Raw genomic sequence first — 49,720 nt, forward strand, 5'->3', positions numbered from 1 at the left:
ACTTTGAATATTTACATCTTCTTCATCATTTATTCTTTCTAGCCAAGCTTCAACAGTTTCTCCCCGTTTTCTATTTAAAGGAGGGGTTAACTTACTCTCTAGCTTGAAAATTTCCTTCCGAATTTCGTTATGCGGCGGTTTATTTCGTTTAAAACGATTTTGGTTTGTTCCTTCTTTATTAGTAATAATAGTAGATTCGAAGGCGGGCATATTTGGTAAACTGAATTGTTTTCGTTTTTTTACTATTTTCCAAACGACGTAAATAGCGATAGCTGTACATGCTATTATGGTAATGCTATTTATGAGTGTGGGGTCAAAATCAGGAAGTTTTTCCCCATTGTCTTCAATTTTAGGTTTTAAGAGATGCCCTTTACTTGCCCAAACCCCTTCAGTATCTTTCAATTCAGCTGCTATGAGAAATGGATTTATAACATAACCGACTCCTAACGCGACTACTTCTGTGATAAAGCTAAAAATAAGACGAATAAAAGGAAAAACTAAAACAAGTACTATACTCATTACACCAATCGTAATGATAGAAATGAAACGTAATAACTGTTGATTCCGATTTGCCCCAGTTAACCAAAATGTAATCATAATGTGTATAACTAATAGTAACAGCTTCCACAAAGGTGGAAAGGACGCATAAAATATGGCTGAAATACTAAACCAAACAATACCGCCTAACGATTTTTGAACTGGATATCCTGGTCCGACTACATGTACGATAAAGAAGAAAAGCGGTAACATAATTGTGCCGAATAGAGAGAATGGGAGAAGGAAAGAACAACCAATTATTTGAGTAATGAACAGTATGACAAATCCGGTTGTTTTTTTATTCATAAATTTATGAATAAGAAATACGCCTATATAGCCTGTTGCTAAAAATATGGCAATAGCAACAAGGTCATCCCTTTCTGTTAATAATGAAAGGAGGAGAAGCAAAATAAAGTCATTAACGTGATAGAGCCAAGTTTTCAACCGATTCCACCATCCCTTCGCTATTAATGAGGAACGTTGGCTGAGAGAGAAGAGGGAGTTCATTTTTCTGTAAACCAATGTATATCATTGTAGACGAACGTTCTCTCTTTCTTGTTACATAATGAAGGAATCCTTGTTTCGGAAGTAACGTACTATAATCTGAAATACGTGCTAATTCTTCTAAAGCTTTTGCATATTGTGTTTGCCCTTCATGTAACGATAAATGTAATGCACCACCTTCTGCTAATACACTAATAAATAATTCAAACGGTATGTGATGCTTCGTTGCATATTGGCAAATGTATGTTGCGAATGAAATTAAATCTTCAACATTATCTTTCCAACCAAATCCACGATCGGCAGCTAAAGAAAGACAAATCGTCCAACTATAATTTTTTACAGGTTCAAATTGCTTCGCTTGTAATTCTTGCATTTTAGCAGATGCCTTCCAATGAATAGAGCGGAAAGACTCACGCTCATATCGCTTTACACCGATAATAGATGTTTCATCATTGTAAAAAGAAAAATTAGTTCGATAAGAACCAGTTAGAAGTTGCTGAAGTTCTTGCAAACCTGCTACTTCTTTAGGAGAAGGATACACAATAATTTCAGTTTTTAACTTATCGAAAACAGGTAAGTATACATTTAATAAATGAAAAGGATCTTTTAAAACACATTCGAACTGTTCAATTTGAAACACACCACGTTTCGTTGCGGTTAATGTTAAATCCCATTTTTGCGCCGAATGTGCAGGTTGTGAAAATGGAAAAGAGAATAACGTTTTTGATATTCGTTCAATTCCTTGATCTTTATGCTGTATAAGAGACGCATCTAAATGAAAATAACAAACACCATTAACGAGAGGGATATGTGCACCGTTTTTCAAATGAATAAAAAACTTTCCAGATTCATCAGGGAAAAGCCGAGTTGTTTGTCTCTCGTTTATAACTTCAAATTTTTTCTCTATGTAAGCGACATATTTATAAATGAAAATCGCAAATAAATAATAGGAGAAAAAGAGAAACATTATAATTCGTTGCGGCATAAAAAATGTAAATAGTATAGCGCCTGGCACAGTTAGTTGAATAATATGGAGTTGAAAAAATAAAGGTACAGTTACAACACGCTGTCCATTCATGCTTGCTCAATCTCCACAGGTACGTCAACTTCTTTTAAAATACTTTGCATTATATCATTTTTAGTCGTGCGCAGGGCACCTTCCATTGATAAGACAATACGGTGATTCCAAACAGAAGGAGTTAAAAATTGTATATCTTCAGGGGTGCAATATTCTCTCCCGCGTAAGAAGGCTAATGCTTGAACTGCGCGCACTAAAGAAAGTGTGGCACGTGGGCTTACACCGTTAGCGATGTAATCGTGATTTCGAGTAGCTTGTGCAAGTTTAATTATGTAATGTTCTAACGGTTCTGATATGAAAATTTCTTTTATTCGTTTCTGTGATTCTAATATATCTTCTAAAGAGATAACAGGTGTGACACGTTCTAGCGGTATATCGTTACGAAAACGTCGCATCATTTGTAACTCATCTTCAGGAGTTGGATAACCGATTGAAATCGTCATTAAAAAGCGATCAAGCTGTGCATCTGGAAGAGGGAAAGTCCCTTGTGATTCAATTGGGTTTTGCGTTGCAATAACAAAGAACGGTTTTGGGAGAGGAGTAGACTGTTTTTCAAGCGTCACTTGTCGCTCTTCCATCGCTTCTAACAAACTAGATTGTGTTCTCGGCATTGCACGGTTAATTTCATCTGCTAGCAAAATGTTTGTCATAACGGGTCCAATTCTTAACTCAAATTCACTTGTTTTTGGGTTAAAGTATTCAATACCTGTTACATCACTTGGAAGTACATCAGGGGTAAATTGAACACGAGAAAAACTACCGCCAATACTTTTTGAAATGGTTTTCGCCAGTAACGTTTTCCCAGTACCAGGCACGTCTTCGAGTAGTACATGTCCATCAGCAAGCAGTGAAACAAGCAGTAGATCAATAACATTTTCTTTACCAACAAACACAGATCCTATGTTTTCTTTCAATTTATTTATCATATGTACCATTCCTTTCAGTATAAAAGAGCTAATATTTCTATATTTTAACAAATTATTCAGAAAATTAGTATGATTTTTTAATTCAAAGAAATAGATATTTAATTATTAAATTAATCTTGCATATTTTGGAATATGAATATACAATATCGGTATACGATGTATCGTTAGTCGATATATCATAAGGCGATGTATCGGAGGTAGTTATAATGAATGCGAAGGCGCAAAAATATATTCCGTTAACTGAGGCGACATACTACATATTATTGTCACTTGTAAAGCCAATGCATGGTTATGGAATTATGCAAATGGTAGAAGAGATGACAAATGGAGAAGTAAAACTCGGTCCTGGTACGTTATACGGGAATACGACGAAATTACTTAAAGAAAAATTAATTGTTGAAGTTGCCTCTACAGATAGAAAGAAGTGCTATGAGTTAACGCTGTTTGGGAGAGAAGTGTTAGAGCTCGAGTATAACAGGTTACAGAGATCTGTAAGGAATGGGAATAGTATATTAGGGGAGTGAATGGAATATGGAGACAAAGAAGGTATTCAAACCTTTCGCGATATGGAGCTTGGAAAAAGAAGAAGCTTTTTTAAGAAAAATGCATCAAAAAGGATGGGCTTTACAAAAGTATAATGTAATGTATACGTTTAAGAAAACTGAACCGAAAGATGTAATATATAAAGCGGATTTTAGACTGGATTATAAAGATTCGAAAGAAAAACAACTAGAATATATTGATATATATGAAATGTGTGGCTGGAAACATGTAACGAGTTTTGCGAAATGGAATTATTTCTGTAAAGAAGTAGACGAGGAAAATGAGTTACCTGATATTTATTCAGACAAAGAAACGAAGATACAAAAACTTGTTGAATTGATACAGTTCGTTGCAATTATGTTTGTAACGTTAATTCCAGTGCTTTACTTATGTTTTCTTGGAGTATCAGAATCAGGATTATATAGAGGTATGGTAGGGTTTTTAGTTTGTATATATTCATATGCGTTTATTAATTTATTTAGAAAGCTTAAAAAATGAAAAAGGAAATATTTTAACAAAGAGTGATATTCTTAGAGAAGATATATTGGGAAATCATCTTCTCTAATCTTTATATATATTTATTTTGTTCATTCTTTTTTACATAATAAAAGACTACCTTGTTAATTCATAGAATTAACAGTTACAAAGATAATACCAGTAACAATACCTAAAAAAAATCATAAATGAAGAAGAAATAATTAATAATAAAGAATTAGCAATAAATATCACTTTATTAGATTTTTGATTTTTAAAATGGTAATAAAGTAAAAGACCACAAATAATAGAAACAATCCATATTGTTAGACCGTAAGGGGTCGTTATTTTTTCAAAATCGAAGATCCAAAAGTAAAAGATGACTATGTGGCAAGTTACTAGTAGAAATGTTGATGGAAGCATTATCTTTTTATTTAAAATCATTTGTTATACCCCTCCTTATGTAAATATTACCAAAAGGGTGTGGGTGTTAATATATAATAAGGAAGAAATACATCTTTAATTAACTTATTAAATGGAAAAATCCCTTATAGAAAAATCTATTTCTACAAGGGATAATAATGTTTTTATTAGAAAGACTGATTTTGAGCAGGTTTAATAAATTGTTCAGGGTTTTCAACAAGCCCACATACAGCGCATTGGACGCGGTATGTAGGTCCTTGATAGGCCATATGAAAAGCATTCATCGTTTCATTTGTGTATTCTTCTTCTACTTGACCAGTTTGTGGATTTAATTTGACTGGTTTTACTTGTTGTTCAAGAATATTAAAGCGAGTACGGTTCGTTTTACAGCTTGGACATAGCATTGGTTCCATATGTATACACCTCCATTTGTATCATTTCTTAAAATCTTTAATTTTATGCAAGCAAAAAACTTTCTCAATATAAATAGGTGTTTAATGTATTTAAAATTCAGAAAAAATAAAATATAATAAAAGTACGAACTGGTTATGTCCAAACCAAATCTCCTGTTTTATGCCAATAAGCTGGGGGGCCGAGAAATCGGCCTCATTTTTTTTGCTCATTACTACAAGGAACAAGGTTTTTGTGAGACTTTTGTCGAAATTTTAGGCATAGATATAAAGGGGGATGTAAAATGGATTTGAAAATGAAGTACATCATTTTATATGTAGAAAAGTTTGAGGAATGTTTAAAATTCTATAAAGATATTTTACAGTTACCTATAAAAGCAGAGCACGGTACATATATTGAATTTAATACTGGAACTACCATTTTAGCGATGAATACGCGGCAAGATGTGAAAGAATTAACAGGACTACCGCTTACAGAAGGTGAATTAAAGTCTTCTCATTTCGAATTAGGATTCGTTGTTGAGAATGTACAAGAAACGATTGAGCAATTTAGAGAACAAGGAATCAAGATTTTAGTTGAACCTATTGTAAAACCGTGGGGACAAACAATTGCCTACATTGCTGATCCAGATGGAAATTATATTGAAATTTGCAGTTCATTAGAATAGAGGGAGAAAGAGAGATGGGATTTCCAAAACTAGAAACAGAACGTTTACTCTTAAGAGAACTTACACTATTAGATGCAGAAACGATGTTCCAATATTTTTCGAAAGAATCAGTTATACGTTATTTCGGAATGGATTCTTTTGAAAATATTGAGCAAGCGAAAACAACGATTCAAACGTTTAAAAATCGTTATGAAGAGGGCAGTGTATTTCGCTGGGGAATCGAGAAAAAAGGGACGGGCCAATTAATCGGAACGTGCGGATTTCATTTAATTAATAATAATCATAAACGAGCTGAAATTGGTTATGAATTAGATGATACATATTGGGGACAAGGATATGCATCGGAAGCATTACAAGCGATTTTAGCTTACGGATTTGAAATGCTGCAACTGATAAGAATCGCAGCGGTTGTATATGTAGAAAATAAAGCTTCTCAAAAGTTGTTAATAAAAGCAGGATTTCAAGAAGAAGGATTACTTCGAAAACATATGATTCAAAATGGAGTTGCTCATGATACCATTTTATATTCTTTATTAAAAGAAGAGTGGAAGAAGTAATGAGTACAAACGAACTTATAACGATTATGAAGAATCATAGGGAAAATAGATTCATTTTAGGTATAGATGGTTTAAGTCGTTCAGGAAAAACAACATTCGTAGCAAATTTAAAAGAAAATATGAAACAAGAAGGCATTCCGTTTCATATTTTCCATATTGATGATCATATAGTGGAGCGTAATAAACGATATCATACTGGATATGAAGAATGGTACGAGTATTATTATTTACAATGGGACATTGAATGGCTAAGGCAGAAATTTTTTCAAAAGCTACAACATGAAACAAAATTGAAATTACCTTTCTTTCATGAAGAAAAAGATATATGTGAAATGGAAAAAGTACAGATTCCTATTGTAGGCGTAATTGTTATTGAAGGAGTTTTTCTGCAGCGAAAAGAATGGAGAGATTTCTTTCATTATATGGTCTATTTGGACTGTCCAAGAGAAACAAGGTTTCTACGTGAGAGTGAAAAAACGCAGAAAAACCTTTCAAAGTTTGAAAATAGGTATTGGAAAGCAGAGGATTATTACTTAGAAACGGAATTGCCGAGGGATAGGGCGGATTTAGTCATAAAATGATTTGAACATAGAAGGTGAATAGAATGAATATTTTATGGGATTTTGATGGAACGTTATTTGATACGTATCCTGCATATACAATGATGCTTTCTGAAATATTAGGTGATTTAGTAGAAAAACAAGAAATATACAAAAACTTAAAAATATCATACTCTCATGCAATTCAGTATTATAATATTTCATGCGAGCAGGAAGAAAAGATTAAAGTTTTGAAGGGAAAATTCACGTCAAAAGATATGAAACCTTTTGCAGGTGTCGAAGAGGTTTTGAAATTTGCAAATAAAAATGTGATTATGACCCATAAACATAGGGAAGGAGTTATGGGCATTTTAAAATATTACGGCTGGGAAAAATACTTCGTAGATATGGTTACAATTGACGATGGCTTTCCTCGAAAGCCAAACTCTTTAGCTTATAATCATCTGCATAAAAAATACAATATTGATTTAGCTATTGGAGATAGAGAATTAGATTTATTACCTGCAAAAGAATTAGGTATTTCAACATGTATGTTTCAAGGTAATTGTGATGTAGCGGATTATTCTTTATCACATTACTCGGAGTTTTTTAAGGTAGTGAGTGATAGAGAGTTTTCTTTATAAAAAAAGTTATTAATAAAGACTGTATCTTTCATTTTAAAGGTACAGTCTTTATTTTTTAGAGCTATTATATACCAATTGCCGTGGATTAAAGAATGATTGCATATCTTTAGTAAAGAAATAGTCAGGTTAGTTGTTAGATAGAAATAAACTGACAGATAAAGTGATAGTGTCCGTTTTATCTGCTTTTTATCATAACCAAATTATGGTTATTCATGTTAATATAAACTCATAGCTATATAGAAGGGGTGGGATTAGTATGAAAACAGAAATAGTTCCTAAAAAGAAGTACAGTATAATAAGCTATATATCTTTACTCATCGGCATTTTGTGTTTTTTATTCGTTTTTATAACGCCAACAAGGATAGCGAATGCAGGTAATATAGTTGGAGATTATATTACAATTGCCCTGACAGGTGTAGGTATCATGCTTTCAATAATCACAATGACGAAAAAAACAGAGAAGAAGGGGATTGCTATCCTTTCATTAATACTGTCCTCATCATTTTTTATATTTTGGATCATAGCGATTATCCTATTGTTTACTGGTCAAATTAGTTTTGCGCCGTAATGTGAAATAAAAAGAGTCCTTTTCGTATGATAACGGGTATAGTTACGGGAGTGAAAATATAAAATAACATACAAATTAGGGATGTAAATCACTTATGATTTAGTATCCCTTTTTTTATTGTTATTTCAGTGTTTAAGCGCTTTTATATAGTTAAATAGCGTTTTAAATAATAAGATAAATGGAAAATTTATGTTAAAATAATTATAGAGATTGTGAAAAAATGTTCTTAAACTAGCGTTTAGATTACTTTAAGAAGGTTTTTTCAAAGGAAATGGTAAATATCATATTTTGAAGGGGTGATTGTAGTGGATTAAGTGATTTTTTTAATCTTGGTTAAATACTTTGAAGATAGGGGTTTATAACTATGAATACAAAACTAATAATAGTAGAAGGGTTACCTGGATTTGGAAAATCAACCACTGCAAAGCTAATAAATGAAATTCTAAGCCAAAATAAAATTGAAGTTGAACTATTTTTAGAGGGAAATTTGAACCACCCAGCCGACTATGATGGTGTATCTTGTTTTAATAAATTTGAGTTCAATAGATTATTATCTAACAGTGGAGATTTTAAAGAAGTGCTCCTTAAGAAAGTTCTAAAAAAAGGAAGCAATTATTTATTACCATACAGAAAGATGAAAAATGAGTTTGGTGACCAGTTTTCGGACGAATTATTTAACGTTATTTTAAAAAATGATATATACGAATTACCATTCGATAAAAATGTTGAATTAATTGCTGACAAATGGAATGACTTTACTGAAATCGCTCTAGAAGACAATAAGGTTTATATCTTTGAATGTTGTTTCATACAAAATCCATTAACTATTGGGATGATTAAATATGGTGAACAAAAAGAAAAAATAATAAATTATGTAATGAAAGTTGCAAAAATCATAGAGAATTTAAACCCAATGTTATTGTATGTAGAACAAGATAATCTTGAATTTTCATTTAGGAAGGCGTTAAAAGAAAGAACTCCAGAATGGTCCACAGGAATTATCGACTATTACACTAACCAAGGCTATGGGAAAGAACATCACCATTCAGGTGTAGAAGGAGCGATAAAAGTTCTTGAAGCTAGAAGGAATTTAGAATTAGAAATATTCGATATGTTAAAAATGAAAAAAGAAACAATCAATAATACAAAATATGAAATTGACTCATATAGGTCAATGTTAAAAGATAAGTTAGCCATACAAATGGTGAAATAGCTTTTTACACTAACTGGTGCTTTAGTTGAAGAAGGAAATAAAAAACGCTCAGAATATTTTCTGAGCGTTTTAGTTTGTTATTTCTAATGTTTATTAGCATTTTTCTCTTCCTAAACTGAACCCATTACTCGTATGAAGGCCTCCTTTTATTCGGTATCTTTAGGTTGATATTCTAAAATATCCCCCGGTGGGCATTCTAATGCTTTACATATTGCTTCTAAAGTTGAAAAACGGACTGCTTTTGCTTTTCCATTTTTCAAGATAGAAAGGTTAGCCATTGTAATTCCAACCTTCTCCGAAAGTTCTGTTACACTCATTTTTCTTTTTGCTAACATTACATCAATATTAATAATAATTGCCATATTATTCACCTCAGACCGTTAAATCATTTTCTGATTTTATATCTATAGCATCTTTTAATAGTCTTTGGAGAACGGCAGCAAAGACCGCGATTACCATTGAAGCAAAAATCATAATCATTCCGATAATAATAATGCCAGGGGCATCATCTCTCTCTGCCACGAGATAGAAAAGTGGCATACCTAATACATATAATACACTAATTGCCAATGCGCTGTACTTAATATTTTTTAAAGCTTGAACAGATAACTCTGAGAATGCGTTGTTTTTATCAATATAGTTTAAAAGCTTAAATGTTTGGTACAGTGCGAAGTAATAAGGTATTGCTGTTGCGTATAAATTGATAAATACAAGATATTTAATATATGAAATATCTGGATATAATTCTGCGGCGAAATTTCCTATTTTAGGGACTAAAAAAATGCACATAGCAAGAACGGGGATTCCGATCAGAATCACAACGGTCTTTAAAAAGAGTGTGGATCCTTGTTTCATAAAAAGCACCTCATTTATTTATTATCTTATTAATTTAACATGAAATTTATTGTTTAACAATAAATTTTTATTCCTTTTAATCGAGGATTTATTGTTAAACATGTAATTAATGAAAAGGATGCTAAATCTTTTTTATAAGATAGATGACACATACCGGTATTTAATTAAGGAAAGAAAGAGAAAGTAACTATTGTTAGCTTTATGAGAATTGGGAACTAATAAAACATATGTAGGTTGTGGAATGAAAAAGGAAATAAGGTGTATTGAAATGAATGCAAAGTTTATGGAGGAACAATCATGGTTAATTATGGTGTGAAGATGAAAAAATTACTATTAGTGGGGGCTATAATAGTAAGCGTATTAAGTGCGGAAAGTATGATGAATTATCATGCGGCCAAAGCTAAGCTGAAAAAAGTAGAACACCAGCCTAAAAATATAATTATGATGGTTATGGACGGAACGAGTTCAACGGCGACAACATTGGCTCGCTGGTATAAAGGGGCACCGCTTACGTTAGATCAAATTGTAACAGGAGGTGTTCGTACGTTTTCGGCGGAATCAGCTATTACAGACTCAGCGCCAGCAGCAACAGCATTAGCAACTGGAAATAAATCGAATTCAGGATATGTAGGCGTACTACCTTCTATTGTAAATTCACCTAACTTAAAGCCAATAAAAGAAGAGGACAAGTTACGGCCGGTCGCAAACGTATTGGAAGGTGCAAAACGTACTGGCCGTGCAACTGGAATTGTTGCTACATCTGAAATTCAGCATGCTACTCCGGCGGGATTCTCGGCTCACCATGTCAATCGCAAGCAATTTGACGTAATTGCGAAGCAGCAAGTATATCAAAATATAGATGTCGTATTAGGCGGGGGAAAAGCGGCGCTGCTACCTATGAAAAGTAATGGAATCCAAAAAGATGGTGAAAATTTAGTAAAGGTGATTCAAGACAAAGGATACGATTTTGTTGAAACGAAAGATGCGTTATTGAACTCCAAATCTAATAAAATTTGGGGCTCTTTCTCAAATCATGCTCTTGCGTTTGATATAGATCGTATAGCAACAAATCCAGAACAACCAACACTTTCTCAAATGACAGAAAAAGCAATTCAAACATTATCAAAAGACAAAGATGGTTTCTTTTTATTCGTAGAAGGTAGTAAGCCTGATTGGGCAGCTCATGCTAATGATCCAATTGGGATGATTAGTGATGTATTGGCATTTGATGAAGCGGTAGCAAAGGCGTTACAATTTGCGAAGAAAGATGGGGATACGATGATCATCGCTTTAACTGATCATGGTAACAGCGGCATCTCTATAGGGAATAGGAATACGACAAAAGGATACAATACTACACCGATTTCTGCATACATTGATCCATTGAAAAAGGCGAAAATGACACTTGAAGGAACTATAAATAAATTGAAATCTGATTTATCAAATGTAGAAGATGTAGCTAAACTATACGGTTTGGATAATCTAACTCATGATGAAAAAGAAAAATTAAAAGCGGCAAAAAAGAAAATAGATGTAGGACGAATTCTTACTACATTATTGGCTAATCGTGCAAATATCGGCTTTACGACAGGAGGACATACAGGTGAGGATGTATTTTTACATTCTTATGGACCTCAAAAACCAGAAGGCTTAATCCAAAATACAGACATTGCGAAGACGATGGCGAAAGCGATGGGCTTTAACTTAGAAGAAGTAACGAATAAAATATTTTTAGAGAGTGAACAAGCCTTTAAGAAAGTCGGTGCAACTGTAACAGCTGACAAAACCGAAGGAGCAAACTCGTTACTCGTGGTAAAACATAATAAAGTAGAAGCACAACTATTTGGTAACAAAAATATAATTCGTATCAATGGTAAAGGGTATGAATTAGGAAGTATTATTGTAGAGAGTAATGGAAAGTGTTATGTACCAGAAGAAGCAATTCAACTATTTGTAAAGCATTCTCGTTAAAAAATTGCTAACCAGTTAAGCTAACTGGTGGCAATTTTTTGCGTTTATTCTAAATATAAGGGTTCGGATTGTTTTGGAAAGTTTTCCAGATGAGACTTGTATAAATGTTAAAGGGGAATTATATTTTTTTCTTACATTAAAAAATTTCGTTTTGTAGAATAGAGAATTTATACATATAGTAAAGTCTAATGTATTATCAATTAATATTTATGAAAAATATATTGATACTTTAGAATTTCTTTAATTTTCATTATTTTTTATTTAATATTATTCGTTATATTTATAATATGTTTATTTCAATTTATCGTATTGTAGCGCAGTTTCATATAATTATAAAGCAATCATCAAAATAAAATCTCCACTAGAGTAAATTTATTATTTTTTTGCGTCTTTTGTATCCCGCTATTTGCCGGGCAGTAAGACCCCCACCTCAAAATTCAGCGAAAGCAAAGAAGTTAGGTGGGAATCGGGTTGCCTGTAAAAGCCCGATTGGTGAGGGCTGATTAAAGTTTCACTTTATTTACGAAAATTATTATGCAGCTAAGAAAACTGCAGTTCATTGAATTAGAGGTATATTAGAATTTAGTTGAAGAAAGAGAGAGGGAATAAAATGAATATAGTGCACTTACGTCCTAAACAGCGGTCTAAGTATCGCATTATGCTAGGGACGTGGTATTACTCTACAAAGAGATACATTCAGTGGTTAGTAGACGGAAAAACATATGCAAAAAGGCTCCAACAAGAAAAGCTACCTTGTACAGCAATTCAGCACCGAACGATATTACTTCGTAAGCTCAAAGATGTAGAAATGTGGTATCAACAGAATAAGGTTGTTAATTTGAAAATTGCTGTTAAAAAACTAAATGGTATCGTCATTAGACCGGGAGAAACATTTTCTTACTGGCGTTTAATAGGTAAGCCTACGAGGAAAAAAGGGTATGTAGAAGGTATGGTATTACACTACGGATCTTTTCAAACAGGCATTGGAGGAGGTCTTTGTCAGCTTTCGAATTTAATATATTGGATGACTTTACATACAACACTGACAGTAACAGAACGATATCGTCATAGCTTTGATGTCTTTCCTGATTCTAGGCGAACTCAACCGTTTGGGAGTGGAGCGACTTGTTCCTATAACTATTTGGATTTACAAATTAAAAATGAAACGGACCAACCATATCAACTTCACCTTTATATGACAGATGAATATTTAGTTGGTGAATGGAGAACAGTCTATCCGCAACTTTATCAATATGAAGTGTATGAGAAAGAACACTCAATTCAACCTGCATACTGGGGCGGTTATATACGACATAATGTGATTCAACGTAAAGTATATAATCAACAGAAACAGTTAATAGAAGATCAATATGTAACGGAGAATCACGCTATAATGATGTACGAACCACTATTAGCTTGTAATAATGAGAATAGTGAGTAATGTGGTAATCCATAGATTAAATAGTATAGAAAATATTTAATTCTTATTTTTATTAAAAAAATATAAATCTCAGATTTACTGGATTTTGATTGTAACTAAGAACATATAAAAGTTCACTGTTATTTATAGGAGAGCCTGTTTGTTTTTCTATCTTTTGTATTTCACTCTGCATAAAAAAATATTTCTCAACATTTTATTTGTTGAAAAAGATTGAATATTCGTATTATAACGAATATTATGTTGTTATCGGCAAAAAACGATAATTTGCAGACACTGGGGAGGAAATGCATTGAAAAAGAAAAAGAAATTAAAACCATTAGCGGTATTAACAACAGCAGCAGTACTAAGTAGTACGTTTGCTTTTGGAGGTCACGCAGCGTATGCTGAGACACCAACATCATCTCTATCAATAGATGAGCACTTAATACCGGAGGAGCGTTTGGCAGAAGCGCTAAAACAACGGGGGGTAATTGATCAATCTGCATCACAAGCTGAGACGTCAAAGGCTGTCGAAAAATATGTTGAGAAAAAGAAAGGGGAAAACCCTGGGAAAGAAATCTTAACAGGAGATAGTCTTACACAAGAAGCTTCTGATTTTATGAAAAAAGTAAAAGATGCAAAAATGAAGGAAAATGAACAGGCACAGCAGCCTGAAGTAGGCCCAGTAGCTGGGCAAAGTGCTGGATTGAATCCAGGAAAATTAAATGGAAAAGTACCTACTACATCAGCGAAGCAAGAAGAATACAATGGAGCTGTTCGAAAAGATAAAGTACTTGTTTTACTTGTAGAATTTAGCGATTTTAAGCATAACAATATTGATCAAGAGCCAGGATACATGTATTCTAAAGACTTTAATCGTGAACATTATCAAAAAATGTTATTTGGTGATGAACCATTCACTTTATTTGATGGATCGAAGATTAACACATTTAAGCAATATTATGAAGAACAATCTGGTGGTAGCTATACAGTTGATGGGACTGTAACAGAATGGCTTACTGTTCCAGGAAAAGCATCAGATTATGGTGCTGATGCGGGTACTGGTCATGATAACAAGGGGCCTTTAGGACCAAAAGATTTTGTGAAAGAAGCATTAAAAGCAGCGGTAGCAAAAGGAATCAATTTAGCAGACTATGACCAATTTGATCAATACGATCAAGATGGTGATGGAAATAAAAATGAGCCAGATGGAATTATTGATCATTTAATGGTTGTACATGCTGGCGTTGGTCAAGAAGCTGGCGGCGGTAAATTGAAAGATGATGCGATTTGGTCACATCGTTCAAAACTCGGTTCAAAACCATATGCAATTGATGGCACGAAATCTTCTGTTTCGAACTGGGGCGGAAAGATGGCTGCATACGATTATACAATCGAGCCTGAAGACGGAGCGGTTGGTGTGTTTGCACATGAGTATGGCCATGATTTAGGCTTACCAGATGAATATGATACAAAGTACTCAGGACAAGGTGAACCTGTTGAGTCATGGTCTATTATGAGTGGTGGTAGCTGGGCTGGAAAAATTGCAGGAACAGAGCCAACGAGTTTCTCACCACAAAATAAAGAGTTTTTCCAAAAGAATATGAAGGGGAATTGGGCGAATATACTTGAAGTAGATTATGACAAACTTAGCAAAGGCATCGGTGTTGCGACATATGTAGATCAAAGTACTACAAAATCTAAACGACCTGGAATCGTTCGTGTTAACTTGCCGGACAAAGATATAAAAAATATCGAATCGGCGTTTGGTAAGAAGTTCTATTATAGTACAAAAGGAAATGACATTCATACAACACTTGAGACGCCAGTATTTGACTTAACAAATGCAAAGGATGCTAAGTTCGATTATAAGGCATTTTACGAACTTGAAGCGAAGTATGATTTCCTTGACGTATATGCGATTGCAGAAGATGGAACGAAGACACGCATTGATAGAATGGGCGAAAAAGATGTAAAAGGCGGCGCGGATACAACTGATGGTAAATGGGTTGATAAATCATACGATTTAAGCCAATTCAAAGGGAAAAAAGTAAAACTGCAATTTGAGTACTTAACAGATATTGCAGTAGCTTATAAAGGATTTGCGTTAGATAATGCAGCTTTAACTGTAGATGGAAAAGTTGTTTTCTCTGATGATGCAGAAGGTCAGCCAGCAATGACGTTAAAAGGCTTTACTGTGTCTAACGGATTTGAACAGAAAAAACATAATTACTATGTAGAGTGGAGAAATTACGCTGGTTCTGACACTGCGTTACAACATGCACGTGGCCCAGTATTTAATACAGGAATGGTTGTATGGTATGCGGATCAAAGCTTTACAGATAACTGGGTAGGCGTTCATCCAGGTGAAGGGTTCTTAGGAGTAGTAGATTCTCATCCAGAGGCAATTGTAGGGACATTAAACGGACAACCTACTGTGAAGAGCAGTACGCGTTATCAAATTGCCGATGCGGCATTCTCATTTGATCAAACGCCAGCATGGAAAGTAAATTCACCAACTCGCGGTATCTTTGATTATAAAGGATTACCAGGAGTGGCAAAATTTGATGATTCTAAGCAATATATCAACAGCATCATTCCTGATGCAGGACGTAAGTTGCCGAAACTAGGACTGAAGTTTGAAGTAGTAGGCCAAGCTGAAGACAAGTCTGCAGGTGCGGTTTGGCTTCATCGATAAAATAAGGTAAAACGAAGAGGAGCTGCCACAAGTCGGTGAAACTGACTTATGACAGCTCTTTTCTTCTTGTGAAAAAACTCTCTGTTTTTTTTTATGTACTTATTGGAAAAATTCGAAGTTTCTTTGATACATAAAATGCTCCGTCTGTCCAATTATAGAAGCTATTTTGGACGTAAGAAATTTGTAAGTAATGAGTAAGAAAAAAGAGATTTTCATAGTATAAAATATTTATTATAGCTACTTTTAACACCTGATACTAATAGTGTGCTATAATATGAATTAGCAACAAAAAGGAAAGGAATTAGAACAATGACCTTAGAAAATACTAAAAATTTAAAAAAACAAGTTGCTCCTTTTGAAAAATCAACGATTAAAAAAAGTGTTTGGCAACTGATCAACACAATCGTGCCATTTATTATTTTATGGTACCTTGCTTATAAAAGTTTGTCAGTTTCTTATTGGTTAACATTAGTTCCAGCACTGTTAGCCGCTGGATTTATGACAAGGATTTTCATTATTTTTCATGATTGTACCCATTATTCGTTCTTTAAAAGTCGACGTGCAAATAGAATAGTTGGAACGTGTATGGGTGTTTTAACATTATTCCCATTTGATCAGTGGGGGCATGAACATTCTATTCACCACGCTACAAGTGGTAATTTGGATAAGAGGGGTACAGGGGATATTTGGACGCTTACAGTTGATGAATATGTAGCTGCACCATTTAGACTCCGTTTAGCATATCGTTTATATCGCAATCCATTCGTTATGTTTGGGTTAGGCCCGATTTATGTTTTCCTGCTTAAAAATAGATTTAACCGAAAAGGTGCTAGAAAAAAAGAACGTATGAACACTTATTTAACGAATATTTTAATCGTTGCTATTATAGGAATGCTTTGCTGGGCAATTGGATGGCAATCATTTCTTTTAGTACATGGTTCTATATTTTTAATAGCAGGTTCAATAGGTATTTGGTTGTTTTACGTACAGCACACATTTGAGGATTCTTATTTTGAAGAGGATAAAGATTGGGAATATGTGAAAGCGGCAGTGGAAGGAAGTTCTTTTTATAAGCTTCCTAAAATTTTGCAATTCTTAACTGGTAATATTGGATTCCATCATGTTCACCATTTAAGCCCAAGAGTACCTAACTATAAACTAGAAGAGGCACACAATAATACGCTTCCGTTAAAAAATGTACCAACGATTACGCTTGCTACAAGCTTACAATCACTACGTTTCCGTCTTTGGGATGAGAAAAGTAACAATTTTGTTAGCTTTAAAGATGTCAAAAATATAATTAAAAATAATGTTTCTGTTCGAGTGAAATCTGAACTATAATTGCATCGTATATAAAACTCCCCTTAATCATTTTCGATTTAAGGGGAGTTTTTGTTTAAAGAGTAGATGCCAGATAAGAAGAAAATTTACATAATTCAAATTGTAATTGAAGCAGATTAGGAATTGCTCGTACGTAAGTACAAATATAAGATGACAATAAATACATTATGTTAACAAATGGAGTTATCATGAATTTTCCATTACGATAACTGTTCATAAATCCGACGAAAATTAATAGCAAAAGGGGAATCGTACAACATTATATCCAAAAATAAGAAAAGACTTGAACGGAAATTCCATTCATTTTTCTTGGTGTTCCTCATTCCATACACTTAAATAGGACGCATATTCTAATTCATCTGGATTCTCATGTAACATAGAAATGAATTCTAATTTATTTCCATCACAATCTAGAAAGTATACACTTGCAGCAGGCATCTACCTTTGGACAATTGGCTCTTGATTTCCTTTTCCTTGACTTCCTATCACTGCTATTCCACGTTCCTCTAACCACGCTTTAGAAGTCATTAAAAACTCTAAATTTACACCAAAAGCAAAATGTCTCGGCTCAAAGTCTTCAATGTTATGTACTTCCCATAGTCCAAGCATTTGTTGTTTATTTTCTCCGACCCAAAAGAAAGCCACTCTTCTTTTGGAGAATTTTCTTGCTAACGTTAATCCTAGCTTGTTTTGATAGAAATTTATTGCGTTTTCTAAATTTCTTACATGTAAATGAGTTTCGTATATGTTCTGTATTATTATGATCATTCCTTTCTTTATTGGTAACTACCAATTAAATAGTGAATGTAATTCTAAAGTTGAAATATGTATAAGCCTAGTAATGTACATCTATATCCGATATACCTATTTACTATTATATTGAAATTGGAATGTGATAAATCCCACTGAGGTAGTAAGTGTTTAAATGAACACTCTACTACTTTTGTAGGAGAGGGGATATATCTATTAAATTCAGATGAAATCATATTTAAATAATGAAAAACGCTATTCTTTTCGTAAGAATAGCGTTTTTTTATGTTTTTAAGTTGGTGGCCATAGGGTAGAATTTGAAAAATGAGGATTTACAAAGCTAAGAAATTTAACTCCACAAAAAAATCGATTTCCTGTAGAGTTAAAGGAATCGACTTTTTTATTTACCTTGATATATTAACGCAGCTGTTAACTTAATAGTAAATAAGTATAATCCACTATTTCTCCCAAAGTTCGATCAATCGACCTTCAGGATCCTTAATCCAAATGAACTTTCCAAATTCACTGATTTCTTCTTTCTTCTCAAGAGGTACACCAATATTCTCAAGATGCTTTATAGTCTCGTTTAGATTATGTACTTCGAAATTTAACATCACTTGTTGTTCTTTTGGAAAATAATTGTCATTCTCTGTAAAGAAAGAAAAGATGGTCTCATTTCCTAACTGGGGTTTAATCACAGTTCCATTCCAATCTTCTATATCAAGTTTCAACACTTCACTGTACCATTTTTTTATAACTTCAAGATTCTTAGTTCTCCAAAATATTCCTCCAAAACCTTTTATCATCGTATCTAACTCCTGTCTGTCTTTAAATATATATTAAATATATCAAAACAAAACAGTAATAGTAAGCAGAATCATCAACTTATGAATAGTAAAAATAGTAATTGTTAGTATTATAGTATTTACTACATTAACACTTTCTACAACATCATTAGCAGAACTTGAAATTTCGGGAAAGGTATAGAAATGCTCATTTTTCAACCCAAAGTTCACCTGAGCAATCCAGAACTTAAAGTGTTATAAATAATTCTTTCAATAGTAGGGGGAAATGAGAGAAGGAACGATAAAAGACCACACATGAAGTGAAACGCCATGTGTGGTCTTTTATGTATCGTCAAATATTACGAAGTCTCGCTAATTTTAGTTTCACTATGAGTGTTAGTAGAATTTCTTTTCTTAACTTTAAAGTGATAGTAAGTGTAGCAAAAGATGATAAATGGGACAGTGCAATAGATTCCAAGTCGTTGTTCTGGGATAAAAATAAGACTGATTAATATAATGCCATACAATCCAAAACCAAGAATTGGTACGAGTGGATAAAGTGGCGTTTTAAATTTTAAGTCTTCTAATTTTCCGCCGTCTGCTAAATAATGTTTGCGGAAAAAGAATTGAGAAACACAAATTGACATCCAAACAATAATGGTAATGACTCCGGAAATTGAAATGAGCCACAAGTAAACAGTTTCAGCAGCTACTACGCTTGTCAAAAGAGAAAAAGCAGAAATAGCTATCGTCATGATTAAAGCGTTGAGAGGAATCCCACGTGATGATAATTTCTTTAAAAAGGCTGGAGCCATTTCGTTTTTTGATAAAGACCAAAGCATTCGAGTAGCAGCGTATAGTCCTGAGTTTGCAACAGAAAGAACAGCAGTAAGAATAACAAAGTTCATAATATCAGCTGCATATGGAATACCGATATTATCAAAAACAGCAACGAATGGGCTCTTTGTTAATCCAGCTTCTTCCCAAGGAATTAAAGCAACAAGAACAAAGATTGCTAAGACGAAGAAAAACATTGTGCGCCATATAATATTTCTAATAGAACGAGGTAAAGTTTTTGCTGGATCTTCACTTTCACCTGCTGCGATTCCAACAAGTTCTGTACCTTGGAAGGAATAGTTGACTGTAACCATTGTTAAAAGAATAGCGGCAAGTCCATTTGGGAATAAACCACCATGATTTACGAAATTTGATAATAGCGGAGCGGGTTCGTCACCTTTTAAATCAATAAAACCGAACATAGCGGCGCCGCCAAGAATAATGAAAGCGATAATGGCAGATACTTTTATACTTGAAAACCAAAATTCTGTTTCTGCATAACTACGAGCAGATAACGCGTTAATAGTGAAGATTGTAACGCCAAATATTAAACACCAAACCCAAACAGGAATATCAGGAAACCAGCGCTGCATTGTAATGCCGGCAGTTGTAAATTCAAGACCGGTCGTATTCGCCCAGCTTAACCAATACAACCATCCGATTGTAAAGCCAGTTGCAGGATTGATGAACTTAGTGGCATATTCTTGGAAAGAACCTGAAACAGGCATGGCTACAGCAAGTTCACCAAGACATAGCATAACGAAATACATTAATAATCCACCGGCCATAAAGGCAAGTACGGATCCGCCAGGTCCAGCTTGACTTATAATAAAGCCAGATCCGTTAAATAACCCCGTTCCAATCACACCACCGAGTGCAATCATGAATAAGTGTCTACTTTTCATCGTCCGTTTTAATTCATTGTTTGTATTGCTTACTTGCGCCATTGTTTTCCTCACTTTCATAGTTGATAGAATAAAGTTTGATGTTTTTCCGTATTATGGAATGTATTCCGTGATGCGAAATCTTGTTATAATTTTCAGATAATTAAAAAGAAAAGTCAATATTTTTTTGTTTGCGTTTTCAATTCTTTGTTAGTGATATGTTTTTATTGTTAGAAAATTAAATAAATAGATTGATTTCATTTCGAATGTTTGCTAAATTGATAGTTAATTAAGCATACTAACATATTACGAGTAAAGTTGAGGCGAGTTATGGTACAGTCCATTGATCGAGCGATAAGTATTATTAAAGTATTGAATTCTACAAATGAAAAAGAGTATTGGGCTATTTCTGATATAGCTGATGGAACACATCTCCCGGTTAGTACAGTACATAGATTACTTAACTCTTTAATGGAGCATGGGTTAGTTACACAAATTTCAGAGACAAAACAGTACAAAATTGGACCAATGTGGATGGAAATAGGGTTACGTCAATTGGAGAAGGTAGACTACAGATCTGTTGCAAGAGAAGTGATGAAACGTTTAGCTGCTGAAGTGGAGGAAAGTGTCTATTTAAATATTCCAAACGGAACACATTCTATTATCATTGAAAGAATTGATAGTCCTTTAAAAATTCGAGTTATCGATAATCTAGGGGAACAAATTCCACTTTCAATTGGTGCCGCAAATAAAACGATGCTTGCCAATATGAAAACGAATGAAATGGAACATATTGTAGAAAATTTACTTTCTTCATTACCAGAACAAAAGCAAATTCTTCTTAATCAAATAAAGCAAATAAAAAATGAAGGATATGCTGTCAGTTATGGTGAAAAAACAGAAGGGACAGCTTCAGTAGCTGCACCTATTATCGAATTTAATCATAAAGTAGTAGGAGCATTAAGTGTTGGGTTAATTAGTCATCGTATTAATGATGATCGACTATCTTTTCTTATTAGCAAGGTAAAACAAGCGGCTCATGAAATATCAATAAAAATCGGCAGTACATCAGAACTATAATTTTGATAGCTGTCGTCATTTTTTTTATTCATATATTGGAATTAGTTTTCATAATGCGGAAAAATAGGGGGATTTATATGTCAAAGTGGCAATCAAAAGAACAATTGATTCAATTATTAAGCAGTCTTGTTGAAATTCCTAGTATTACCGGTTCAGAAGCTGAAGTAATATTGCCAGACTTTGTTGTGGAACAGTTATCTGATTTACAGTACTTCAAAGAAAACCCGCATCATTTACAAAAAAATCCGACAGGGGACGGACGATATTTTGTTACAGCACTAGTAAAGAAAAGCGATAGTACCAAAAATACTGTAATTCTAGTAAGTCACTTTGATGTTGTAGATGTACAAGATTACGGAGTGTGGAAAGAAGATGCATTTAATCCTAAAAAGTTAACATCTATGTTTTATTCTCATAAAGATGAACTTCCAGACCATGTACGTGAAGATATAGAACATGGGGAATGGCTGTTTGGTAGAGGAACAATGGATATGAAATGCGGTCTAGCATTACAAATGGCAATGATTGAACAAGCATGTGAAGGAAGATTCGATGGGAATGTTCTTTTATTGGCTGTACCAGATGAAGAAGTGAATTCTGTAGGGATGAGGGCCGCTGTTCCAAGACTGTTAGATTTAGCTAGAGAGCATAACTTAGATTATAAAACGGTCTTAAACTCAGAGCCTATGTTTTCAAGACATCCTGGTGACCAAAATAAGTATATTTACACTGGCTCTATAGGTAAAGTGTTACCTGGTTTTCTTTGCTATGGAAAAGAGACACATGTAGGTGAACCTTTTGCAGGCTTAAATGGGAGTTATATGGCTTCATTAATAACAGCAGAATTAGAGTTAAACACAGACCTTTGTGATATTGTAGAAGGAGAAGCGAGTCCTCCGCCAACTAACTTACTTCAAAGGGACTTAAAAGAGGATTATTCTGTACAAATTCCGCATCGTGCAGTTACATTATTTAATTTGTTTTTATTAGAAAAATCAATGACAGATGTAGTTTCATTGTTACGTCAAAAAGTAACGAAAGTAGCAGAGAAAATAGAAGAGTCGTATGAAAAACATGCATATCGTTTTTCTAAATATAATCCATTTATACCACCTAATCTCAAAGTAAATGTATTAACTTATGAAGAGCTTATCACATATGCAATTGAGCAACATGGACGAGAAAAAATAAATCATACTCAATCTAATATTATAAAAAATAGAGGAGATAAAGATGATCGTGCGGTAACGATTGATTTAGTAGATAAATTAGCGATTTTATGTAAAGAAAAGGCACCGATGATTGTACTTTTCTTCGCTCCGCCGTACTATCCAGCTGTGAGTTCACGCAACAATCCTTTAATAAAAGAGGTAGTTGTAGAAATGGAAAAGTATGCACACTACAATCATAAAATTACATTTGAAAACCAAAATTATTTTGGGGGGATTTCAGATTTAAGTTATGTAGGCTTGCAGTATCCACTGGATTCAATGAGTTCGCTTGTAGACAATATGCCATTATGGGATAAAGGTTATTCAATTCCGCTTCAGGAATTAGAAGAGTTTGATGTTCCAGTATTAAATATGGGGCCGGTAGGAAAAGATGCACATCAATGGACAGAACGTCTAGATGTAAACTACGCATTTGAAACACTAATAGATATGTTACCGAAATGCATTGAAAAATTATTAGTTTCTAATAAAATTACACAATCATAGTAGGGAATAGGTAAGGGATAAAACAGAACCTTTAAAGAAGATTCGAATGAAATTATTTTAATATAATTAAAAAGCGGAACGGCCAAGCTCAATTTTATATGAGTTTGGCCGTTTATCATGTAGTGAATTTTTAATTAAAATTATGTGAATTCATAGCTAACGTAATCTCTTTTATAGTTTTATTTTTTAGTTTGACCAGATAGTTCAACAGACTTTTGCGTACAACGTTGCATAGCTGAAATAATCGCTGTTCGTAATCCTTTTTCCTCTAATGTTGCTACAGCTTCTATTGTCGTTCCACCAGGAGAACAAACCATATCTTTCAATTCACCTGGATGTATTCCTGTTTCTAGTACCATTTTTGCAGAGCCTAACACAGCTTGAGCAGCGAATTTATATGCTTGATTTCTTGGCATACCATCTAGTACAGCAGCATCTGCCATCGCTTCTATAATCATATATACATAAGCTGGTGAAGAACCACTTACAGATGTTACAACATCCATTAATTTTTCACTTACGATCTCTGTTTGACCAAAACTATTGAAAATGTTTAGTACATCTTCTAAATCTTTTTCTGTCACCATTTCATTAGGGCATAATGCAGACATTCCTTCTCCAACAAGAGCAGGAGTATTAGGCATTACTCTTACAACCTTTAATTTTTTATTAAAGGCATTTTCAGTACTTTCAATACTTTTCCCAGCAGCGATCGTAATGATGATAGCATCGTTTTTGATTACTTCTTTTATTTCATTAATTATTGATGCGTATAGGTCTGGTTTGATTGATAAAATTAAAATATCAGCATTTTTAGCTACTTTATTGTTGTCGGTAGTTGTAGTTAGCCCATATTTTTCACTAGCATTTTTTAAATTAGCAGTGTTTAAATCTGAACAAATAATATGATTTGAAGACACTATATTTTTGTTTATCATTCCGCCAATCATAGCCATTCCCATATTTCCGCAACCGATGAATCCAATTTGTTTATCCATAATAACTCAATCTTGCTCCTTTTATAATCAATTATATCGGTTTGATATTATTTTCTTAGAATAAGAATAACATCCCTGTGCAATATAAAGAAACATTCTAAGAGAATATATTCCTTTTTGCAACACTAAAAGATAAAAATTAATTATATTCGACATTATGTAAATATATACACTATAATTTAAGATTTTATGTTTATGAATATGAGTTAAATTTATATCATTTTGTATTTTCATTCAGTAGGGCGATAATTTCATACAAATAACTTGTGGCTCTATTTATTTTTAAAAATACCTCTTGACACCGAATCGAACTATATCGCATAATATAAAAAAATTAGATTGAAAATCGTTGAAGGGAATTAGTACATATGTCTTCTTGCGAAAGAGAGTGGAATTCACCGGCTGAAAGATTCCTCGTATAGAATATATCGAACCTATCCCTGAGTCTTAAATGAAAGTTTAGGCGTTCGCCTGCGTTATAGGCACCAAGTGGATATCTATGTATATCAATTAAGGTGGTACCGCGGAACAATGACCGTTTCGTCCTTTTTATTTTATTAAGGGCGAAGCGGTCATTTTTATTTTGCTCTTAAATACTTCAGTGCAGCATTGATGAGAATAGATATAGTTACAAAGTGAATGAAGTGTAATTTATAAAAAACTTTGATTTTAGACTTGGGGGATAAAAAAGTGAAAAAACAACGAGTTGTTGTAAAGATTGGGAGTAGTTCCTTGGCAGATAGTCACGGAGGCATCTCTACAGAACAGCTTTCAGATCACGTTGCCGCATTGGCTCGGTTGAAAGAAGATGGGCACGAGGTTGTGTTAATTACATCTGGAGCCGTCGCTGCAGGTTTTTCAGCGCTAGGATATCCTAGCAGACCTGTAACGATTAAAGGGAAACAGGCTGCAGCAGCTGTCGGACAAAGTTTGTTAATGCAGGCGTACACGGAGGAATTCCGTAAATATGGCATCGTTACTGCGCAACTTTTGTTGACGAGAAGTGATTTTTCTAGAAAAGAACAGTATAGTAATGCTTACGCTACGTTAGGAGAATTATTAAACCGTTCCGCTCTTCCAATTATTAATGAAAATGATTCCATCTCTTTAGAGGAGCTGACGTTCGGTGATAATGATATGCTGTCAGCTTTAGTAAGCGGGCTTGTTTCGGCGGATATGCTTATGATCTTTACAGATGTGAACGGGTTATATGACAAAAATCCTCAGAAAAATGCGGATGCAAAAAAATATTATTTTCTTCCTGAAGTTACGGAAGAAATTTCTTCTCTTGCAGGAGATGCTGGCTCAAAACTTGGGACTGGCGGTATGAAATCAAAAATCGATGCTGCAAAGACAGCACTCTCTCTTGGTGTGAGTGTATTTATCGGAACAGGACGTGGACAGGAAAAGTTTGTAGATGTTTTGAAGGGTAAGGGTGATGGAACGTATGTCGGTAATGCTCCTCAAAAAGAAATGAAGATGAACAAGCAATGGATTGCCTTGCATTCGCTTGTTAGCGGACAAATTGAAGTAGATGCTGGGGCAGCTACGGCCATCATTCAGCATGGTAAGAGTTTACTTCCAGCTGGTGTTACGAATGTATCAGGATTTTTCCAAGTGGGTGAAGTTGTAGAGGTTGTAACGCAACAAGGGCGCGTAATAGGAAAAGGACAATGCACATATAGTGCAGAGGAACTAAGAGATGTAAAAGGTATGCAAAGCCAAGATATTCAAGTAAGAGGCGAGAGACATAGTTATGAAGTCATCCATAGGGATCATTGGGTTTCACTTTAAAAAGGAGGAAATAAAAATGAATGAAGTGTTGGCAAAGGGGATAAAAGCAAAAGAGGTTGTTAGGGAACTTGTACTAAAATCTACAAATCAAAAAAACGAAGCACTTGCTGCAATTGCAAATCAATTAATAAGTGAAACAGCTTATATTTTAGAGGAAAACAAACGGGATATAGAAGAAGGTAAGGCAAAAGGGTTTTCTGATTCTCTCCTTGATCGCCTTATGCTGAATGAACAGCGTATTGTTGATATGACAGAAGGGATTAAGCAGCTAATTGAATTACGTGATCCTGTAGGAGAATGTGTAAGTGCATGGGAAAGGCCAAATGGACTATCTATTCAGGAAATGCGCGTACCACTTGGTGTTGTTGGGATGATTTATGAGGCAAGACCGAATGTAACAGTGGATGCTGCTACAATTTGTTTGAAAACAGGAAACGCAGTCATATTACGTGGTAGTTCTTCTGCTATTCATTCTAATAAAGCGATCGTTGCCGTTATTCACAGGGCGCTCAAACAAACAAGCTTACCTCAAGAAAGCGTCCAGCTTATAGAAGATACAACGCGAGATAGCGCAAAGCAGTTGTTTACAATGAAGGATTATCTAGACGTTCTTATTCCAAGAGGTGGCAAACAATTAATCGATACTGTTGTGAGAGAAGCGTCTGTTCCAGTACTTGAAACAGGTGCGGGAAATTGTCATATTTTCATTGATGAAACAGCGGATAAACAAATGGCATTGGATATTATTATAAATGCAAAAACGCAGCGTCCATCTGTATGTAATGCGATTGAAACGATTGTTCTTCATGAGAAGTGGGCAGAGAAATATGGTAGCGAGTTGTTTTCTTCTTTGAAGGATAGAGGCGTGGAGCTACGTGGTGATCAAAAAGCATTTGCAATGGATTCTTCAATTGTACTTGCTTCAGAAGAAGACTGGGGGACAGAATTTTTATCTCTTACACTAGCAGTGAAAGTGGTTTCCACTGTTGAAGAAGCGATTCATCATATAAATACGTATGGATCTATGCATTCTGAAGCAATTATTACTGAAAACGAGGAAAACGTCAGCAAGTTTTTTACTTCTGTAGATGCCGCGGCACTTTATCATAATGCATCGACTCGTTTTACAGATGGATCCGAATTTGGATTCGGAGCGGAAATTGGTATCAGTACACAAAAGTTACACGTAAGAGGCCCAATGGGGCTTCCAGCATTAACTTCTACAAAATATGTGATTCGTGGAAATGGACAAATTCGAAAATAATAATAAAAGACACTCAATTGGCTTGGGTGTCTTTTATTATAAAAATTATTTACCATACAAATAGCCCAACGAGCATAGCGCTTAATAAAGAAACAGCCATCCCGCTAACAAGAAGCTTCCAAACATTTTTACCGATGATTGATGATTTTTCTCCGCCAAATAATGAATTGTAAGTTCCGTAAATCATACCTACTGTACTAAAGTTAGCAAAAGAAGCTAGAAATGTCGTTGCAACCGCAACCGTATGCGGTTGTAGCGACTTTAAGTTTGATTTTAAATCCATCATTGCAACAAATTCATTCGTCGTTATTTTGATCCCCATTAATTCAGCTACATACATAGCATCACTGCCTGATAAACCGAGTAAAAATGCAAAAGGACTCAAGATAATGGAGAAGATTTTTTGAATTGTTAACCCCGTTACAAAAAATCCTAAAATCCCATTTAAACATGCTGTTAAAGCTACATAACCAATTACCATAGCTAAAATAACGATAACCATATTCATCCCAACTAACATACTGTTTGAAATAGTAGAAAAGAAATCCTTTTTTTCATGTTTTGAAGGTGTGTAAACAACGTCTTCTTCTTTCGAAACTTCCACAGGATTTAATACATTGGCTAAAATTAATGCGTTAATACAGTTTAATGGGATTGCGCTGAAAATATATGTTGCTGGAACCATTGATAAATAAGCACCAAGAATGGATCCGCTAACGCTACTCATACTCATAATTCCAAAAGTTAATAATCGATTTTCTTTTAAAACAGATAATTGATCACGAACAACCGCAAGTGCTTCGGTGTTTCCTAAAAACATCATTTGAATCGAAAAGAAACTTTCTAACTTTGGTAAACGAGAAATCTTTGAAATAACTGCACCTACTTTATCAATAATCCAAGTTAAGATTCCAAAATAAGAAAGAATATCAAAGAACGTGATAACAAAAATGATAGGAAGTAACGCGCTAAAGAAGAAATCAATGTGTGGACTGTCCATAGCGGAAGGAAATGCAAATCGAATTCCTTCATTCGCACATGCCAGTAGCCAACTGAAAAATGACGCAATTTTATTAATGATAATACTGCCTAGCTTGGTGCCCAACATAAACCACGTAATAAAAAGCTCCAATATGATGAGGATTACAATTGGTCTCCATTTTATATGTTTTTTATTAGGCGAACATAAGAAAACGATTAATATGACAACGAAAATCCCTAACATATTTAATATGAAATGCATGTCAACCACTCCTTGAGCTTTATTATTTGTATATAAAAAAGCTCTTATTCTTCTTAATTTAGAATGAATGTGGTTTAATTTATATTTTTGTAAATTCTAAAAGAATAGAAGGTAAAATTCGATAAAAATAGAATTTAATACATAGCAAACAAGGAGGGGATAAAAATGGCGGTCTATCACATAAAGAGTAAAAAGAGGGAAACATACAACGTTCAGGTGAAATATTCGATACTTTTCGAATGTGCACTTGGCATTGCAGCAATTACTCATAAAAGGTTAATCGATACTCTTGAAAAGACTGAAAGTGAATGGAAAGGAATTAGACAATCATTAACAGATGAGATGGAAGAACACTTACAGTTTGTAGAAGAACATAATACGTGGAAAGCATTGCTTCAGTTATTGTATGAAGAGGATTTTCAAGATTTATCGCAGTTTAATTTTAAAATTGATTTACTTTCAGAAGAAGGTTTGAAGTATATATGTTTACCGTTTTTAGGAGAGAAGTACCAAGAAAAAAGAACTTTAGCGGCAAGTGGAAACGTAACTGCAATACATGAACTAATGGAACTGACACAAGAACATCAGTTTTTCTCTACGTATATTCGTTTTATATGTGATGTTGATGTCCAAGTGCTGAAATCTCATTTAATTGCTGTTATGACAGGTTGGTATGAGAGTGTAATTAAGAAAGAGGAAGAAGAAATACTTTCTATATTAAAACGAGATTATGAAGCAAAAAATGAAATGAATAAAAAGATGAAGCCGGAAGAGTTTGTCGAATGGGCGACTGGCGGAGTGAACTATATGCCAGAGCCAAGTGTTCATCACGTACTTCTTATTCCGCAAATGACGTACAGACCGTGGAATATTGAAGCAGATATTGAAGATACGAAAGTATTTCATTATCCAGTTGCGAATGAAAGCATTCATCCTGGAGATTCGTATGAACCGAATTATTTTTTAGTTCAAAAACATAAGGCTCTTGGGGATGAAGCGAGATTGCGAATTGTAAAAATGTTGTTTGAAAAAGAACGTACTTTACAGGAAATAACGGAAAGATTGCAGCTTGGTAAATCGACAGTACACCATCATTTGAAATTGTTACGTGCAGCGAAGTTAGTTGATATACATGACGGAAAATATGTATTAAGGAAGAAAGCAGTACAGTCGTTAGCAAAAGAATTAGAAGCGTTTTTGAATAGATAATATGCAACAAGAATGTACATAAAGGGAGGAATTTAAGAGAAAAGTTGGTGAGCTATAGTGAAGAGTGTATTGAAAAATCGTTCTTTCTTTTTTATGTGGATTGGTAGTGCAATCTCAGAATTAGGAGGGGCTTTCGGAACGTTATGTAATTCAATTCTAGTATATGAATTAACAGGATCGGAAATGGCTTTAAGTAGTATGTGGCTATTATATTTCATCCCATCACTCATATTGCAATTAATAAGTGGCCCATTTATTGATAAATGGAGCCGGAAGTGGATTATGATTTGTTCACAATGGATACGAGCGTCCGTATTCTTATTACCTTTGGTGATGCTAGTTACAGGTAGTATAGAAGTTTGGCACATTTATGTTGTTCAAATTGTAGTAGGACTTATTACACCTCTTTATATACCTGCGAGTCAGGCAATTACACCGAGCATTGTAGGGAAAGAACAACTTCAAGATGCAAATGTGTATATTGATGGAATGAATCGCCTTATGATGTTTCTTGCGCCAGTATTAGGCGGAGTAGTCATTCATTTGATTGGAACAGAACTTACATTATCTTTCGTATGTATTTGTCTATTTGTTAGTGGTGCTTTCTTATTTTATATAAAAGAAAATAGAACGTCGCAACCTATTCGGAAAACGTGGCTAGAACAGTTTCTTCACGGTTTTACATATTTTTTCACAAAACCAATCATCGTTTGGCTCGGTATATTTCTTACTTTCGTGCAATTTGGAGTTGGGGTAACGATGGTCACAAATCTTCCTTATATAAAAGACGAGCTATCAGCGGGATATGCGGAATATGGTTATTTTATGGCCGGATTCCCACTTGGCTATGTAGTTGGATCTATACTAGTCGGAAAAGTAACATATAAAAGCCGGCGTATACTTATGCTCGGAGGATTGTTTATAGGGGGACTCACATACATTTCATTAGGGTTCAATCATAGTATTATCATTGCAATAATAATTGAAGTAATAGCAGGGATTTGTATTGCATTTTTCAATGTTCATAACACGACAATATGCCAACAAACCGTCCCAAATAATATGATAGGACAAGTATTTTCAGTGCGTTTATTTTTTATACGATCCGCTATGCCATTAGGTGTGTTAGTAGGGGGAATATTGAGTGAAATGTGGGGAGTAAGAGCGCTATATGTAATCATCGGTGCAATTATATGTGTTACATCTTTAATAGGGATGTTACTTCCATATTTCAAATTTTTAGATGAGGCGATAGAAAAGAAATCAGCATAATTCAAAAAATTAAAACTTTACAATTGAAAATAATTATCATAATCAATTATAATAGAAGAATACTAGTATTCGTATAACAAAGAGGGAGTGGGATATATGTTTATCGAAACGAAAACATTTACAGTAAAAGAAGGTACATCAAATATAGTTGTAGAACGTTTCACTGGAGAAGGTATTATTGAAAAATTTGAAGGCTTCATCGATTTAAGTGTTCTTGTGAAAAAAGTAAGACGCGGCGACGAAGAAGTTGTCGTAATGATTCGCTGGGAATCTGAAGAAGCATGGAAAAACTGGGAAACAAGTGAAGAACATTTAGCTGGACATAGAGCAGGCCGTGGTAAACCAAAACCAGATCATATTATTAATGTGGATCATGCAGTTTATTATGTAAAATCATCGAAAGCGGCTTATCAGCAGTCGTAATATATAAGTAGAGGATACATGTTGTAAAAGCAAACATGTATCCTCTTTTTTTATTACTGGGGGGATGGGAATGATAGAAAATCTTTCATTCATTTAAAAAACGTTCTAGGCTATAGAAAAAAATATTAGACTTATAAAGCATATTCTTAGATGGAACGCTTGAATATCTTGCCTTACATATTTAAGTGTTATGAAAATGAGTCTATATACCTTCTGTTTAAAAGGAGATGAGTACATGAAGCTGAATCATTTAAATTTATGTGTTGATGATTTATCGGAAGCGAGACATTTCTTTGAAACATTTTTTGATTTTCAATTTTTGGAGCAAAAGGGAAAGGCACTAGTAGTGATGAGTGATGAAAGTGGATTTATACTTGTGCTGAGCGATCCAAAAGCATTTAAGGGAAATAAGGAAGTTATGTATCCTGAAGCTTTTCATATTGGTTTTTTAGTGGATACTTCAAATGAAGTTGATCAAGCGTATAATCGTTTAGTAGCAGGCGGCATTGAAATAGATAAGGAACCTTATTCGATGCGAGGTAGTAGTTATGGTTTTTATTTTACAGTATTTAATGGCTTATTAATTGAAGTGTCTTGTCTTGATTATAGAGAAGGTAAGAAAGTTTCAAAGCTTAATAAGTAATCACCAAGAGTAATCATTTGAAGATGTATATTTAGCCCCTTATCCAGTTTGGAAAGGGGCTTGTTTATTTTATTACCTTATTTATCTTACTATTTGTGGATTGATTAAAGTCTCACCTTATTTGTCTATCTGAATTTCAAATTCAAGCACAGCTTGATCTTTCCTAAACGGCATACTGAGTTCTTTAAATCGAAAGCTTATTCCAGACAAATTATCAGGAAGGACAGGAGATACAACGAATTGATGATTCATATGTCCATCGGTGCCGCCACCACCTTCTGACCAGCAATCGTATGTATCATCTATTGATAATTGGAAGAAACAATGAGGCTTATTTTCAATAAAAGCTTCATCCGTGGAATCCCAATCGCTATATAAATAAACTACACTAGCATTTGCATATTGCCGAATAAAAGTAACAGTATACATGACGCCATTATGTTCATAAGTTTTAAAAACAGGTACATGTTTTTTAAACTCAGTTGGTTCAACGCGAGGTTTAAATTCTTCTTCATCCATCATGGAAGAGAATAATGAGTTTAGATAGTCTGGATAAAATTCGAATTGCTTAGCCCATTTATAAATCGCTTCATCATATGGAAAACCTGGGTCACCACCTGAAAGTTCTTTTCGTTCTTTTAATAGGGCGCAAATTTTTTCATCAATAGAGTATAAGCGTTCATCGTAATGATTGGTAGGACGTTCGAAAGTCATTCTTCGCATAATCATTCCTCCTTTACTTTATTTTAACAAAAAAGACAGACTAATAAATAGTCTGTCTTTTCACATTAATTCTTCACATCATCATAAAGTTCAAGTGCCTCTTTCACATTCAATCCATTTTTCACAATACCATGTATTGCTTGAATCATCGCAGCTGGGTGCTCGGATTGCCATATGTTTCGGCCCATGTCTACTCCGATAGCGCCTTCTTGCAATGCATTGTACGTAATGTTTAATGCGTCTTCAATTGAATCTAGTTTTGGGCCGCCCGCGATGACGACTGGGGCAGGGCATGTGCTCGTTATTTTTTCGAATCCTTCGCAGTAATACGTTTTAATAATATCAGCACCCATTTCAACACATACGCGGGAAGCAAGTGCTAGAAAGCGAGCTTCACGTTTTTGTAATTCCTTTGCGACTGCGGTAATGCCGAGTACTGGTAGGCCGTAATCATGAGCTTCAGAAACTACATTTGCGAGATTTGTAACAGTTTGTGTTTCATAGTCTGATCCGACAAAAACAGAAACGCCAACGCCAATTGCGTTTTGCTTCACTGCTTCCTTCACAGGTGTAACAATTGTTTCATTCGCTAAATCTTTACCGACGACAGTAGCTCCGCCAGATACACGCATAACCATCGGTGTGCTGCAGTTTTCAGGAATGCAGGAGCTAAGTACACCGCGTGTTAAAAAGAGGGAGTCTGTATAAGGAAGTAAGTTTTTAACTGTTTCAAGTGGTTGTTCTAGCCCGTGAATTGGCCCTAAAAAGTAGCCGTGATCTATTGCTAACATAACCGCTCTACCATCAGGTAAAATTGTATTTAATCGATTTTTAAATCCCCAAGTCATTCAAAATCACTCCTTCGTTAATGTTGGATTTTCCGTTTGTACCGTATCTTTATTTGGTAAATGTGGTGACTTTATAAAAACAGCTTTAAAAGGTTTGTCAGAATGGTTAATAAGATAGTGAGATTCATGAGGACGAACTTGCAGGACATCACCTTGTTTAATTGGAACTCTTTCATTATTCACATAGAAATCTATTTCACCTTCTAATGCATAAAAGACCTCTTCGCACGTCGTATGATAATGGTTTTGAAACTCCTGGCCCGGTTGAATGACAACAAGGCCAAGATCAATATTTGGGCCTTGTATTAAATATTTCGGCCCGTTATCACCGAAGCGATAGGAGAAATCATTTTCATTCGCTTTTAACATACAGTTCACTCCTTTATGTAAATGAAGTGCACCAGGTGCAATCCACATATGTGTTGTAAGTCCTTTATCAGCTAAAGCGAGCTGACTGCTATACACGGTTTTCCATGTTTCATAGAATTCTTTGTATAGCTCGTGATTTTCAGTGATTGGTTCAAATGTATTTTCCCACTGTACAAATTGTTCGGCAGTCTCTTCCATAGATGAATATATGCCAGCGCCAACTCCAGCAGCAATTGCAGTTCCTAAAGCAGCTGCTTCTTTCACAACTGGTACTTTTACAGGAATGCCGAGTACGTCTGATAGAATTTGTGGCCATAGTTTCCCTTTAGCGGCACCGCCAGCAAAAACAACTTCAGAAGGGAATGTACCAGTAAGATTTTCAATTAGTTTTAAGTTTCCAAGTGTAACGAAGGCCGCATTTTCTTCAATAGCACGGAACATTTCTTTTTTTCCGCATTTGTCAGCGTCTAAACTTAAATTTAAGAATGAAGGTGCGGCATGACGCCAAGAAATGTAGTTCATAACGTTTGAAAAAGTAGGGATAATACCATATGAACCGACAGGTACGTCTTTCGCTTGTTCTTCTAATAATTCATAAGCGTCTACACCGAGTTTTTCAGCGAACTTTTTTTCTTCTTGGCAAAAAGCGTCTCGAAACCAACGCATAACGAGGCCAGGGAAAAAGGCAATCGTTTCATATTGCCAAAGGTTCGGAACGACGTGACAATTTACTCGAATTGCAGCATTTGGATCCGTTGTTGACTCTGTAATATTCACTTCCTGTTGCCAAAAGCTGCCGCCGCATATTAAAGTTTGATTTGGCTTTACGACTCCAGTCCCGAGTGCTGCCATTTGAGCATCACCGCCACCTGCGACGACAGGAATCCCTTCAAGTAAACCAGTTAGTGCTGCACACTCTTTTGTAACATTACCAATTACAGTGCCAGCTTCATTTACTGTTGGTGAAAATGGCAACGTTATACCACATTCTTTAGCGACTTCGTTATCCCAATTTCTATTTTGTAAATCAAAGATTCCGGACGTACAACCGTTGGAAGGATCGATTTGCAGTACGCCGCTTAATTTATACAAAATCCAATCATTTAACATCGAAAAGGATTGAATATTGTTGTAGATGTCTGGTTCATGTTTTTTAATCCAAAGTAGACGTGGTAAAGCACCTAATGAAAAAGTTTGCCCAGATTTTCTGTATAAATCTTCTTCAAGATGTGAGCGGATTTCTTTTAGTTCACTAACTTCAGCGGATGCACGGCCATCAACATTTGCACATGCCCATATTTCTTGCCCATTTTTATCATATAAAACAAAACCTTCTCGCATACTTGTAGCGCTAATAGCTTGAATAGAAGAGGGAAGTATATTACTTTTTTGCAGAACTTCTTTCGTACACTGTTGTACAAGTTGCCAGTTTTCTTCTACATCAAAATTCATAGAACCGGGGTAACGAGGATCAGTTTTATGAACCCATTCTTTTTGACTTACTGCAATTTGATTGCCATGTAAATCAAAAAGAACAGCTCGAATGCTTCCTGTACCAGCATCGAAAGCTAATAAAGTAGACATTAAGAATCACCTTCCTTTCTTAATAAGGAGAGCGCAGTTTCTTCATCAGTAATCAATGTATGAATAAATTTCCCTTTTAAAGCCCCATAAATGGCATCTATCTTTTGAGTACCTCCAGCCACACCAATGACATGCTTCATGCTGCGAAGAATCGTAAGTGGTGTGCCAATTAGACGATTATGATGCGAGAGCTCTAATAAATCACCATTCGTATTATAAAACTGTCCTAAAATATCGCCCGCCCCATTTTGACTTCGAATATATGTCATTTCACGTAGCGTTAATTTTTCTTCTTTTACAATCGTAGCGTCTTGAGATAACCCGCCAATACCGACAACTGCCGTATGTGCAAGTGAAGCGACATGAAGCATATCTTTCACACTTGGTTCTGATAAAATACTTTGTGCCATTTCAGTAGAAGATGCTAGAAAAGGAGTAGGAATAATATGAAGATCACCTTGCATGTAGTGTAAATAGTTTTGTTTTCTTGGAAGATAGTGGTTTACTCCGCCTGTTAGCGTTACGAATGAAAGATTAATAGAACTTTCAAAATGAATGTTTTCTAGCATTTTACTTATTGTTTCACCCCAGCCGATGCCGAGTAAATCACCTTGTTGGAGATGAGTCTCTAAATATTGTGCAGCGGCTTTTCCGAGAGAAGTAGCATAATTGTCTATTGGAGTAGGGATAATAAAGGCATCTTTCAAGTGGAACTTTTTCATTAAGTCACGTTCAATGCTCAAGCAATGAAAACCGGTCCCTTTTACGTGAAATGTAACGATACCTTCACTGCGTGCCTTATCTAATAACCGGACGACTTTATTTCTTGAAATATGAAGGAGTGAAGCAATCTCTTGTTGTGTTAATTGATCTTTATAATAGTACCAAGCTACTTTAGTTAATAAATTTTCTTCAAAGTTCAGCTGTGACATACTCTTCATCCCTTTCAACAATTGACCAATGCTTAAACATATGTGTCACATATTTTGTTTATTCCAGTTGAAACGATTAATAGTACATTGAAAAAAGTGTTCTAGATATAAAAAAAGGAATATACAATGCTACAAAACAAGTAGAACAAATAATCATTTTCTCAAAAAATGTTCTGGATAAAGGCAGGTGACATCATGTGGAGAACGTACCTTTATTACAAATAAAGAAAATGAGTAAGGCGTTTTTAAATCAACTTGTATTAAAAGAAGTGAACTTACAAGTAGAGCGTGGAGATATATACGCTTTAGTGGGGGGGAATGGCGCCGGGAAATCAACATTAATGAAAATATTAACGGGGTTATATTCGTATGATGATGGAGAGATGTATGTAAAAGGAATTAAGCAACAGTTTTCCAATCCGTCAGAAGCACATAGAAAAGGTATTTATTTAATACCGCAAGAACCACTCGTTTTTCCGCATATGACTATTGAAGAAAATATATGTATCGGGTTAAAAGAAAAGAAAAAGAAACTAAGAGTACAGATTCAGCAATTGATTAACAGTCTAGGGTGGGATATTGACCTTTATGAGTTAGGAGCATCATTATCCATTGCGCAGCAACAGTTAGTAGAAATCGTTAGAGGATTAATAAGAGAAGCTGAGATTCTTATTCTAGATGAGCCAACATCGACATTAACAACACACGAAATTAAGAGTCTTTTTGTGTTGATGAAAAGTTTACAAGAAAAAGGAATTGGGATGATTTATATTACGCATCGTTTTCCAGAAATCTTTGAAATTGCCAACAAAGTAGCAATACTACGTGATGGAATGGTTGTAAGCCAAGGTGATGTATGTGACTATACATATGACATGCTGATGGAGGGACTATTGCCAAAAGGATATAAACAGAAAGAGAAAATAGAAGTAGTTCAAGAGACAGCAAAGACGAAAAAAATATTAGAAGTGGTTGATATAAATGGTCACGCATTCGAAAATATATCATTCACTGTACATGCGGGTGAGGTTGTAGGTGTTGCTGGCATTATAGGATCTGGCAGAACGGAATTAGCGGAAGCGATATTCGGATTGAAAGCTATAAAATCAGGTTCTATTTTATTAGAAGGAAAATCAATTGATACATGTTCTTTGCATAAAAGACTAAGTGAAGGGCTCGTTTATGTGCCGGAAGATAGGGCGAGAAATGGAATTTTCTCAATTGTATCTGTCAAAGAAAATGTTACTGCAGCATGTTTACAGCACAATAATCGCTTTTTTATTAACCGAGAAAAAGAAAGCGCTTTAGTGAAGTCATTTATAGAAAAGTTCCAAATTGTTGTATCAAGTATGAATGAAGAACTTACATCTTTATCGGGAGGTAATCAGCAAAAAGTCGCACTTGCGAAATATCTCGCGTGTAATCCAAAAATCATTATTCTTGATGAACCAACTCGCGGAATTGATGCAAAAGCGAGGCTTGAAGTGTATGAGACGATAGAAAAAATGAAAAGGGAAGGACTCGCCATATTATTAATTTCTTCAGATGTTGAGGAAATTGTCCAATTAGCTAACCGTGTATACGTCATGCGAAATGGTCAATTTGTTTCTCATTTGGAGAAAGAACAAATAAGTGTAGAAGAAGTTACACGTCTTGCATACGGAGGTGTAATGGAATGAAACGTATGTATAAAGTGCACGAAACGTCTATCATACTGTTACTACTAATTTATATAGCCATTGTTGGTATAATAAATCCTAGTTTTGTTCAGTTTAACTCGTTATCTTTACTGATGAAATCAAGCGTTATTTTAGTCGTGCTAGCAATCGGTCAATCGTTCGTCTTATTTACGAAAAATATAGATGTATCAGTTGGTTCAAGCATGGGGTTAAGTGCAGCAGTTTGCGGAATGATGTTAACGAATGGGGATAGTGCATTCTTGTCGATATTTGTAGCTATTATACTTGGGGCCATTATCGGTTTCGTAAATGGTATTGGAGTTGCGAAGTTTCGGGTACCAGCCATTATTATGACATTAGGCATGTTAGGAATTATTAGAGGTGCAATGTTAATCTTCACAGGCGGGAAGTGGATTGAAGATATTCCAAACGATTTTAAGCAGCTGTCATCTATCATCATTCTTGGTTTACCTATAACTGTATGGTTCGTTTTTATTATTTTACTACTACTATACTTCTTTTTAAGAAAAGTGCCATTGGGAAGATACTTCTATGCGGTAGGTGACAATGAAGATGGTGCGAGACTCATTGGTATACCTGTTAATCAAGTGAAGATATATGCGTTTATGATTTCAGGCATAAGCGCTGCGCTCGCTGGTTGCATATTTGTTATGAATATCGGGTTCGTCCCAAATCAAACAGGTACAGGATTAGAATTACAAGTAATCGCAGCCGCTGTACTAGGAGGAATTCATTTAAAAGGAGGAACAGGTTCTATATTTGGAGCCGCATTAGGAGCTTTGTTTCTAGAAGTGATAAGCAGCTCACTCGTCTTTTTAAAAATACCAGCATTTTGGAATAATGCCATTTCAGGCTTTTTATTATTACTCATCATCATATTAGATAGTGTTATGAAAAAGTGGAAGGCAAAAAGGAGGATGAATCTATGAAGTATTTATATAGATGGGAAGGGGTTCTAATTGTATTACTTCTTATAGAATTCATCCTTTTTAGTTTTATAAATAGTGATTTCTTAAATATTAGTAATCTCCTTTTTAGTACAAATGATTTCCTATTTATCGCAATTGCGGCGATACCAATGACTTTCGTTATTGTAACAGGAGGAATTGATGTATCGGTCGGATCAATAATGGGGCTCACTTCGATCTTGATTGGTGTACTTTGGATGAACGGAATACCTATTTTGTTTGCTGTCATAATCGCCCTAATAATTAGTTGTTTAGCAGGCGCTTTAAACGGACTCATTATAAAAATGACAGATGTAGAACCACTCGTCGTTACACTCGGAACGATGTTTTTATACGGAGGAATTGCGCTTGTCATTTCAGGAGGGGTGGGTGCTTCTGGATATGAAGGGATAAGCGGTTTACCTGATACTTATGTACAACTAGCAAATGGTAGTTTTATAGGAATACCCAATTTATTATGGTTACTTATTTCATTAACAATTGTATACACAATTTTGTTTCACCGAACGATATATGGACGCTACGTAAAATTAACAGGTGCGAATGAAAATACAGCAAAATACACCGGGATTAAAACGAAAAAAGTAGTCATTATCGCTTACATACTTTCTGGGTTAGGAGGTGGATTAGGAGGTGCTTTCTTAACCGCATATTTTGGTTCCGCACGTGCTGATATGGGAAATGAAACAATTTTACCAATCATTACAGCAGTCGTATTAGGAGGGACACTTATTACAGGTGGAAAAGGAAGTATTTTCGGTACTGTACTTGCAAGTATTTTTATAGGCCTTATGCAATATGGCCTACAAATGACAGGCTTAACAAATGAACAATCAAATGTCGTAATAGGTATTATCCTTATTCTTTCAGTTATTATGAGACATTTCAAATTACATCAATTCATACCGGAGAAAAGAAAGAATTTGCATAAGGGGGAAATGTCATGAAGAGAAAACTAGGGATTGTATTGATTGTATGCATTTGTTTAATCGGTTTAATTGCGTGTTCTAGCCAAACGGCAGATAAGAAAAAGGCTGATGATGTGAAATTTGCATTTATCCCGAAATTAACTGGAGTTGGCTTCTTTACATCGGGCGGTGAAGGAGCAAAGGAGATGGGAGATAAGCTAGGCGTACAAGTGAAATATGATGGGCCGTCTGAAGCGAGTGTATCAGGGCAAGTAAAGTATATAAATAATTTTATTAACCAAAATTATGATGCACTTATGGTTTCCTCTACATCAGTTGATGGTTTATCGCAATCATTGCAACGTGCTAAGAAAAAAGGAATGACTGTCTTAACGTGGGATTCTGATGTGAATCCGAAAGACCGTTCTTTTTATATAAGTCAAGGGACACCAGACCAACTTGCTAACTTATTAATTGAAATGACTTCCAAGCAAATTGGAGACAAAGGGAAAGTAGCGTTCTTTTATTCTAGTCCAACAGTAACGGATCAAAACCAATGGGTAACGAAAGCGAAAGAAATTATTAAAAAGAAATATCCGAACTGGGAAATTGTAACGACGCAGTATGGTGAAAATAATGCACAAAAATCTTTATCCGTAGGGGAGAACATATTAAAAACGTATCCAGATATTAACGCAGTTATTTGTCCAGATGCAACAGCACTCCCAGCCATGGCGCAAGCAGCTGAAAACTTAAAAATGGATAAAAAAGTAGTGGTAACTGGATTTTCTACACCGAACGTTATGCGTGATTATGTAAAACGAGGAACAGTACAACAATTCGGATTATGGGATGTCAAACAGCAAGGTGCGTTGGCAACTTATGTAGCAAATGAAATTGTTGTAAAAGGAAAGAAGTTAAAAGTAGGGGATAGCTTTGAAGTAAAAGGAATCGGAAAAGTGAAAGTAGAGCCAAACTCCATTCAAGGATATGATTATGAGGCAGAAGGAAACGGAATTATCGTATTGCCAGAACGAGTTGTATTTACGAAAGATAATATTGATAAGTATAATTTTTAGTAGACAAAAAAACGTCCGAATATATCGGACGTTTTTTTTATTTCTTCATTAATTATGAACAGTTTCTTTTTCGTTTAATCCAAGTGTACGACCAGTCGAAGTGTGAAGATCTTGGAACAATCTTGGATTTTCAGTTAGTGAAATGCCATATGAAGGAATCATTTCTTTTATTTTTTCTTCCCATTCTACCATGCGGCTTGGGAAACATTTTTCTAATACTTCAAGCATGACGTGAACAGCAGTAGAAGCACCTGGTGATGCACCTAGTAATGCGGCGATTGAGCCGTCAGCTGCACTTACTACTTCTGTACCAAATTGAAGTGTTCCTTTACCGCCAGCATCAGTATCTTTAATTACTTGTACACGTTGTCCAGCAACTACAATATCCCAATCTTCACTTTTCGCGTTCGGAATGAATTCGCGTAACTCTTCCATACGTTTTTCGTGCGATAACATAACTTGCTGAATTAAGTATTTTGTAAGTCCCATTTCTTTTACACCAGCGGCTAACATCGTTAAGACGTTATTCGGTTTTACAGAACCGATTAAGTCAAGATTTGAACCAGTTTTTAAGAATTTAGGTGAAAAGCCTGCGAATGGTCCAAACAGTAAAGCTTTTTTATTGTCTATATATCTCGTATCTAGATGAGGTACAGACATTGGCGGAGCACCAACTTTAGCTTTACCGTACACTTTCGCATGATGCTGCTCTACAACTTTTTGGTTTTTACATACCATAAATAGTCCACTTACCGGGAATCCACCGATATGCTTTGATTCAGGGATACCAGTCTTTTGAAGTAGAGGTAGACTACCGCCACCGCCGCCAATAAAGACGAATTTAGCAGTATGATGCTCAATTTTACCACTATTCATATCGTGTACTTTCACGTCCCACAAACCATTTTTCGTGCGCTTAATATTTTCAACACTATGCTTGTAGTTTAGCTCGACATTTTTTGTTTTTAAGTAATCAAACAACATACGTGTTAATGCACCGAAGTTAACATCTGTTCCAGAGTCAATCTTCGTTGCCGCCATCGATTCATTAGATGTGCGGCCTTCCATAATGAGTGGAAGCCATTTTTTTAATGTTTCAGGAGCATCGGAAAATTCCATTCCTTGAAACAGTGGATTTTTTGAAAGCGCTTCAAAACGGTTTTTTAGAAATTCAACATTTTTTTCGCCTTGTACTAAACTCATATGAGGTAGTGGCATAATAAAATCTTGTGGATTACGAATTAATTTGCTCTTTACAAGATATGCCCAAAATTGTCTTGAAAGCTGGAATTGCTCATTCACTTTTACAGCCTTACTAATATCTATAGATCCGTCAGGTTTTTCGGAAGTATAGTTCAGTTCGCATAGCGCAGAATGCCCTGTACCTGCATTATTCCATTCGTTAGAGCTTTCTTCCCCGGCACTTGCGAGTTTTTCAAAAACTTTAATTTCCCATTCTGGTGCTAATTCTTTTAGTAATGAGCCTAACGTTGCACTCATAATTCCTGCACCAATTAAGATAACGTCTGTTTTTTGCTGCATGTTGCTCATGATAATCTCTCCATCCCCTATATTGGCAAAAAAGTGTAGGTGTTTTCTATGTCTAAGCCGTAAAAGAGAAACACCGCCTAGGCCCCACCTAGGTGTATACCTTTTTTGTCTCAATTATATAACCATCTCATACTCTATTATAATAATTAATAGACTAAAATATCTAGTGTTATCTGATAATTTTAAACTATTTAACGTTTTATTCGCTAAAAATCTTATTTAACAAGCTCTTTTAAGGTGATAAATAGAAAAAAATTACAGTTTGAAATTATCTCGAAAAAGCTTACGTATCCTTAAGTGACTAAATCGAGTACCTTTTTATGGGATTATTCTTTCTGTAATGGTAAGATTATTCTGAAAAATAAAAAGGAGGGACTCTAATGTGTACAAAAGAACAAATTTCAAACTTATTTCGAAACTTTTCAATAAAGGAATGTAAAGGATCAAGTGATTTATATGAATATTTATCAATGAAAATTGCTGAAGATGAGGAAGTACTTACACTATCGTCCTGTGCTCAGGTAGGTCAACCAGTCCCAAACTTACTATTAGGTGTAGTACATTATTTATTGTTAGCAGGGAAAGAACATCATTTAAAAACGTATTATAGTAGTTTAGTTGAAAATGCCGATACAAATTTAAATAAAGCTTTTGATCATTTTAAAGATTTCTGTAAAGAGTACCGAGAAGAAATCATTACATTGTTGCAAACGAAACTCGTTCAAACGAATGAAGTAAGACGGTGTGCATACTTATACCCAAGTTTCTGCTACATATTTAACAAAGTGAAGAAGCCGTTAGCGTTAATTGAAATTGGGACAAGTTCTGGGTTGCAACTGTTCTGGGACCAATATAGTTATTCGTACGGGACGGATAAAATGTACGGAAATATAAATTCAAATGTGCATGTAACTTCTGAAATAAAAGGGGAGAATGTACCGCATTTTCTAAAAGAAAGCCCATCTGTCGTAGAAAGAATCGGACTGGACTTACATGTGAATGATTTACATAATGAGGAAGATTATTTATGGTTACGTGCTTTAATTTGGCCAGAACATAAAGAAAGGCTTGAGATGTTTGATCAAGCTGCATCTTTAGTGAAAAATGAATCTGTCCAATTCATAGAAGGAGACGGTGTAGAGCTATTATCATCTATAATTGAACACATAAGTGAAGAAGCTGTTATTTGTATTTTCCATACACACGTCGCAAATCAAATACCAGAACAAGTAAAACATAAGTTAGAAAAACAAATACAAGAAATTGGCGCAAAACGTGATGTATTCCACCTTTATAACAACATGTGGGATCGTGACCTTCATATTGATTATTATATTAACGGAAACGAATATCGTGAAACGGTTGGAGAAACAGAAGGGCATGGGAAATGGTTTAGCTGGAAAATTGGAAATGAGACGCCTATTTAGATTAATAGGGGCGCCCTCACTTGTAAAAGGTGGGGCCATAGGCTCAATCATGGACTAAATGGTTAAGGAAATAAATTTATTAGTAACATACAAAAAATGCTTCGGAGAAATCCTAAGCATTTTTTGAATTACATTTAAACCCCATAATGGATCATGTACTTCTGTTCTGCTGCGGCTTGTACAATTTTTGAAGCTAACTCATTCAGCTCATCATATTTTCTGAAGAACTTTGAAGATGTAACTGTTTCATAGAAAATTGCTAATGATTCAGGCGGGATAATTGTAATACCGTAATGAGCTAAACCGTGTTCTTGATTTTTGACTGTATGAAAGTAGGTTTTCATAATTGATAAATTTCGATTTAAGCTACTGATAATATCATCATCAACAGAAATACAATGATATTTCTCTGGTGTATAATCTTCGTAATTTTTTTGAGAAGTAAAATCGTCAATTATTCCAAAATCATGGACACATGCCATCATTATCATCCTTTCAGCTTTAATAAAGTGAGTTCTATTAAAGTAAAATGGTCATTCGTTTAAGTGTAATAGAAATAGTTATGTAGTTCATAAAATATCTTCGGTTCTTCTTCGTGAAGACAGTTTATTTATCGATAAACTCATCGGGAGCCCAAGTGGCGATTTCATTCCCAGGTGCAGCGACTACAAGCCATTGCTCACATAGAACACCAGATTGCCATCATTCATAATAATCATGAAAACCATTTACAAAAATAATTTGTCCACTCTCTAATGTAATAATTAAATGAGGGCTTTCTAAGCCGAGTCGTATATCGGTAACTTTTTGTCTTCTTATCTTAAATATTCTTTCATATTCTTCTTCCTCAGAATAAACTTCAAATTCATCTTCATTTAATGGGTATCTTTTTTGAGGTTTATTAAATAAACACCATTTGGATTCGATATTGATATATAATTGTCCGTCATAATCAACTGAGTCGTGAAAGTTTGTGAAATGAATCTTTATAGCGGCTGGAGAAATACCAAATTGTAATCCATCAACTTGTGATCCGATGAATAGATTTTTCAACACTTTTTCAGCGTAAATTTTATCCTCTTGATTCATTCTTGAAATCCTCCTTTTCTTAAAAATATACCTTATACTTTTATTGTAATAAATAAATTTTCATGTAAAATGTACCTTTTGTGAAAAACGAGCGAATATAGTGTGAAAGATCACGAGAGGGGAACGAAACTTTGGATGAAGTACAATTAAAAGAATGGCTATATAAAAGAAAGTATGTTGCCCAAAAAAGAGTTTGAGAAAGTGTTACTTTGGATTGTTGAATAGATATTTAGCAAAAAAAGTAACTAATAATTATGTTATGTAAACTTAGTTTATAAAACACCCATTTAAAAAATGGATGTTTTATATTTTGATATATTAGGTGGAATATATAGTTTAAAAAAGCGGAATACTTTGCGGAAAGTTAAAGACATTTTTCGGATCATATTTTGCTTTTACTTCCATTAATCGGTCAAAGTTGCAACTGAAGTATGCATCTGGCCAATTTTTAATGGATAGGTCAGGAGTATTAACATAGACACCTTTTGTAAATGGAAGCATTGCCAAACGGAAGTCTTCAACCCATCGAATACTTCCACCAGCACCTTCTGGTTGCTCCCAAGTAGCGAATATTGACATGTTTGATAGTGCTTTTCGGTAAAAGTAAGCAGTCGCCTCATTTGGCACCTCAGCAACAGCACCGCCTAATCCGTGGAAAAATACGGAGGTGGTGGAAAAGGGAGGTGCATTATTAATAAAGTGATCGATAATGGATAGTCCTTCTTCTGGTAATAGTTCATATACATATGGACCAACACTTTTAAATGGTAAAGGTGTTGCAGGTTGCTTCTCAGCTATTTTCGCTGCTGCTTCTGCCCATGGTATTTCTTCGATAGTTACTTGCAGTGGTGAACCGGCTTCTAGTAATGGCTGTAGTAGCGACTGCAATTCTTGTACAGAACCGAGAAATACACCTTGCATTAATAATGATGGTTCTAATCCTGCAGACATAAAAAGAGTAGTTGTAAGTCGTTTATTAGCACAAGGTAGCGTATATTTTTGCCAAGAGGTTAATACAGGTTTTAAATCTGATATCCCCCAGCTTATTTCTGCAAATCCTACCGTATTAATTTTATGTGTTCGAAACTTAAACGAAGTACATATTCCAAAGTTACCACCACCAGCACCGCGCGAAGCCCAATAGAGATCGGAGTTACACTTGGCGTTAGCGCGTATTATACAACCATTCGCGTCTACCATTTCTAATTCAAGTAAATGATCGAGAGTTAATCCAAACGGACGAGAGAGAATACTATGTCCGCCACCTAAAGTAACACCTGCAATCCCGGGAGTAGGACAAACACCACTCGGCACAACTAATCCTTCAGCTGCAAGTGTTTCAATTAAAGAAATATTTCTCCATCCAGTCCCGATAGTTACAGTTCCATTATTGTGATCTATTTCTAATTGCTTCATTTCACTTACATCAATTACAAGACCAGCATTACTGACGGATAATGCCTCATAATTATGACGTCCAGAGCGCATGCGTATAGGAACGTTATGTAGTCTTGACCAGCGAACAGCGTTTACTACATCCTGCGTATTTTGAGCAAAAATAATGATTAACGGAAATTTGTTGAAGAATGTATTGAATTCTTCACGCGCTGAATTATAATCAGGATCATTAGGTGTAACGATACGACCAGTAAGTTCAATTTTTTGATTATTCATTTCAGTCATCTCTCCTTGACGTGAAATATTTATAATGTGGAAATACAGAACATAAAGAAGAACTGACAATACTTTATAAGTAAATGAATAAAGGAAAAGGATTATTCCAATAAAGAAAAAGGCAGTGCTACATAAGTAGCACTGCCTTTTTGTAATTATATGTATGTGCTCAAAATTTCCCCAGGTAATCCATCAATCTCACAAACTTTCTCCGATGTAAAACCTACGTTTAGTAAAATTTTGCGAGAAGGGATACTATTTGGATCAATCATTGCTTTTAGTACGTTTACATCTGTTTGCTTCACTATTAAAGCTAGATGTTAATTTTTGATTATGTACGTACATACAATGTGTAATTAAGTGAATGATTAACATAGTAATTACAGAAAAGGGTGAATAAAGCATATGAATCAATTTGAGCAAATGATGTACGTTGGTGTCATCATGTCTATTGTACTATCCGTAATGATTTTAGGGTCCTTATATTATAATCCTCGACTTTCATTAACTGATTATCCGAAAGATATTCAAAAAGTAGTTTTTCCAAAATCGATTCATGAAAAAAAGCAAACCATTTACTTTAATATTGTATACAATGCTATTCTTTTCGGTTGTCCTTTCGTTTCTACATATATATTACATAAGCATGAAAAATTAATGTATATGGATGCTTATTTACACACTTTTGGTATTTTAATGATTTTCAATTTAGTAGATTTACTTATAATTGATTGGCTAATTTTTTGCTGGATTACTCCAAGGTTTGTTGTGATTCCTAGTACGGCAGGTATGAAAGGATATAAAGATTATAAGTTTCATTTAAGAGGGGCTATAGTCGCTACTCAAATTTTAGCAATCGTAAGTTTATTTTTGGCGGGAATTGCAACAACTATTTAGTGTGAAGAAGGGCATGAAGCTTTTATAAAAGATAAGGAGATTTATAATATATAGAATTAGAAATAAGAATTTGTTAGTATTGAAGTGAGGAGTTTTAATAACAGTATATTAAGCCGTATTAATATACTGTTGCAAATGTTTTGATATTATGTAAAATTATACAATTTTACAGAGACATTTGATAAAATTCAAAAAAATATAATGGAGGCTAATATGAAAAAAGTAATTGGCGCAGCAACAGCAACTATTTTTGGATTGGGGGCGTTTACCACAACTGCTACCGCAGAAACAATCGTAACAGCAGATGTACTTAACGTACGTGAAAAACCGACTACAGAATCAAAAGTGGTCGAAAAAGTAAAGAATGGGCAAGAGTTAAAAGTCATCAATACCGAAGATGGCTGGTCAAAAATTGAATTGAACGGTAAAGAAGTGTTTGTAAGTTCGGAGTTTACAAAAGATGTGTATCATGTAACGGCGAATTTGTTAAATGTACGTACCGAAGCAAACACAGATTCAGAAATTCTTGGCAGACTAAAAAAAGATGATGTAATTGAATCAACGCATCAAGTAAAAGACGGATGGTTGGAATTTGAGTATAAAGGAAAAATTGCTTATGCAAACGTTTCTTTCCTATCAAGTACAGCACCAACTGAAAAGAAAACTGAAGAGAAAACGAATCAAGTAGCGAAAGTACAAAAATCAGTTAAAGAAAAGAAAGAAGTAAAGACGCAGAAAGTAGCAAAAGCGAAAGAAACAACGAAAGCACAAGAAATAGTAAAGCCTAAAGAAGAAGTAAAAGTTAAAGAAGAACCGAAAGCACAAGAAATAGTAAAGCCTAAAGAAGAGGCAAAAGTAAAAGAAGAAGTAAAAGCGCAAGAAATAGTAAAGCCTAAAGAAGAGGCAAAAGTAAAAGAAGAAGTAAAAGTTAAAGAAGAACCGAAAGCGCAAGAAATAGTAAAGCCTAAAGAAGAGGCAAAAGTAAAAGAAGAAGTAAAAGCTAAAGAAGAAGAGAAAGCAAGAGAAATAGCAAGAGCTAAAGAAGAAGAGAAAGCAAAAGAAATAGCAAAAGCAAAAGAAGAAGAGAAAGCAAGAGAAATAGCAAAAGCAAAAGAAGAAGAGAGAGCAAGAGAAATAGCAAAAGCTAAAGAAGAAGAGAGAGCAAGAGAAATAGCAAAGGCTAAAGAAGAAGAGAGAGCGAAAGAAGTATCAAAAAACAATATACAGTCTGCTAAACGTGAATTAACGGTAGTAGCGACAGCGTATACTGCTGATCCAAGTGAAAATGGTACATATGGTGGACGCGTTTTAACTGCGATGGGGCATAATTTAACGGCAAATCCGAATATAAGAATTATCGCAGTTGATCCGAAAGTAATCCCATTAGGATCTAAAGTATGGGTAGAAGGTTATGGAGAAGCTATCGCTGGTGATACTGGAAGCGCAATTAAAGGTAATCGTATTGATGTATTAATGGGGTCAAAAAGTAAAGCTATGAATTGGGGAAGAAAAACTGTTAAAGTAAAAATTTTATAGTAACTATAATGATCCAAATAGAAGTCAGTTCTCTTTATTGAGGCTGGCTTTTATTTTTTTAGTGGAAGTATAATAGGATTTTTAAATGACTTGAGGGTGTTGCAAAACTCATAAATATCCAAAAATGAATGCATAAAGAAACCCGTTTTCCTGGAAGAATGATAGT

Annotated in this window: 43 protein-coding genes, 6 pseudogenes and 1 other annotated feature (1 of these 50 only partly in view); of the genes and pseudogenes, 27 read left to right on the forward strand and 22 right to left on the reverse strand. The window is 34.7% G+C overall.

What is annotated here, in order from left to right; genetic code table 11:
* The 3 genes in view from ACQRBL_RS15260 to ACQRBL_RS15270 are tightly spaced (each overlapping or abutting the next) and all read right to left on the reverse strand, a layout consistent with a single transcriptional unit that may run on beyond the window.
* Positions 1-981, reverse strand: partial view of a DUF4018 domain-containing protein gene (locus ACQRBL_RS15260; RefSeq protein WP_097960929.1) — the 5' portion only. Its footprint begins 132 nt before the window's first position; only the first 981 of its 1,113 coding nucleotides appear in the window; it begins with the start codon at positions 979-981; its stop codon lies off the left edge, out of view.
* Entirely contained in the window at positions 956-2,119 is a 1,164-nt protein-coding gene (locus ACQRBL_RS15265; RefSeq protein ID WP_023522310.1) for a DUF58 domain-containing protein, read from the reverse strand. The genes ACQRBL_RS15260 and ACQRBL_RS15265 overlap by 26 nt, the downstream gene beginning before the upstream one ends.
* Positions 2,116-3,045, reverse strand: a complete 930-nt coding sequence (locus ACQRBL_RS15270; protein ID WP_053564135.1) for an AAA family ATPase — start codon at positions 3,043-3,045, stop codon at positions 2,116-2,118. Before ACQRBL_RS15270 ends, ACQRBL_RS15265 begins: the two co-directional genes overlap by 4 nt.
* Positions 3,046-3,251: 206 nt before the next feature.
* Between ACQRBL_RS15270 and ACQRBL_RS15275 the strand changes: the two genes are divergently transcribed.
* Both ACQRBL_RS15275 and ACQRBL_RS15280 read left to right on the forward strand, forming a co-directional pair.
* Positions 3,252-3,569 carry a PadR family transcriptional regulator gene (locus tag ACQRBL_RS15275; RefSeq protein WP_023522308.1) on the forward strand — a complete coding sequence of 106 codons (318 nt, stop codon included), beginning with the start codon at positions 3,252-3,254 and terminating at the stop codon, positions 3,567-3,569.
* A 7-nt stretch (positions 3,570-3,576) separates the two neighbouring features.
* A complete protein-coding gene (locus tag ACQRBL_RS15280) occupies positions 3,577-4,086 on the forward strand; it encodes a DUF2812 domain-containing protein (protein ID WP_023522307.1) in 510 nt (169 codons plus the stop codon).
* A 122-nt stretch (positions 4,087-4,208) separates the two neighbouring features.
* Here ACQRBL_RS15280 and ACQRBL_RS15285 read toward each other — a convergent pair.
* Together ACQRBL_RS15285 and ACQRBL_RS15290 are read right to left on the reverse strand one after the other, a co-directional pair.
* Positions 4,209-4,506: pseudogene (locus ACQRBL_RS15285) on the reverse strand (hypothetical protein).
* A 146-nt stretch (positions 4,507-4,652) separates the two neighbouring features.
* Positions 4,653-4,898, reverse strand: a complete 246-nt coding sequence (locus ACQRBL_RS15290) for a hypothetical protein (RefSeq protein ID WP_000433609.1) — start codon at positions 4,896-4,898, stop codon at positions 4,653-4,655.
* Positions 4,899-5,179: 281 nt separating this feature from the next.
* Between ACQRBL_RS15290 and ACQRBL_RS15295 the strand changes: the two genes are divergently transcribed.
* The 6 genes from ACQRBL_RS15295 to ACQRBL_RS15320 all read left to right on the forward strand — a co-directional run bounded on the left by ACQRBL_RS15295 (position 5,180) and on the right by ACQRBL_RS15320 (position 9,084).
* Positions 5,180-5,563, forward strand: coding sequence for a VOC family protein (locus ACQRBL_RS15295; RefSeq protein WP_000364497.1), 384 nt, complete (start codon positions 5,180-5,182; stop codon positions 5,561-5,563).
* Between the two features lie 14 nt (positions 5,564-5,577).
* On the forward strand, positions 5,578-6,120 hold the full coding sequence (locus tag ACQRBL_RS15300; protein WP_000506652.1) for a GNAT family N-acetyltransferase: 543 nt from the start codon (positions 5,578-5,580) through the stop codon (positions 6,118-6,120).
* Positions 6,120-6,701, forward strand: coding sequence for a kinase (locus ACQRBL_RS15305; protein WP_023522305.1), 582 nt, complete (start codon positions 6,120-6,122; stop codon positions 6,699-6,701). The genes ACQRBL_RS15300 and ACQRBL_RS15305 overlap by 1 nt, the downstream gene beginning before the upstream one ends.
* Before the next feature lie 23 nt (positions 6,702-6,724).
* Entirely contained in the window at positions 6,725-7,303 is a 579-nt protein-coding gene (locus ACQRBL_RS15310; protein ID WP_065484177.1) for an HAD-IA family hydrolase, read from the forward strand.
* A 256-nt stretch (positions 7,304-7,559) separates the two neighbouring features.
* On the forward strand, positions 7,560-7,871 hold the full coding sequence (locus tag ACQRBL_RS15315; RefSeq protein ID WP_000845548.1) for a hypothetical protein: 312 nt from the start codon (positions 7,560-7,562) through the stop codon (positions 7,869-7,871).
* A 364-nt stretch (positions 7,872-8,235) separates the two neighbouring features.
* Complete coding sequence (locus ACQRBL_RS15320) at positions 8,236-9,084, forward strand: hypothetical protein (protein ID WP_086385783.1); 849 nt, start codon at positions 8,236-8,238, stop codon at positions 9,082-9,084.
* A 146-nt stretch (positions 9,085-9,230) separates the two neighbouring features.
* Here ACQRBL_RS15320 and ACQRBL_RS15325 read toward each other — a convergent pair whose 3' ends face one another.
* Together ACQRBL_RS15325 and ACQRBL_RS15330 are read right to left on the reverse strand one after the other, a co-directional pair.
* Positions 9,231-9,446, reverse strand: a complete 216-nt coding sequence (locus ACQRBL_RS15325) for a helix-turn-helix domain-containing protein (RefSeq protein WP_411995933.1) — start codon at positions 9,444-9,446, stop codon at positions 9,231-9,233.
* A gap of 10 nt (positions 9,447-9,456) precedes the next feature.
* The gene (locus tag ACQRBL_RS15330; protein ID WP_000809125.1) at positions 9,457-9,939 is read right to left on the reverse strand and encodes a DUF2975 domain-containing protein; all 483 of its coding nucleotides are present in this window, start codon (positions 9,937-9,939) and stop codon (positions 9,457-9,459) included.
* A 297-nt stretch (positions 9,940-10,236) separates the two neighbouring features.
* Here ACQRBL_RS15330 and ACQRBL_RS15335 point away from each other — a divergent pair, with 297 nt between their 5' ends.
* The 4 genes from ACQRBL_RS15335 to ACQRBL_RS15350 all read left to right on the forward strand — a co-directional run bounded on the left by ACQRBL_RS15335 (position 10,237) and on the right by ACQRBL_RS15350 (position 17,369).
* Positions 10,237-11,910, forward strand: coding sequence for an alkaline phosphatase (locus ACQRBL_RS15335; protein ID WP_023522302.1), 1,674 nt, complete (start codon positions 10,237-10,239; stop codon positions 11,908-11,910).
* A gap of 610 nt (positions 11,911-12,520) precedes the next feature.
* Entirely contained in the window at positions 12,521-13,351 is an 831-nt protein-coding gene (locus ACQRBL_RS15340) for a VanW family protein (RefSeq protein WP_023522301.1), read from the forward strand.
* 289 nt (positions 13,352-13,640) lie between these two features.
* On the forward strand, positions 13,641-16,028 hold the full coding sequence (locus ACQRBL_RS15345) for an immune inhibitor A domain-containing protein (RefSeq protein ID WP_411995932.1): 2,388 nt from the start codon (positions 13,641-13,643) through the stop codon (positions 16,026-16,028).
* Between the two features lie 309 nt (positions 16,029-16,337).
* Positions 16,338-17,369: a fatty acid desaturase gene (locus tag ACQRBL_RS15350; RefSeq protein WP_000171496.1), complete on the forward strand. Its 1,032-nt coding sequence runs from the start codon at positions 16,338-16,340 to the stop codon at positions 17,367-17,369.
* Between the two features lie 300 nt (positions 17,370-17,669).
* On the opposite strand, the pseudogene ACQRBL_RS15355 reads toward ACQRBL_RS15350, so the two are convergent.
* The 3 genes and pseudogenes from ACQRBL_RS15355 to ACQRBL_RS15365 form a co-directional block, all read right to left on the reverse strand.
* Positions 17,670-18,128 (reverse strand): annotated as a pseudogene (locus ACQRBL_RS15355) (VOC family protein).
* A 449-nt stretch (positions 18,129-18,577) separates the two neighbouring features.
* Positions 18,578-18,925, reverse strand: coding sequence for a VOC family protein (locus ACQRBL_RS15360; RefSeq protein WP_000589590.1), 348 nt, complete (start codon positions 18,923-18,925; stop codon positions 18,578-18,580).
* Positions 18,926-19,263: 338 nt separating this feature from the next.
* Positions 19,264-20,688 carry an amino acid permease gene (locus tag ACQRBL_RS15365; RefSeq protein WP_000079995.1) on the reverse strand — a complete coding sequence of 475 codons (1,425 nt, stop codon included), beginning with the start codon at positions 20,686-20,688 and terminating at the stop codon, positions 19,264-19,266.
* A gap of 267 nt (positions 20,689-20,955) precedes the next feature.
* On the opposite strand from ACQRBL_RS15365, the gene ACQRBL_RS15370 reads away from it, so the two are divergent.
* Both ACQRBL_RS15370 and ACQRBL_RS15375 read left to right on the forward strand, forming a co-directional pair.
* Positions 20,956-21,705, forward strand: coding sequence for an IclR family transcriptional regulator (locus tag ACQRBL_RS15370; protein WP_411995931.1), 750 nt, complete (start codon positions 20,956-20,958; stop codon positions 21,703-21,705).
* Between the two features lie 53 nt (positions 21,706-21,758).
* Complete coding sequence (locus ACQRBL_RS15375; RefSeq protein ID WP_141526209.1) at positions 21,759-23,423, forward strand: M20/M25/M40 family metallo-hydrolase; 1,665 nt, start codon at positions 21,759-21,761, stop codon at positions 23,421-23,423.
* Between the two features lie 179 nt (positions 23,424-23,602).
* Here ACQRBL_RS15375 and proC read toward each other — a convergent pair whose 3' ends face one another.
* The gene (proC, locus tag ACQRBL_RS15380) at positions 23,603-24,421 is read right to left on the reverse strand and encodes a pyrroline-5-carboxylate reductase (protein WP_000360722.1); all 819 of its coding nucleotides are present in this window, start codon (positions 24,419-24,421) and stop codon (positions 23,603-23,605) included.
* A gap of 340 nt (positions 24,422-24,761) precedes the next feature.
* Positions 24,762-24,972, forward strand: a binding site (T-box leader).
* Between the two features lie 139 nt (positions 24,973-25,111).
* Between proC and proB the strand changes: the two genes are divergently transcribed.
* A complete protein-coding gene (proB, locus tag ACQRBL_RS15385; RefSeq protein WP_006924529.1) occupies positions 25,112-26,215 on the forward strand; it encodes a glutamate 5-kinase in 1,104 nt (367 codons plus the stop codon).
* Positions 26,216-26,231: 16 nt separating this feature from the next.
* Positions 26,232-27,479, forward strand: coding sequence for a gamma-glutamyl phosphate reductase (gene proA, locus ACQRBL_RS15390; RefSeq protein WP_001006625.1), 1,248 nt, complete (start codon positions 26,232-26,234; stop codon positions 27,477-27,479).
* 49 nt (positions 27,480-27,528) lie between these two features.
* Here the strand turns inward: proA and ACQRBL_RS15395 are convergent, their stop codons facing one another.
* Positions 27,529-28,722, reverse strand: a complete 1,194-nt coding sequence (locus ACQRBL_RS15395) for a NupC/NupG family nucleoside CNT transporter (RefSeq protein WP_411995930.1) — start codon at positions 28,720-28,722, stop codon at positions 27,529-27,531.
* A 165-nt stretch (positions 28,723-28,887) separates the two neighbouring features.
* Between ACQRBL_RS15395 and ACQRBL_RS15400 the strand changes: the two genes are divergently transcribed.
* The 4 genes and pseudogenes from ACQRBL_RS15400 (at position 28,888) to ACQRBL_RS15415 (ending at position 32,282) form a co-directional block, all read left to right on the forward strand.
* A complete protein-coding gene (locus ACQRBL_RS15400; protein ID WP_097920629.1) occupies positions 28,888-29,931 on the forward strand; it encodes an ArsR/SmtB family transcription factor in 1,044 nt (347 codons plus the stop codon).
* 57 nt (positions 29,932-29,988) lie between these two features.
* Entirely contained in the window at positions 29,989-31,203 is a 1,215-nt protein-coding gene (locus ACQRBL_RS15405) for an MFS transporter (RefSeq protein WP_078993823.1), read from the forward strand.
* A 96-nt stretch (positions 31,204-31,299) separates the two neighbouring features.
* Positions 31,300-31,626, forward strand: coding sequence for a heme-degrading monooxygenase HmoA (gene hmoA, locus ACQRBL_RS15410; RefSeq protein ID WP_000469496.1), 327 nt, complete (start codon positions 31,300-31,302; stop codon positions 31,624-31,626).
* 235 nt (positions 31,627-31,861) lie between these two features.
* Positions 31,862-32,282: pseudogene (locus ACQRBL_RS15415) on the forward strand (VOC family protein).
* 104 nt (positions 32,283-32,386) lie between these two features.
* Here the strand turns inward: ACQRBL_RS15415 and ACQRBL_RS15420 are convergent.
* From ACQRBL_RS15420 to ACQRBL_RS15440, 5 genes and pseudogenes are all read right to left on the reverse strand, one after another.
* Positions 32,387-32,992 (reverse strand): hypothetical protein, encoded by a 606-nt coding sequence (locus tag ACQRBL_RS15420; protein WP_411995929.1) that lies wholly within the window; start codon positions 32,990-32,992, stop codon positions 32,387-32,389.
* A 65-nt stretch (positions 32,993-33,057) separates the two neighbouring features.
* Positions 33,058-33,840, reverse strand: coding sequence for a 3-hydroxy-5-phosphonooxypentane-2,4-dione thiolase (gene lsrF, locus ACQRBL_RS15425; protein WP_000219782.1), 783 nt, complete (start codon positions 33,838-33,840; stop codon positions 33,058-33,060).
* Between the two features lie 6 nt (positions 33,841-33,846).
* Positions 33,847-34,209, reverse strand: a complete 363-nt coding sequence (locus tag ACQRBL_RS15430; protein ID WP_000909986.1) for a cupin domain-containing protein — start codon at positions 34,207-34,209, stop codon at positions 33,847-33,849.
* Positions 34,210-34,251: 42 nt separating this feature from the next.
* A pseudogene (gene lsrK / locus ACQRBL_RS15435) lies at positions 34,252-35,793 on the reverse strand (autoinducer-2 kinase); the annotation flags it as partial.
* Positions 35,793-36,743 carry a sugar-binding transcriptional regulator gene (locus ACQRBL_RS15440; protein ID WP_142254770.1) on the reverse strand — a complete coding sequence of 317 codons (951 nt, stop codon included), beginning with the start codon at positions 36,741-36,743 and terminating at the stop codon, positions 35,793-35,795. The pseudogene lsrK and the gene ACQRBL_RS15440, both read right to left, overlap by 1 nt.
* Before the next feature lie 179 nt (positions 36,744-36,922).
* Here ACQRBL_RS15440 and ACQRBL_RS15445 point away from each other — a divergent pair, with 179 nt between their 5' ends.
* The 4 genes from ACQRBL_RS15445 to lsrB are packed head-to-tail and all read left to right on the forward strand — an operon-like array spanning position 36,923 to position 41,380.
* Positions 36,923-38,404, forward strand: a complete 1,482-nt coding sequence (locus ACQRBL_RS15445; RefSeq protein WP_411995928.1) for a sugar ABC transporter ATP-binding protein — start codon at positions 36,923-36,925, stop codon at positions 38,402-38,404.
* Positions 38,401-39,354, forward strand: coding sequence for an ABC transporter permease subunit (locus tag ACQRBL_RS15450; protein WP_223617880.1), 954 nt, complete (start codon positions 38,401-38,403; stop codon positions 39,352-39,354). Before ACQRBL_RS15445 ends, ACQRBL_RS15450 begins: the two co-directional genes overlap by 4 nt.
* Entirely contained in the window at positions 39,351-40,340 is a 990-nt protein-coding gene (locus tag ACQRBL_RS15455) for an ABC transporter permease subunit (protein WP_153592229.1), read from the forward strand. The genes ACQRBL_RS15450 and ACQRBL_RS15455 overlap by 4 nt, the downstream gene beginning before the upstream one ends.
* Positions 40,337-41,380: an autoinducer 2 ABC transporter substrate-binding protein LsrB gene (lsrB, locus tag ACQRBL_RS15460; protein WP_000823652.1), complete on the forward strand. Its 1,044-nt coding sequence runs from the start codon at positions 40,337-40,339 to the stop codon at positions 41,378-41,380. Before ACQRBL_RS15455 ends, lsrB begins: the two co-directional genes overlap by 4 nt.
* 48 nt (positions 41,381-41,428) lie before the next feature.
* Here the strand turns inward: lsrB and ACQRBL_RS15465 are convergent, their stop codons facing one another.
* The gene (locus ACQRBL_RS15465) at positions 41,429-42,931 is read right to left on the reverse strand and encodes a malate:quinone oxidoreductase (protein WP_023522282.1); all 1,503 of its coding nucleotides are present in this window, start codon (positions 42,929-42,931) and stop codon (positions 41,429-41,431) included.
* 380 nt (positions 42,932-43,311) lie between these two features.
* Between ACQRBL_RS15465 and ACQRBL_RS15470 the strand changes: the two genes are divergently transcribed.
* Positions 43,312-44,358, forward strand: a complete 1,047-nt coding sequence (locus ACQRBL_RS15470) for a DUF2332 domain-containing protein (RefSeq protein ID WP_223617878.1) — start codon at positions 43,312-43,314, stop codon at positions 44,356-44,358.
* Positions 44,359-44,492: 134 nt separating this feature from the next.
* On the opposite strand, the gene ACQRBL_RS15475 is transcribed toward ACQRBL_RS15470, so the two are convergent.
* From ACQRBL_RS15475 to ACQRBL_RS15490, 4 genes and pseudogenes are all read right to left on the reverse strand, one after another.
* Entirely contained in the window at positions 44,493-44,843 is a 351-nt protein-coding gene (locus ACQRBL_RS15475) for a hypothetical protein (RefSeq protein ID WP_003270899.1), read from the reverse strand.
* A 121-nt stretch (positions 44,844-44,964) separates the two neighbouring features.
* Positions 44,965-45,447, reverse strand: a pseudogene (locus tag ACQRBL_RS15480) (hypothetical protein).
* Between the two features lie 336 nt (positions 45,448-45,783).
* A complete protein-coding gene (locus ACQRBL_RS15485) occupies positions 45,784-47,121 on the reverse strand; it encodes an FAD-binding oxidoreductase (RefSeq protein WP_411995927.1) in 1,338 nt (445 codons plus the stop codon).
* A 155-nt stretch (positions 47,122-47,276) separates the two neighbouring features.
* Positions 47,277-47,429 (reverse strand): annotated as a pseudogene (locus ACQRBL_RS15490) (GNAT family N-acetyltransferase); the annotation flags it as partial.
* Between the two features lie 97 nt (positions 47,430-47,526).
* Here ACQRBL_RS15490 and ACQRBL_RS15495 point away from each other — a divergent pair.
* Positions 47,527-48,018 (forward strand): hypothetical protein, encoded by a 492-nt coding sequence (locus ACQRBL_RS15495; RefSeq protein ID WP_001071236.1) that lies wholly within the window; start codon positions 47,527-47,529, stop codon positions 48,016-48,018.
* Positions 48,019-48,231: 213 nt separating this feature from the next.
* The gene (entB, locus tag ACQRBL_RS15500) at positions 48,232-49,554 is read left to right on the forward strand and encodes a cell wall-binding protein EntB (protein WP_427734858.1); all 1,323 of its coding nucleotides are present in this window, start codon (positions 48,232-48,234) and stop codon (positions 49,552-49,554) included.
* The last annotated feature ends 166 nt before the right edge of the window (positions 49,555-49,720 follow it).

Source organism: Bacillus sp. AF62, from assembly GCF_050312695.1.
Lineage (GTDB): Bacteria > Bacillota > Bacilli > Bacillales > Bacillaceae_G > Bacillus_A > Bacillus_A cereus.

Coding starts and splice junctions, on each gene's coding strand:
- ACQRBL_RS15400 (WP_097920629.1), top strand. CDS start 28,888: ATGGCGGTCTATCACATAAAGAGTAAAAAGAGGGAAACATACAACGTT.
- ACQRBL_RS15465 (WP_023522282.1), bottom strand. CDS start 42,931: ATGAGCAACATGCAGCAAAAAACAGACGTTATCTTAATTGGTGCAGGA.
- ACQRBL_RS15350 (WP_000171496.1), top strand. CDS start 16,338: ATGACCTTAGAAAATACTAAAAATTTAAAAAAACAAGTTGCTCCTTTT.
- hmoA (WP_000469496.1), top strand. CDS start 31,300: ATGTTTATCGAAACGAAAACATTTACAGTAAAAGAAGGTACATCAAAT.
- ACQRBL_RS15275 (WP_023522308.1), top strand. CDS start 3,252: ATGAATGCGAAGGCGCAAAAATATATTCCGTTAACTGAGGCGACATAC.
- ACQRBL_RS15450 (WP_223617880.1), top strand. CDS start 38,401: ATGAAACGTATGTATAAAGTGCACGAAACGTCTATCATACTGTTACTA.
- ACQRBL_RS15290 (WP_000433609.1), bottom strand. CDS start 4,898: ATGGAACCAATGCTATGTCCAAGCTGTAAAACGAACCGTACTCGCTTT.
- lsrB (WP_000823652.1), top strand. CDS start 40,337: ATGAAGAGAAAACTAGGGATTGTATTGATTGTATGCATTTGTTTAATC.
- ACQRBL_RS15325 (WP_411995933.1), bottom strand. CDS start 9,446: ATGGCAATTATTATTAATATTGATGTAATGTTAGCAAAAAGAAAAATG.
- ACQRBL_RS15330 (WP_000809125.1), bottom strand. CDS start 9,939: ATGAAACAAGGATCCACACTCTTTTTAAAGACCGTTGTGATTCTGATC.
- ACQRBL_RS15335 (WP_023522302.1), top strand. CDS start 10,237: ATGGTTAATTATGGTGTGAAGATGAAAAAATTACTATTAGTGGGGGCT.
- ACQRBL_RS15300 (WP_000506652.1), top strand. CDS start 5,578: ATGGGATTTCCAAAACTAGAAACAGAACGTTTACTCTTAAGAGAACTT.
- ACQRBL_RS15270 (WP_053564135.1), bottom strand. CDS start 3,045: ATGATAAATAAATTGAAAGAAAACATAGGATCTGTGTTTGTTGGTAAA.
- proA (WP_001006625.1), top strand. CDS start 26,232: ATGAATGAAGTGTTGGCAAAGGGGATAAAAGCAAAAGAGGTTGTTAGG.
- ACQRBL_RS15265 (WP_023522310.1), bottom strand. CDS start 2,119: ATGAATGGACAGCGTGTTGTAACTGTACCTTTATTTTTTCAACTCCAT.
- proC (WP_000360722.1), bottom strand. CDS start 24,421: ATGGATAAACAAATTGGATTCATCGGTTGCGGAAATATGGGAATGGCT.
- ACQRBL_RS15455 (WP_153592229.1), top strand. CDS start 39,351: ATGAAGTATTTATATAGATGGGAAGGGGTTCTAATTGTATTACTTCTT.
- ACQRBL_RS15340 (WP_023522301.1), top strand. CDS start 12,521: ATGAATATAGTGCACTTACGTCCTAAACAGCGGTCTAAGTATCGCATT.
- ACQRBL_RS15365 (WP_000079995.1), bottom strand. CDS start 20,688: ATGGCGCAAGTAAGCAATACAAACAATGAATTAAAACGGACGATGAAA.
- ACQRBL_RS15370 (WP_411995931.1), top strand. CDS start 20,956: ATGGTACAGTCCATTGATCGAGCGATAAGTATTATTAAAGTATTGAAT.
- entB (WP_427734858.1), top strand. CDS start 48,232: ATGAAAAAAGTAATTGGCGCAGCAACAGCAACTATTTTTGGATTGGGG.
- ACQRBL_RS15375 (WP_141526209.1), top strand. CDS start 21,759: ATGCGGAAAAATAGGGGGATTTATATGTCAAAGTGGCAATCAAAAGAA.
- ACQRBL_RS15395 (WP_411995930.1), bottom strand. CDS start 28,722: ATGCATTTCATATTAAATATGTTAGGGATTTTCGTTGTCATATTAATC.
- lsrF (WP_000219782.1), bottom strand. CDS start 33,840: ATGACTTGGGGATTTAAAAATCGATTAAATACAATTTTACCTGATGGT.
- ACQRBL_RS15280 (WP_023522307.1), top strand. CDS start 3,577: ATGGAGACAAAGAAGGTATTCAAACCTTTCGCGATATGGAGCTTGGAA.
- ACQRBL_RS15320 (WP_086385783.1), top strand. CDS start 8,236: ATGAATACAAAACTAATAATAGTAGAAGGGTTACCTGGATTTGGAAAA.
- ACQRBL_RS15305 (WP_023522305.1), top strand. CDS start 6,120: ATGAGTACAAACGAACTTATAACGATTATGAAGAATCATAGGGAAAAT.
- ACQRBL_RS15315 (WP_000845548.1), top strand. CDS start 7,560: ATGAAAACAGAAATAGTTCCTAAAAAGAAGTACAGTATAATAAGCTAT.
- ACQRBL_RS15420 (WP_411995929.1), bottom strand. CDS start 32,992: ATGCGAAGAATGACTTTCGAACGTCCTACCAATCATTACGATGAACGC.
- ACQRBL_RS15360 (WP_000589590.1), bottom strand. CDS start 18,925: ATGATAAAAGGTTTTGGAGGAATATTTTGGAGAACTAAGAATCTTGAA.
- ACQRBL_RS15310 (WP_065484177.1), top strand. CDS start 6,725: ATGAATATTTTATGGGATTTTGATGGAACGTTATTTGATACGTATCCT.
- ACQRBL_RS15485 (WP_411995927.1), bottom strand. CDS start 47,121: ATGAATAATCAAAAAATTGAACTTACTGGTCGTATCGTTACACCTAAT.
- ACQRBL_RS15295 (WP_000364497.1), top strand. CDS start 5,180: ATGGATTTGAAAATGAAGTACATCATTTTATATGTAGAAAAGTTTGAG.
- ACQRBL_RS15495 (WP_001071236.1), top strand. CDS start 47,527: ATGAATCAATTTGAGCAAATGATGTACGTTGGTGTCATCATGTCTATT.
- ACQRBL_RS15430 (WP_000909986.1), bottom strand. CDS start 34,209: ATGTTAAAAGCGAATGAAAATGATTTCTCCTATCGCTTCGGTGATAAC.
- ACQRBL_RS15470 (WP_223617878.1), top strand. CDS start 43,312: ATGTGTACAAAAGAACAAATTTCAAACTTATTTCGAAACTTTTCAATA.
- ACQRBL_RS15475 (WP_003270899.1), bottom strand. CDS start 44,843: ATGATGGCATGTGTCCATGATTTTGGAATAATTGACGATTTTACTTCT.